We start from the raw sequence: 56,806 nt of genomic DNA, 5'->3' as shown, positions 1-56,806 counted from the left end.
TCGAGGTCGCACGCCGAACGTGACCGATCCTGAACCGGTTCCACGATTTCGGGTGTTGTTCGCGCTCCGTCGGCGCAGAGTAGGACGTATCACCTGACGCTCCCGGCTTTGGAGGCGCAATGCGCATCACTGTCACCGTCGACGGAACGGCATACACGGACGAGGTGGAACCGCGACTGCTCCTCGTCCACTATCTTCGGGACCGGCTCGGCAAGGTCGGCACCGTGATCGGTTGCGACACCGGAAACTGCGGGGCGTGCACCGTTCATCTGAACGGTCACAGCGTCAAGTCCTGCTCGGTGCTCGCCGTGCAGGCCGACGGCGGCGACGTCCTCACCGTCGAGGGCCTGTCCCGGAGCGGGACGTTGCACCCCGTGCAGCAGGCGTTCCGCGACAATCACGCCTTGCAGTGCGGCTACTGCACTCCCGGCATGATCATGCAGACTCTCGACCTGCTCGCCGAGGAACCCGACCCGGACGAGCGGACGGTGCGGCTGGGGTTGGAAGGCAACCTGTGCCGCTGTACCGGGTACCAGAACATCGTCAGCGCGGTGCAGGACGCGGCGCAGCGGTTGCGCGGCGGCGGCACCACCGAAACACCGACGACGGCGGATGCGCCGAAGACCGACACCGCGCAGGGAGGCGTGCGATGACCGCCACCGCGGAACCGGAAATCGGGAAGGCCCGGAAGCGCAAGGAAGACGAGCATCTGGTCACGGGCCGCACCCGTTGGACCGACAACCTGGTGCTGCCGGGCATGCAGCACCTGGCGATCCTGCGCAGCCCGTTCGCCCACGCCCGCATCACCGGTGTCGACGCCTCCGCCGCCCGCGAGATGCCCGGTGTCGTCGCGGTCCTCACCGGCGCCGATCTCGCCGGCGAGCAGGGCAGCCTGCCGTGTGCCTGGCCGATCACACCGGACATGAAGTCGCCGCCCGCGCCGTCCCTCGCGGTCGACGCCGTCAATTTCGCGGGCGAGGCGGTCGCTGTCGTGGTCGCGCGCAGCGCGTACGAGGCGCACGACGCACTCGAGGCGATCGACGTCGAGTACGACGACCTGCCGGTCGTGCTCGATCTCGCGGCCGCGGCCACCGACGGCGCCGACCTCGTGCACCCGGATCTCGGGACGAACGTCAGCGCCACCTGGACGTTCGACTCCGCGGAGGCCGGTACCGGAGGCGACGTCGAGCAGGCCATCCGTGACGCCGAGGTACTCGTCGAGCGCACCTTCCGGCAGCAGCGGCTGATCCCGGCGTTCATGGAACCCCGCTCAGTGGTGGTCGACCCGACCGGCGCCCAGATCACCATGTGGTCGGCCACGCAGATCCCCCACATCCTGCGGCTGATGCTGGCGATGACGCTCGACATACCGGAGCACAAACTGCGCGTCGTCGCCCCGGACGTCGGCGGCGGTTTCGGCGGCAAGCTTCAGGTGACGCCGGAGGAAGTCATCGCGCTGCTCGTCGCGCGGCGACTCGGCAAGCCCGTCAAGTACACCGAGTCGCGAAGTGAATCGATGGTCGCGGCGCATCACGGACGCGACCAGATCCAGAAACTGACACTGGCCGCCCGCCGCGATGGCACCGTCACCGGGATGAAGGTCGAACTGCTCGCCGACATGGGCGCGTACCTGCGGCTGGTCACCTCAGGGGTGCCGATCCTGGGCGCGTTCATGTTCAACGGCATCTACAAGTTCCCGGCGTATCACTTCACGTGCACCAACGTGTTCACCAACAAGGTGCCCACCGACGCGTACCGCGGGGCGGGGCGCCCGGAGGCGACGTTCGCGATCGAGCGGATGATGGACGAACTCGCGACCGAGTTGTCGATGGATCCGCTGGAATTGCGGGCGAAGAACTGGATCACCCACGAGGAGTTCCCGTTCGACACCGTCGCGGGCCTGACGTACGACTCCGGTAACTACGAGGCTGCCACCGCGCACGCGCGGGAGCTGTTCGACTACGACGGCCTCCGACGCGAACAGGCGGAGCGCCGCGAGCGGAAGGACCCGGTGCAACTCGGCATCGGGGTGTCCACGTTCACCGAGATGTGCGGTCTGGCGCCGTCGCGCACCCTCGGCGCCCTGGCCTACGGGGCCGGCGGGTGGGAACACGCGGCGATCCGGATGCTGCCCACCGGCAAGGTCGAGGTGGTCACCGGTTCCTCGGCGCACGGCCAGGGGCACGAGACCGCGTGGAGCCAGGTGGTCGCAGATCAGCTCGGGGTTCCGTTCGAGGACGTCGAGGTGCTGCACGGCGACACCCAGACGTCGCCGCGAGGCATGGACACGTACGGTTCCCGGTCTTTGGCGGTCGGGGCGATCGCGGTGGTGAAGGCCGCCGAGAAGGTGATCGCGAAGGCCAGGCCCATCGCGGCGCACCTGATGGAGTGCGCCGAGGACGATCTCGAGTTCACCGAGGGCCGGTTCCGGGTGAAGGGCACCGAGAAGGCTGTCGGCATCGCCGATGTCGCGCTCGCCGTGTTCGCCGCGCACGACCTGCCGGAGGGTGTGGAACCGAATCTGGATTCCGAGGCCGCGTACGACCCGGAGAACTTCTCTTTCCCGCACGGCACGCACCTGTGTGCGGTGGAGGTGGACACCGAGACCGGGAAGGTCGGCATCCGCTCCTACGTGTGCGTCGACGACATCGGGCACGTGGTCAACCCGCTGATCGTGGAGGGTCAGGTGCACGGCGGACTCGCCCAGGGCATCGCGCAGGCCCTGTACGAGGAGGCGGTGTACGACGAGTCGGGCACCCTCCTCTCGGGTTCCTTCGCCGAATATCACGTGCCGTCGGCGGCGGACCTGCCGACGTTCACCACGGGTCGCACCGAGACTCCCGCCACCGGTAATCCGCTCGGCGTCAAGGGCGTCGGTGAAGCGGGGACGATCGCGTCCACCCCGGCCGTCGTCAATGCCGTCCTCGACGCCGTCCGCCAGTTCGGGGTGCGTGACGTCGAGATGCCGTGTACGCCGATGCGGGTCTGGCATGCCATCCGCACCGCTCAGGGAGGTGCCCAGTGATTCCGTCGAGCTTCGATTACGTGTCCCCGACCTCCGTCGAACAGGCGGTGGCGGCGCTCGCCGAGGCCGGGGAGGACGCCAAGATACTCGCGGGCGGTCAGAGCCTGCTGCCGGTGCTACGGCTGCGGTTGTCTTCGCCGAGCACCCTCGTCGACCTGGGCCGGATCGGTGAGTTGCGCGGCGTCCGTGACGACGGGGACAGCATCGTGATCGGTGCGATGACCACGTACTACGACGTGATCCGCGACCCGCTCGTCCACGAGCACGCGCTGCTGCTCGTCGAGGCCACCCGCACCGTCGCCGATCCGCAGATCCGGCACCGCGGCACGCTGGGTGGTGCTCTGGCGCATGCCGATCCGGCCGGTGACCTGTGCGCGCCCGCGCTGGCACTCGACGCCACCCTGACCGCCGTGGGTACCGCGGGCAGGCGGAGCATCCCGGTCGCGGACTTCTTCGAGGGCTACTACACCACCACGCTGCGCCCGGACGAGATCCTCGTGGACGTCCGGTTCCCCAAGCACACCGGCTGGGAGGCGCGGTACGAGAAGTTCAACACGGTCGCGGAGGCGTGGTCGATTGTGGGGGTGGCCGCGACGATCCAGGTCGACGGCGGCATCATCCGGCAGGCCCGGGTGGCGCTGACCAACATGGGGGCCGTGCCGGTGCGGGCTCGCGGCGTCGAGGACGCGCTCGTCGGCAATGCCGCCGATCCCGAGCTGATCCGGGCGGCGGCCGAGCACGCCGCCGAGGGCACCGACCCGGTCACCGACGGCAACGCCGACGCCGAGTACCGCAGCCACCTCGCGAGAGTGCTGACCCGGCGGGCCGTGGCGACGGCGGTCGGCGTCTGAACGGTTCCGGCAGCCGTCAGGGCCGCGGGTCGCGGCTCGCTTCCACGGCCTGCTCGGTGGCGTCGCAGACCACCACGGGGTGTGGTTCGAGAACGTTGTGCAGTTCGATCACCGGGAGGTAGCGTCCGGCGTCCGGTCTGCGTACTTTCAGTCGCACTCGTTGGTGCCGCATCAGGTACAGCGCTGCGCCGATGCCGCTGACCAGGGAGATCGCGCCTCCGATCACGAGCGGGGCGCGGGGGTCCAGGACGTCGGCCAGCCATCCCAGAACGGGACTGCCCAGCGGGGTGCCGCCGAGGAAACAGAGCATGTAGATGCCCATCACCCGGCCGCGCATCTCGGACGGCACGGACATCTGCAGGATGTTCATCGCCGCCGTCGTGAACGTCAGCGTCAGCGCGCCGGTCGGGACGAGCATGATCGCGACCAGCACGTAGGTGGGCATGAGTCCCACCAGGATCTCGAAGGCCCCGAATGCGGCCGCGGCCCCGAGGAAGGTGCGCAGCCGCGGCGGGGTCTTGCGTCTCGCGGCGATCGTGGCGCCGGCGAGTGTGCCCACGGCGAGAGTCGTCGACAGCAGTCCGTAGGCGTCCGCGCCGCGATCGAACGTGTTGCGGGCGAGAACGGCGAGACTGATCGGGAAGTTCAGCCCGAACGTCGACACCATGAACACCGCCACCATCAGCACCCGCAGGTCGGTGCGCCCCCACACGTAACGGAAACCCTCGCGGACCTGCCCTTTCCCGCGTTCCGCCTGCGGCGCCGTGAACAGTTCGCGGGCGTTCATCATCAGCAGGGCGATCAGCACACCGGTGAACGTGCCCACGTTGAGCAGGAACACCCACCCCGTGCCGATGAGGGTGATCAGCACACCCGAGATCGCCGGACCGATGATGCGAGCGGTGTTGAACGTCATGGAGTTCAGGGCGATGGCATTGGGCAGCGACTCCTTGCCGACCATCTCGATGGTGAACGACTGCCGCGCCGGCGCGTCGATCGCCGACGCGCAGCCGAGCAGAAACGCGATGAGGTAGACGTGCCACAGGGCCACCAGCCCGGCGACGTCCAACAGCCCGAGCACCAGTGCGCACAAGGCCATCGACACCTGCGTCGCGATCAGGATGCGCCGCTTGTCGTACCGGTCGGCGAGCACGCCGCCCCACACGGACAGGAACAGGGTCGGACCGAACTGCAGTGCCATCACGATGCCGACCGCGAGTGCATTGCCGTTCGACAACGTCAGGACGAGCCAGTCCTGCGCCACCCGCTGCATCCAGGTTCCGACGAGGGAGACGATCTGCCCCGACGCCCACAGCCGGTAGTTCCGGGTGCGGAGAGCGACGAACATGCCGGTCTTCGGCTGGGCTGAGGCAGTGGACTCGGATTCGGGCGGCACACATCCATCTTGCTCCCGGGCCCCGCGCGCCATCGACCGGCCCTGGGGAGAGATCTTTCCGGATGTCGGCTACGTTCTCCGGCAACGGGTTTCCCTGCACCTCGGGGTGCGGGCAGTCGAATGCCGTTGTACGGGTGGGGACTGCAGGCAGCCTTCGGGCTACTCCGAGTCGGCGACGATGGACGTGATGATGCCGACTGCGTCGCGGAGGGTCTTCAGCTGAGCCTCGTCGAGCCCGGACAGCCGCTCGTTCATCCACGCCTCGCGGGCGTGGGTCTCGTCGGCGATCAGGGCGTGACCGGCATCCGACAGCGTGACGATGATCTGCCGTCCGTCGGTGGGATGCGGTGCCCGCTCGACCAGCCCCAGTTCGACCAGCGAAGCGATGACCCGGGTCATCGACGGCGGCTGCACCTTCTCCCGAGCCGCGAGATTGCCCGGCGTCATGGCGCCGTCGCGGGCAAGGGTGGCCAGAGCCGACAGCTGGGTCAGCGATACCTGGGCGTCGACGCGACGCCCACGCAGGTGACGCGTGAGGCGCACGACAGCCAGGGAAAGGTCACTGGCGAGTGCTCGCGTATCCGTGGTCACGGGAATGACAATACGGGACCGATCGACCGCCGTTTACGTTACTGCGTCGGTGATCGGACCGACCGCGAAGTAGGCCACGAAGAGAAGCGCCACCACCCACATCAACGGGTGAATCTTCTTGATACCACCGCTCGCAGCATTGAGCACGACCCACGACACGAATCCGACGCCGATGCCGTTGGCGATCGAGTACGTGAAGGGCATGACGGCGATGGTGAGGAACGCGGGCAGCGCGATCGAGAACTGGGTGAAATCGATGTCGCGGACCTGACCGATCATCATCGCGCCCACCACGACAAGTGCCGGCGCGGCCGCCTCGATCGGCACCACCGAATACAGCGGGGTCAGGAACATCGCGGCCAGGAACAGCAGTCCCGTCACCACATTCGCGAGTCCGGTGCGGGCGCCCTCGGCGATACCCGAAGCGGATTCCACGAACACCGTGTTGGACGACGCCGACGCGCCGCCACCGACGATGGCGCCGGTGCCCTCGACGACCAGGGCCCGTCCGATGTTGGGCAGGTTGCCGTCCTCGTCGGTGAGGCCCGCCTCCTTGCCGAGCCCGGTCATCGTGCCCATGGCGTCGAAGAAGTTGGCGAGCACCAGCGTGAACACCAGCAAGCTGGCCGCGAGTACGCCGATGCGGGTGAACGCGCCGAAGATGCTGACGTCGCCGACGAGGCTGAGATCCGGAAGTTCCGCCAGCACATCGGGTGCGGCCGGGACACTGAGGTTCCAGCCGTAGGGGTTCACGCCCAGCGACGGTCCGACACCGGCGACGGCCTCGATGATCGCGGCCAGCACGGTGGTGACGACGATGCCGATCAGCAGACCGCCGCGCACCTTGCGCACCACCAGGACACCCATCAGCAGCACACCGAACACGAACGTCACGGTCGGCCAGGAGGAGATCGATCCGTTGATGCCCAGGCCGACGGGGACGGTCGTGCCGGCGGCGTCCGGGATGCGCCGCACGAACCCGGCGTCGACGAGACCGATGAACGCGATGAACATGCCGATGCCGGCGGCGATGGCGGATTTGAGCTCGGCCGGAATGGCATTGAAGACGGCCGTCCGGAATCCGGTGAGCGCCAACACGACGATGATGACACCGTCGATCACCACGAGGCCCATCGCCTCGGGCCAGGTGACCTGCGGTGCGATGGTGACGGCGAGAAGACTGTTGATGCCGAGGCCCGCCGCGATCGCGAAGGGATAGTTCGCGACGACCCCGAACACGATGCTCATCAGTCCCGCCACCAGGGCGGTGACCGCTGCCACCTGGTTGACGGGGAGGATGTTGCCGAGGACGTCGGTCTTCGCGACGGCGTCGTCGGCGGAGAAGCTGCCGAGGATGAGCGGGTTCAGCACCACGATGTATGCCATTGCGACGAACGTCACCACTCCGCCGCGAATCTCCGCGCCTACCGTCGAACCACGCTCGGTGATCTTGAAGTAGTTGTCGAGCAGTTTCGGAGCAGCACCCATTGTTCAGTCCCCATCGCCAGAAGTCGCGCGTCGCCCTTGGAGATTAGGGCACCACGGCGAGGGTAGCGTTCATTCGGTGAACGAATCCGCAGATCGCCCACCCCTCACTCAGCGCCTCGCCGACCCGCGACCTGCGCTGATACTGGGAACGCTGGCGTGGGCGGTCGCGATCGTCGTGGTGATCGTCACGGGCGACCGGTGGTCGGATGCGCTTCCGACGTGTATAGCGGGGGTTGTGGTCGGATTCCTCGGCTACGGACTGTTCGCGTTGCAGCGGCGGGCGGCCCGGCGCGGCAGCCGCGGGGCACAGCAGGGACTGCTCTAGTGATACAGCAGGGACTGCTCTAGTGATGCAGCGGGGACTGCTCTAGATCTCGCTCGAGGTCAGGGCCCGGCGGGGCCGGGTACGGGTCAGCAGGATCCAGAACGCCGCCCACAGCGCGCCGAACGTCCACCCGGCGAGGACGTCGGTCATCCAGTGCGCGGCGAGGTAGACACGCGACAGCCCCACTGCCAGCGTGTACAGCACCAGCAGGAAGACCAGCGCGATCCGGACGTGCCCCACCAGAACGACCCGGAGGGTCACGGCGACGAGAACGCTGGCGAGGATCGCGGTCATCATCGCGTGACCGGACGGGAACGAGAACGTCGAGATCTCCACCAGCCGATCGGGCAGCGGCGGGCGTTGCCGCTCGAACAGATTCTTGAGCGTGGTCATCACGGCCAGACCCGACAGCATCGCGCCGGCCACGAGGACGGCTTCGCGCCGGCGGCCCTGGAGCAGGAGGGTCGTTGTCAGGACGGTGGACACGATCCAGGCCGCGACCGTTCCGCCGCTGTGCGTGACGACGGTGACGACGTCGATCAACCACGGTGTGCGATCCCCGACGGCGCTGTCGAGCACGCTCTGGTCAAACGACACCGGCGCCCCACGTGCCTTCGGCCCACGACTCGGAGCAATGGGTGGTCCCCTGCTCGTCCACCCACCACGGGACCGCGATCTCGGTGTCGACCGCGCCCGTGAGCTTCACCGTGAGCCGGGGATGGACGACGACGGGCCCGTGCGGCAGGTCGCGGCCGAGTGCGGCGAAGGCGAGCACGGCGGCGGGTTCGCGATCCCACGAGGATTCACGGCCGGAACCGGTGACGGTGCCGCGGATCGCCGCGGACGCGAGGGGGAGGTCCAGCAGATCGGCGAGTGCCTCAGCGGTGTCCAGGCTCCCGACCACCAGGCGCGCACGCGGCACCGCGGCGGCCAGCCACGGTGCGTCCAGCACCAGGGCGTCGCCGGGGTCGACGAGGGCGCCCGTCAGGCCGCGCACGTGTTCGGGCAGGTGAAGGTCCTCGAGGTCGAGAAGATGTGCGGCCGCGGCGGCCGCGAGCAGGCTGTGTGCCCGCGCGATCACCGCGGGACTGGGTTCACGGTCCGGGTCGGCCAGTCGATCCAGGAGTAGCTGTGCGAGTTCGGGAGAGTCGACCGTCGACGGCGCCAGGGCCGCCGCGAATACGGCGGACTCCGGGTGCTCGACGGGGTCGAGCAGTCCGGCAAACGTCGAGTCGGACGGATCGCGGAGCAGACCGAGCACCTGACCGTCCAATTCTGCGTTGTGACGCAGCCACCAGGCCGTGTACCCGGCGCGGTCGGCGAGCAGCGGACGCGTCGACTGGTCCCGGGCGAGCATCGTCAGCGCCTGCGGCCAGCGGTCCTCGTCCACCAGGTCCAGGTCGCGCACCGCCCCGATCTCGTCGGGGTCGTCGTCGAGTGTGTCCCACCAGCGGTCCTCGTCGTCGAGGTCGTGATCGGGACCGGTGGGGAGTTCGGCGCGGAGCACGGTGAAACCCCAGCCGACGCCCACCGCGCGGAGGGCGTCCTCCCCCACCCGCTCCGCGAACGCGGCGTCCACGGACGTGAACGGTGAATCGTCCACCAGGACGTCGGCGAGAGGCGCACCGGGCAACAGCAATTCGTCCGCACCGCGCAGCTCGCCGTCGACATCCGGGAGGGGCAGCTGTCCGAGCCACGACGGCAAGGTGCCGGGATCGACGCGCCCGGCGAGTGCGAGCACCGCGGTCGACAGTTCTTCGGCCGCCGCCGCGTCGTCGGGGTCGAGGTCCTCGATCTCGGCCCGCAACGCCGGATCCGAGAGCAGGTCGACGGCGGTGGCGGTCTTCGCGCCGAGCCGCGACAGCAGCGGGTGCGCGGCATCCGGGTGGACGAGCCGCGTCCAGTCGACCCCCAGGACACCGTCGATGTCGTGGCCCAGCAACACCGTTCGCGGACCGGTCACCGTGCGGCCGTCGGACAGCGGCACCGGGATCGATGCCAGTTCCTCCGCCGCGAGGGCGTCGACGGCCAGCGGTTCGAGCGCCGCATACAGGCGATGCCACCAGGACGGTGTCCGTTCGATGCCACTGAGAAGTTCGGTGAGGCGCGCCAGGCCGAGGCGGTGGGCGTCGACGGCGGCCAGCGCGGGCGCCCAGCGCGGCCCGGACAGATCCGGGACGACGAGGCCGTCGACGATCTCGGTGAGGAGTTCGGCGAGTTCGTCGGTGAGCCCGGGGACCACGGACGCCCGAACCGGGGCCTTGTTCGTGCCGCCGACGGTCGGCAGCCAGGGCTGCTCCCGGAGTTCGGTGACGAGATGGTCCCGCAACGCCGAGTCCACCTCGCTGCGCGCGAACGCGGGAACGGGAACCAGCGACAGTCGCTGCCCGGGCGGCACCGCGGCCACGAACTCGGCGTAACCGGACGCCAACTCGGCGATCGCGGCGCCGGGCAGGATGCGCCTGCGGTCGGGTTGCATGGCGATGTCCGCGACGAGGATCGCGGGTATCGACAGTTCCTCGTCCGACCGGGTGGGCGCGCGCAGGACGTCCTCCGTGACGGGTGAGACGACGCCGTCGCGGACCGGGACGAGCCAGCGTGCGCGCCCGGACTCGTACTGCCACCAGCGGTCGTCGCCGATCGCGACCTCGGTCAACCCGAAATCGAGTGGCCGTTCGCGGCGGCGGAACTGCTTGTCGCCCACGGTGATCGAGACGAGCGCCGGCAGTTCGAGCAGAAGGTCGGGCGCCTCGCGGGCCATGTAGGCGAGCAGCGATTCACCGTCCACGTCCTCGCGCAGCCTCAACACGACTTCCGACGCCGCGCCTGCGGCCGGGCGGGTTTCCGTCGGCCACGCCAGCCGCAGGGCAGGCACGTCCGCTCCCGGGTCCGCACCGTCGAGTTCCCGCAGCTCCGACCTCGTCCGTTCCGCGGAGAACAGCACCGAACCGGACGTCGACCGCAGTTCGACCTCGTCGCTCACCGACAGCACCGCCGTGAAACCGACACCGTACCGGCCGACGGTCGTGCCGGACTTGCTCGACGCCCGCAACGCGACCAGCGCCTGGACTCCCGGCTCGTCCAGCGGCGTGCCCGTGTTGGACACGCTCAGGACGCGTCCGTCGAGTTGCACGGACAGCTCGCCGGGCACTTCGGCGCGAGCTGCGGCGTCGGCCGCGTTCTGCGCCAGCTCGGTGAGGAGCCGGTCGCGGTAGCCGGCGCGGGCCAGATCGGATTCGGCCGCCGCATCCTCCCGCAGACGGGTCGGGGACGTTCGCCACGCCAGAAGCGTCGAATCCCTCAGGGCGGCGGTGCCAAAAGGATCGGCTAGCTGGTCGATGCGGATTCCTCGGCCTCGGTGACCTCGGCAGCAGCTTCGGGCTCGTTCTCCGTTTCGGCGACGGCCCGCTCGACTACCTCGACGGCGCCGTCGTCGTAGGCGTCGAATTGCGGCGAACCGGCACCCGTCGGCAGCAGGGTGTCGGAGTGGGCGCCGCAACCGTAGGCCGCGTCGACCACGTGCCCGTCGGCGGCCATCTCGTTGCCGCACACCCCGAACGACGCGTGCAGCGAACCGGCGAGCGGAAGGTAGAAGCCGCACAGCCCGCACGTCGACGGCGCGGCCTTGGCCATCTCGGAATCGGGGCCGTAGTCGCCGTCGTGCCAGCGTTCGGCAGCGTCGACGCGGCCTTCGAGGCTCATCACCTGCTTGCGGCCCAGGCCGAGTTCGAGGGCGGTCTCGTCGATCTCGGGGTCACCCGTCGCCACATAGCCCGGGACGAGGCGGGGGTCACCGGCCGGCGGTGCCAGCAGATCGCCCGCGGACAGATCGCCGGGGCGAATGCGCTGGTCCCACGGGATCCACTCGGGTGCGACCAGCGCATCGGGTCCGGGGAGGAGGGCGAGTTCGCTGACGGTGGCATGGTCCGCTTCGGGATCGGCAGCCACCACCACGGCCCACTGCCAGCCCCGGTAGCCCGGAAGGTCCGCAACGAAACGGTGAGTCGCGGCGCACGCGTCCTCGGACGTGACGCCCAGGTAGTCGCCGACTCCCCCTTCCTGCAGTTCGACCAAGGCGGTTCGGGCGAGCTCGACGGCGTCGGTCAGTACGGGACGCGCCACTGCGCGCTCGTCGGAAGAAGCAACACTCACACCACCAGTTTGCCGCACCACCGCAAGTGCGTGCCCACCTGGGCTGTCATGCTGGTCCGATGACCGGCCGGAGGCACCTCGTCCCAGCCCTGCTCGCGGTGGCGTGGATGGTCACCGCGTGCTCCCCGCAGAGTCCCGTGGCGGCGGGCGCGTCCGGTGCGGACCTTCGTGTGGAGATCGTCCGCACCCTCGACCACGACCCGAATGCGTTCACCCAGGGACTCGAGATCGACGGCACCGAATTGCTCGAGGGCACCGGCCGGCCCGGTGAGTCCTGGGTGCAGGCCACCGACCTCGACAGCGGCACCGTCCGGACGCGCGCGGAACTGCCGTCGCCCCTGTTCGGCGAGGGCATCACGGTGAGCGGCGACACGGTCTGGCAGCTGACGTGGCGTGACGGGGTTGCCGTCGCCCGCGATCGCGCGACACTCGCCGAACAGCGGCGCGTCCCGTTCGACGGCGAAGGGTGGGGCATCTGCGCCTTGCCCGACGCACTGGTCACGAGCGACGGCTCACCCACCCTCACGTTCCGCGACCCGGTCACGTTCGAACCACGGCGCACCGTGCAGGCGGTGCGGGACGGAAACCTGCTGGGCCGCCTCAACGAACTCGAATGCGCGGACGACGCAGCCATCTACGCCAACGTCTGGACCACCGACACCTTCGTCCGCATCGATCCCTCGGACGGGCGGGTCACCGCGGAGATCGACGCCTCGGCCGTCCGCGACGCGCTCCCGCCCGGCCCGCGGGACGTCGACGTCCTCAACGGCATCGCGCAGATCCCGGGAACGGACCGCTTCCTCGTCACCGGAAAGTACTGGCCGCGCATGTTCGAGGTGCGGTTCGTTCCCTGACAGGCCGATCTGACCAGCATTGGCCGGGGTTGCTGTGGTCGCATGTCTCCCGACTAGGACAGAATTAGGGAGTGACCGGACCGCGCGAACCCTACGAGCCTGACGGCGGTCGGGCTCCTGACGAGAATTCCGGGCCCCCCGTTCATCCCGGCTACGACAAATACCCGCCCGCCGCACGCTCGGGAGGTCGACGCACGCCGCTCCCTCCCCTCCATCCGGTCGGCGGCGGGCAGCGTCCCCGTTCCGACGAGGAACGGGCCGACGCCCCCAAAGCGCCGCCGATGCCGCGCAAGCTCACCGTCACCCGGGTCGCGGCGATGCGCAGCCGGGAACTCACCAACAAGGGCATCGCGACGTTCCATCGCGCGGCCAAGGCGGACGGCGCGGACAAGTCGGGGCTCACCGCGCTGACCTACGCGGTGATGGCCAACAACGCGACCGACGCGGCCATCGCCGTCGCCCTGGCGAACACCCTGTTCTTCTCGGCCGCGACGGGCGAGGACAAGACGAAGGTCGCGCTGTACCTACTGATCACCATCGCCCCGTTCGCCGTCATCGCTCCGCTGATCGGTCCGATGCTCGACCGGCTTCAGCACGGCCGTCGCGTCGCGCTGGCCACGTCGTTCGGTCTCCGGACAATCCTGGCAATCGTTCTCGTCTTCAACTTCGACAGCTGGGTGCTGTATCCGGCCGCGCTCGGAATGATGGTGCTCAGCAAGTCGTTCTCGGTGCTCAAGAGTGCGGTCACACCACGTGTGCTGCCACCGGAGATCGACCTGGTGCGGGTCAACTCCCGGCTCACCGTGTTCGGACTGCTCGGCGGAACCATCGGTGCCGGCGCCCTCGCGGGTGGTCTCGCGATGGCCACCGGGTCCGTCGGCGCGCTGTGGCTGGCGGCGGTCATCACCGCCCTCGGCGCGTACCTCAGCATGCGGATCCCGTCGTGGGTGGAGGTCACCGAGGGCGAGGTGCCCGCCACCCTCACCTACCACGGCGACGAGCACCCGACCGAGGTGCTGGGCCGCACCCGCGTGCTGCAGGCCGAAGCCGCGGCCACCGCGAAATCCGGTAAACGCAGGCAACCGCTGGGCCGCGCGGTCATCACCGGACTGTGGGGAAACAGCACCATCCGCGTGCTCACCGGGTTCCTCACGCTGTACATCGCGTTCGTCGCGAAGTCGAAGACCGACCACGAGCCGCTGGTGCAGGCCGCCATGCTCGGCCTGGTCGGCGCCGCCGCAGGCATCGGCAACTTCGCAGGCAACGCCGCGGGCGCCCGGATCAAACTCGGCCGCCCCGCCCTCATCGTGCTGCGCTGCACGGGCGCCGTGTGGATCATCGCGGTTCTCGCCGCGATCACCGACAATCTGCTGACCGCCGCCCTGGCCACCCTCGTCGCGTCGGCGGCCAGCGCCCTGGCCAAGGTGTCGCTGGACGCGTCGCTGCAGCACGACCTCCCCGAGGAATCGATCGCGTCCGGATTCGGCAGATCCGAGACGGTTCTGCAGCTGAGCTGGGTCGTGGGCGGCGCGCTGGGCGTACTGCTGCCCACCGAGTACTGGATCGGGTTCTCGGTCGTGTCCGCCGTCATGACCATCGGGCTCGTCCAGACCGTCCTCACCTACCGCGGCAGCACCCTTCTGCCCGGACTCGGCGGAAAACGCCCCGACCTGGCCGAACAAGAAGTGACCGAGCCCCACTCGACCCACCGGGCCGACCGATCGACAGGAAATGTGACGTAAGTGAGAATGCAGGCGCGAACCAAGAAGATCCTGGCACTGATCGTGGTGGGCCTGATGGTGGTCCTGGTGGCCTTCGTCGGAGTCCTGTACGCACTGGTCCGCAACTCCTCGCCCCGCCTGCCCGAGATCACCGCCTTCGCGCACAACCGGGCCGAGCAGATCCCCCCGCTGGCGTACTGCAACCTGTATCTCGAGGACTGCACAACCGGCGACCTCGCCGAACTCGACGTGCCACCCGGCTCCTCGCTGCAGCTGTCGCTGCCACAGGAGATCGTCGACGCGCCGTGGCGCATGCTCGTCGTCTACCAGGACGCGTCGGGGCAGGTCCTCGTCCAGGAACAGGCTCACCGCGCCGGTGAGACCCGCGCCGTAACCGTGCCGTCCTCGGAAGACCTGCAGCTGGCCGGCGTCGAGATCCAGCTGCCGTCCGCCGTCATCGACGAGCAGGGGCTCACGCAGGCCCGGGCAGCCTGGTCGATCAAGACCGCCTGACACGACACACGAAGAAGGCCCCTGCGCCGAAGCGCAGGGGCCTTCCCGTTGTCCGTCGAATCAGCTGTCGAGCTCGCGCGCGACGGCGCGGACCACCTCGGAGATGCGCTGGGCGGTCTTGCGGTCCGGGTACTTGCCCTTGCGCAGATCGGGCTGGACCTTCGCCTCGAGCAGCGTGATCATGTCCTCGACCATGCCGTGGAGTTCGTCCGGCGTGTGCTTCTTGGCGGACGGCTCCTTGCGTGCGGCGTTCTGACGCAGCGACGGCGCCGGGTCGAGCACCTTCAGGCTCAGAGCCTGGGGGCCGCGTCGACCGGCGGCCATGCCGAACTCGACGCGCTGACCGGCCTTGAGGCCCTCGACGCCCTCGGGAAGAGCGGACGAACGCACGTAGACGTCCTCCCCTTCTTCCTGCGACAGAAAGCCGAAGCCCTTTTCGACGTCGTACCACTTCACCTTGCCGGTCGGCACCGCGTTCACCCGCTCATCACTTGGAGTGCAGTTGGTTGCACTTGGTATGCAAAACAGCGCGCCCCACCTCTGGTGCGGGACGCGCAGTACCCACAGTCTACCTTGCAGAGACCCCCTCCGGCATCCGGGTTTCCAGGCACTATCGTTGCTGGTGTGGCCCACGAACCGACTCCTTCGAGCACTCCTCAGACACCCCGGAGGGGCGACGGACTCCTGCGCGTCGCACTCGCCCTCTTCGCGGTCGGCTTCGTCGCGATCGTGGCGATCTTCCTGACCCCGGTGCTCTCCGATTCCGAACCGGGCCTCGTTCTCTATCTCATCGCCCTCGCGTGCCCGATCGGATTCCTCCTCGGAATCGTCGCGGCACTGAGGCAGGGCAGACGCTCGCGCTGACACACCCGACCACCGACCGAGGGGACGATCATGAGAATTCTGCTCAACATCATCTGGCTGATCTTCGGCGGTCTGTGGCTGGCGCTGGGGTACTTCGTCGCCGGAATCCTGTGCTGCATCCTGATCATCACGATCCCGTTCGGCATCGCGTCGTTCCGGGTCGGCGTCTACGCGCTGTGGCCGTTCGGGAAGACCGTGGTCGACAAGCCGACGGCAGGTGTGGCCTCGCTGATCGGCAACGTCATCTGGTTCGTCATCGCCGGTCTGTGGCTCGCGATCGGGCACGTCGTGACGGCAATCGCCATGGCGATCACGATCATCGGGATCCCCCTCGCGGTCGCAAATCTGAAGATGATCCCCATCTCGCTCATGCCCCTCGGCAAGGACATCATCGACGCTCCCCAGTGATGTGAGCTTACTCACATAACGGCCCGGTAACGGAAGGGCAACGGCTCGGCGATACGCACGTCTTGTCGCCACTAGCTGGGAAGAGTCCCTGCGCGCCCAATGGGGCCCCGCAACAGGCGAAGACACTCCGCGTTATCAAATGGTGACACTGCGGCCTCGGCCCGTTACCGTCGTCACCGGCCGAGGAAACATCGGCCACATCCGGCCCGCCGCGCCAAACCTCGTCCCGCGGGTACCGGAGTCCCGACGAAGCATTCCAGGGACGAGGACGGGGGACCCAAAGTCCTCCAGGGAACGCAAGTTCTCAGACGGACACCGGCCCGAATGTGCCTCGCACACTCGGATCTTGGGGTGAAGCCAGACCCTCTCCAGCCAGGAGAGGCGAGGCCGGGCGACCTCTCAGCCCGAACCCGACAGCTGACCTCGCAGGCGCGTGTGGAGAGGATCTCGACCACTATGAGCGGACGCCATCGCAAGCCCACCACCACCGGCCGCACCGTCGCCAAGGTCGCCGTCACCGGCGCCATCATGGGCGTCGCCGGAGCAGCCTTCTCGGGCACCGCGAACGCGGCACCCGACTCCGACTGGGACCGCCTCGCGCAGTGCGAGTCCGGCGGAAACTGGGGAATCAACACCGGAAACGGCTTCCAGGGTGGACTCCAGTTCTCCCCGAGCACCTGGAACGCACACGGTGGAACCCAGTACGCGGCCAGCGCCAACCAGGCCTCGCGTGAAGAGCAGATCGTCGTCGCCGAGAAGGTCCTCGACTCCCAGGGCTGGGGCGCATGGCCGTCCTGCTCCTCGAGCCTCGGCCTGAGCAGCGCACCCACCCAGCGCACCGCCCCCGCAACCGTGCCCGAGGCCCCCGCGGCGCCGGCACTCCCCGACCTCACGGGCGGCGTCCCCAGCACCAACGGCACCTCGCAGTACGCCGGTGTCGTCGACAACGCGATCGAGGCCGTCAAGGCTCAGGGCATCGCGATCGATCCCCAGATCCTGCAGCTCATCGACGCGAACAAGGGACTGCTCCCGCAGTAATCCCCCGCGATTCACACAAGAGGGGCCCTGCACCGATCCGGTGCAGGGCCCCTCTTGTGTCGTCGGGTCAGCGGTTGATCACGGTGTGCGGATGCGCGTACGGCAGCGAGTCCGCCGGCAGCGGGAACTCGGTGTCCTCGCCGAACGGGGACAATCCGCCCGCACGGCTCGACGACAGTTCGGTCACGGCGCTATCTCCATCGGCGGTTTCGGGCCACCCTGGATCCACGTACTGCTTCTTCGAATTGTTAGCCACGGTGCCATTTTGACAGGAGCATTCGGCGACGTACAGCCCAGGTCTCTAATCTGATAGTCGATGACCGACACCGACGACGCCACCGCGAGCACCAACGGCACCGCTGCCTCCCCGCGCGGCGCCGCGACCCTCGCGGACTGGCTGGCCGCGCGCAGCGACGCCGAACTGACGGATCTGCTCCGCAAGCGACCCGACCTGGCGGTTCCACCGCCTGCCACGATCGTCGTCCTCGCCGGCCGCGCCGAACAGCGGGCATCGGTGGCCCGCGCGGCCGACAACCTGACGTCGCTGGACTTCGGGATCCTCGAACTGCTGGCGCTCGAACGGGCCGACGAGGTCGCCGTGCCGCGGGCCACCCTGCAGGACGCAGTGGGGTCGCGGGCGACGAAGAAGACCGTCGACGCCACGCTGGACGGCCTGCGGTCCGTGGGGATCGTCTGGGGGGACAAGACGTCGCTGCGCATCGTTCCCGCTGTCGTGGCCACCATCCCGTGGCGGGTCGGACGCAGCGCCGAACCCGTCGAGACGCTGGACGAACCCGGGATCACCGCCGCGCTGGCCGGACTGCAGAGCGTCGAGCGGGACATCCTGGAGACCCTGTCGAAGTCGAGTTCGATCGGACGCACCCGGGACGCGGCCCCCGGAACACCCCCCGACCGTCCCGTGCAGCGGCTCCTCGCCGCCGGGCTGCTGCGGTGGATCGACGACGAAACCGTCGAACTGCCCTATCAGGTGCGGCAGGTCCTGCGCGGGGAGGCCGTCTTCGACCCCACGTCGCTGGCCGCTCCCACCGTGACGGGCCGCAAGCACAAGCCGGCCGACATCAACGCCGCCGCGGCAGGTGAGGCGCTCGAACTGGTTCGCCACTGCGAGGACGTCGTCAAGGCTCTCGGCGAGATCCCGGCGCCCGCGCTGCGGGCAGGTGGGCTCGGTGTCCGCGAACTGCGCCGCATCGCCAAGACGTCCGGCATCGACGAGAACCGGCTGAGCCTGCTCGTCGAGCTGCTCTCGGCCGCGGGACTGATCGCGAGCGGCACCCCGGACCCGGCGCCGACGTCGGACAGCGGGGAGAACTACTGGGCCCCGACCACCGCGGTCGACAACTGGCTCACTTCGCCGGTCGCCCGGCGGTGGCACGCCCTGGCCGCGGCGTGGCTGGAACTTCCGCGCATGGCCTGGTTCATCGGCATGCGCGATGCCAACGACAAACCGGTCGCCGCGCTGTCCGAGGAAGTGCGCGCACCGTCCGCGCCGCGCGACCGGCAGGCGATACTCGGGCTGCTGGCGGAGTTGGGCAGCGGCCACTCCGCGGGTCCGGCGGAGGTCAGCCGGCTGCTGGCGTGGCGCCGCCCCCGCTGGGGTGCCCGGCTGCGGGTCCACGCGGTCGAACGCACCCTCGACGAGGCCGCGACGCTCGGACTCGTCGCCCGCGGAGCGCTCAGCTCCCCCGGACGCGCACTGCTCCACGGCGGCGACGCCGAGGCCGAGATGCACGCGTCGCTGCCTGAACCCGTCGACCACGTCCTCGTCCAGGCCGACCTCACCGTCGTCGCCCCCGGACGGCTGACTTCGGACCTGCTCGAGCAGATCACCCTGGTCGCGGACATCGAGTCCGCCGGTGCGGCGTCGATGTACCGGATCAGCGAAGACAGCGTCCGGCGTGCCCTCGACGTCGGGATGACGGCCGCCGAACTGCACAGCCTCTTCGCGACCCGGTCGCGCACACCCGTCCCGCAGTCGCTGTCGTATCTGATCGACGACGTCGCGAGGCGGCACGGGCGGCTCCGGGCCGGGGTCGCGGCGTCCTTCGTCCGCTGCGAGGACCCCACCCTGCTCGCCGAGGTCCTGGCGTCGCCGGTGGCCGCAACTTTGGCCCTGCGTGCGTTGGCTCCGACGGTGGCGGTGTCGCAGGCACCGCTCCGGGAAGTACTGGGCGAACTGCGGGCGGCCGGTTTCGCGCCCGCAGGCGAGGACTCGTCCGGCGCCCTGGTCGACCTGCGCCCCCGCGGCGCCCGGGTCGTGACCCGGCGCAAGGCTCCCGCCGGCCGCACCCCGGCCGTCGCCACGGACGCCCAACTCGACGCGGTCGTCCGGACCCTACGCGCCGGCGACCTGGCCGCGTCGGCCCGGGGATCCGGCAGCATCCGCTCCGACGGGTCGCGGGCCAGTAGCGCCGCGACCATCGCCCTGCTCAACGCGGCGGCGCGGGAACGCACCAGCGTGACCATCGGTTACGTCGACGCTCAGGGTGTGGCGACGCACCGCATCGTCGATCCTGTGAGCGTCGGCGGCGGCCAGCTCGACGCGTTCGACCCGGCGAGCGGCGCGGTCCGGCGGTTCACCCTTCACCGCATCACGTCCGTCGCCCGCGTCGACTGACCCGTGAGTACTTGTTAACCACGGGCGGTTAACAAGTACTCACGGGTCAGATAACGATTCTGCGCAAACGCCGAGGAATTCCGGGACGCGCAATACCGTGATGCTGGTATGTACCTGGCCGGGGACGACTACCAGGAGGCAGAACCGTGATTGTCACAGCAACGAAGCCGTCACAAAGTTGGTTACGAGGCGTCGTCCGGCTGATGGTTGCCGTGGTGATCCTGCCGCTGGCGTTCGTCCTCGTCGGCGGCGGAACGGCCTCGGCGGACCCGTACAGCCGTCTGCGTGAGCACTGGGTCGACGCACCCGGCGGGGTCGGGCAGATCAAGGTGCGGATGTGGCTCGCGAACAACGGCAGCAACAAGGCCCTCTACCTCCTCGACGGCCTCCGCGCGACCAACGACGTCAGCGGGTGGGAGCACGAGACCAACGCCGCGTGGCTGTCCGACCACGGGATCACCGTCGTCGAACCGGTCGGCGGACAGTCCAGCTTCTACACGGACTGGTACGCGCCCAGCAACACCAACGGTCAGCCGTACACGTACAAGTGGGAGTCGTTCCTCACCCAGAACCTGCCCGACTTCCTGGCGAACAATTACGGCATCAGCCGCACCAGCAACGCCATCGCCGGACTGTCGATGGGCGGCAACGCGGCGTTGATCCTCGCCGCATACCACCGCGACCAGTTCACGTTCGCCGGGTCGATGTCCGGGTACCTGAACCTGTCGGCCCCGGGCATGCGTGAGGCGATCCGTATCGCGATGCTCGACTCCGGCGGTTACAACGCCGACTGCATGTGGGGACCGCCGTGGGATCCGGCGTGGCTGCGCAACGACCCGTTCGTCGCGGCGCCCCTCATGCGCGGGCTCCCGATGTGGATCTCGGCGGGCGCCGGCCTCCCCGGCCCGCACGATCAGCCGCAATCCGCCATCGACGTCTTCAACGTCGGAACCGGCATGGGTCTCGAGGCCATCGCGCTGGCCCAGAACCGTGCCTTCCAGGTGCGGCTCGACACCCTCGGCATCGGCGCGCACTACGACTTTCCGGCGACGGGAACCCACAGCTGGGGCTACTGGCAGGACCAGCTGTGGGCCATGCTGCCGATGATGAAGGCGTCGATCGGCGCCTGACCATGGCCTCCGGCCCCGTGAGTACTTATTAACCACCCGCGGTTAATAAGTACTCACGGGCGGCGAAGCCGCATAGGCGTCCCAGAGTTCCCGGTAGACACCGCCCCGGTCGAGCAGCTCGTCGTGCGTTCCGACTTCCGCGACCCGTCCGCCGTCGAGGACCACCACCCGGTCGGCTCGCGCCGCAGTGCTCAACCGGTGCGCCACGACGACGGTGGTGCGCCGCCGGGACAGGTTCTCGGTTGCGAGCCGGACGCGGTCCTCGGTGGCCAGGTCCAGTGACGCCGTGGCCTCGTCCAGCAGCAGGATGTCGGGGTCCACCAGTTCGGCGCGGGCGAGTGCCAGCAACTGGCGTTGTCCGGCCGACAGGTTGCGCCCGTGCTCCCCGATCGGCTGCAGGTATCCGAGGGCGAGGCCGGACACCATCTCGTGGGCCCCGACGGCTCGGCTGGCGGCCTCGACCTCCGCGTCGGTCGCGTCCGGGCGCCCGTAGGCGACGGCGTCGCGGGCGGTGGCGCCGAACAGGTGCGGCTCCTGCGGTACGACTCCGAGTCGCTGCCGGAACGACGCGAGGTCGAGTGACCGGGTGTCGATACCGTCGACGCGCACCGCACCCTGCGTGGGGTCGTAGAACCGGGCGAGCAGCTTGAGCACCGTCGACTTGCCCGCGCCGGTTTGACCGACGAGGGCAACCGTTTCGCCCGGTTCGATGCGAAGCGCCACCCCTCGCAGCGCCTCTCCCTTGCCGGATTCGTACGCGAAGTGGACGTCGTCGAACACGATGCCGCCCTGGAGGCGGTCGAGGACGATCGGATCGCCCGCCTGGGGCGTGGTGGTCGGTGTCCTCATCAGCCCCCGCAGTCGACCGAGTCCGATCACCGCCTGCTGGTAGCCGTCGAACACCTGCGAAAGCTGTTGTACGGGGGCGAAGAACAGTTCGACGTAAAGCACGAAGGCGATCAGGGTGCCGACGGTGAGGGTTCCGCCGTGGATCCGTGCCGTCCCTGCCGCGAGCACCAGCCCGGTCGCGACCACCGACAGGAACTCGACGAACGGAAAGTACAGGGCCATGTACCGCTGGGCCCGTAGCCGCGACTCCCGGAAGTCCCAGGCCCGCCGGGCGAACTGGGCCGCGTTGTAATCCTCGCGCCGAAATGCCTGGGTGACGCGGATATTCGTCACGTTCTCCTGCAGGTAGGCGTTGACTATCCCGACGCGATCACGCGCCTCCGCGTAGGCGGGCACGGACTTTCGGCGGAACACCACCGTGGCCGCGACGAGGACGGGCACCACGAGGACCAGCACGAGGGCCAGTTCCGCGTCGATCACCAGGAGTGCCACCAGCACACCGGAAATCGTCAACCCGCTCACCACCGCCGTCGCCAGACCTGTCTGCAGGAAGTTGGACAGGCTGTCGACATCGGTGGTCATGCGTGTCATGATCCGGCCGGCCAGTTCTCGCTCGTAGTACTGCAACCCGAGCCGCTGCAGCTGCGCGAACGTCTTGACCCGCAACGTGTACAGCAGCCGTTCGCCCGTCCGCCCGGTCACCCGCGCCTGGGCGATGTTGACGGCCCAGTCCAGCAGCACCACCAGAATGGTCGCGGCCGCCGCGAGGAGCAGCAGGTCGCGGGCGCCTTGCAGCACTCCCCGGTCCACCCCGGTACGGACGAGCACCGGCACCGCGATCTGAGCGACGGCGTCCAGCCCGACGAGCGCCAAGCCTGCGACCAGCGGCAGGAGGAGCGGACGCAGCAGTGAGCGGAGTCCGAACGCCGGGTCGGCGGCCCGGGCCTCGTCCGCGGCGACGTCGGGGTCTCCCGTGAGTGGCGGCAGGTCGTCGAGCCGAGCCATTACTTCGGGGCTGGGCGGCGCCGACGAGAGGATGCCGCCCGACGCGCCTCCGCGCGACGGCCCACTGGCACCCGCGGCTGCGGTCGCGAAAGCCGCTGCGGCTCTGGCATCGAACACCCCGGAAGCCTCGTCGCCGTCCTCCCGGCGCCACAGTTCGGCGGTGACACCGTCGACGTCCGGTGGCTCGTTCGACGTGTCCGGAGCGGTCACGTCGTCCGCGCTCGACAGCAGCGCACGGAACAGGGGGCACCGCTCGTCGAGTTCGGCGCTCGTGCCCACATCGACGATGCGCCCGTGCGCCAGGACCGCGATGCGGTCGGCCAACGCGAGCGTCGACCGGCGATGCGCAATGATCAGCGTGGTCCGTTCGCTGGTCGCGACGCACAGTTCGTGGTGGATGGCGGCCTCGACGCGGGCGTCGACCGCCGATGTCGCGTCGTCGAGCACCAGGATCCGCGGATCGGTCACCAATGCCCGGGCGAGGGCGATCCGCTGCCGCTGCCCACCCGACAACGTCACCCCCTGCTCCCCCACGGCGGTGTCGAGGCCGTCCGGCAGTGCGTCGACGAATTCCTCCGCCTGCACCACGCGGAGCGCCTCACGCACCAGTGCCTCGTCGGCATCCGGCCGGCCGTAGGACACGTTGGCGCGGATCGTTTCGGACATCAGGTAGCTGTCTTCGAAGACGACGCCGAGCGCGGAGCGCAGCGAGTCGAGCGACAGCCGGCGGGTGTCGATCCCCCCGACGGTGACCGCACCCGCGTCGACGTCGTACAACCGCGGAACAAGCATGGCCAGAGTCGATTTCCCTGATCCGGCCGCGCCGACCACCGCCACCGTCTCGCCGGGTGCGATCCGCAGGGACAGTCCGTCGAGGAGGCGATTCGACGGGTCGTATCCGAAGGCCACCTCGTCGAACACCACCTCGAGGGGACCGCGCGGCAAGTCCACGGCGCCGGGTGGGGTCGTGACGGCGGGGGCGTTGTCGATCACCTCGCGGACGCGCTCGACGCTGGCCCGGCCCTGTTGGCTCACGGTCAGCAGCGTGGCGAGCTGACGCACGGGCGAGGCGAACGACGCCAGGTACGTGGTGAAGGCGACGAACGTGCCGAGCGACAGCGTGCCGTGCAGCGCCAGCCATCCTCCGAGTGCCAGGACGAGTGCCTGCCCCAGCATCGGGACCGCCTGCAGTGCAGGGTTGTACCGGCTGGTCAGCCGTGCGACGCGCAGCCGGGAACGGAAGAGGTCCCCTGCCCGCTTCTCGAGGTCTTCGAGTTCGCGGCTTTCCTGGCCGAATCCCTTGACGACGCGCACCCCCGTGACGGCGGCTTCGACTCCCCCGGCCACGATCGCCGCCTGTTCCTGGGCATGCCAATTGGCGGGGAACAGGTCGACGCGGCTGCGCATCGAGATGAACCACAACGCAGGCAGGACGGCCAGGGCGACCAGGGTGAGGATCGGCGACAGCACGGCCATCACGGCCAGGGAGATCGCGAACATCAGCAGGTTCCCTGCCATGTGCGGCAGTAACTGCAGGAGCATCTGGATCAGCGTGATGTCCGAGATCGACCGGCTGACCACCTGCCCGGTCTGCAGACCGTCCTGCTTGACGCCGTCCAGCCGCAGTAGGGACCGGAAGGCGTCGCCCCGCAGGTCGTACTGCACTCCGAGGGACAGCTGCCCGGAGCGGTACCGTCGCGTGTACGCGGCGGCGAAACGGAGCGATGCGAGGGCGATGAGCACCGCGATCCACGGCGCCAGTGCGTGATTCGTGTCGACTGCGGCATTGTCGATCACGTGCCGGACGGCCAGCGGAATGGTGGCGGTGGCGGCGGCCGCCACGGCCGCCGCCCCGTACGCGAGAACGAGATTGCGGCGTTGGCGCAGACAGTATCCGAACAGGTACCGCAGCCAGCCGGCGTTCCCCTCCGAGTCTCCCGTCGTCACTGCGCAGACACCAGCGTGGAATCCTTCTCGACCGCAAACTGATTGGCGGGTCGCGGCAAACCGTAGTGCCCGCGCAGTGTGGTCTCGGTGTAGTCGGTGCGGAAGAGTCCGCGTTCCTGCAGAATCGGGACCACGGAGTCGACGAACTTCTCCAACCCGGACGGAAGGACCGCGGGCATGATGTTGAAACCGTCTGCGGCGCCGTTCCGGAACCAGTACTCGATCGTGTCGGCCACCTGAAGCGGGGTGCCCGCGAACGTGCGGTGACCGCGACCACCACCGAGTCGCCCGATCAGCTGCCGGACGGTGAGCTTCTCGCGGCGGGCGAGGTCCACGATCAGCGTGTACCGGCTCTTTGCACCCTCGATCTCGTCCTCGGACGGTAAGTCCTCGGGAAGTTCCTCGTCGAGCGGGAGCTGCTCCGGTTCGAGATTGAACCGCTGCGCCAGCTGCTTGCGGGCGTATTCCGGCGAGATCAACCTCTCCAGTTCGGCCTCGAGCTCGCGGGCCTCCTCTTCGGTGTCAGCGATGACCGGCACGATGCCGGGCAGGATCAGTACCTGCTCGGGGTCCCGGCCCACTTTCGCGACACGGTCCTTGACGTCCGCGTAGAACGCCTTCCCCTCGTCGAGAGTGGGCTGGGCGGTGAAGATGGCCTCCGAGTACCGGGCGGCGAAATCCTTTCCGTCCTCGGACGACCCGGCCTGCACGAGCAGGGGATATCCCTGCGGCGACCGCGGCACGTTGAGGGGTCCCCGCACCGTGAAGAACCGGCCCTCGTGTTCGATGACGTGCACCTTGGCGGAGTCGGCATGGATCGCGACCTCCTTGTCCGCGACGATGGCGTCGTCCTCCCAGCTGTCCCACAGCTTGGTGGACACCTCCACGAACTCCGCGGCCCGCTCGTACCGGCTCCGGTGCGCGGGGGTGTCGTCGAGACCGAAGTTCTGCGCCGCATCGGCGCCGGCCGTGGTGACGATGTTCCAGCCGGCGCGTCCACCGCTGACGAAGTCGAGGGACGCGAACCGCCGCGCCAAGTTGTACGGCTCGTTGTAGCTGGTCGACGCGGTCGCGATCAGGCCGATCTTCTCGGTGGCCGCGGAGATCGCCGTGAGGATGATCGTCGGCTCCAGCTTGCCGCTCGGCCTGCGTTCCGGATTGCTGAACAGCACCGGGCTGTCGGCGAGGAACACCGAGTCGAATTTTCCCCGTTCGGCGGTCTGCGCCAACGAGATGTAGTGCTTGATATCGAGATTGGCGTTCGGATCGCTCTCGGGCAGGCGCCAGGCGGCCTCGTGGTGTCCGATCGCCATCAGGAATGCGTTGAGATGCAGTCGGCGCTGGGGTGACGAACTCATGGTGTAACTCCCTTACTGTGCCGCTACCTCGACGCCGAGGGCGCCGAGCAGCGTGTTGCGAAACTCGTGGAACTTGCTGTCGCCGAGCGCTCTCGGCTTCGGGATGTCGATGCTCTCGTCGACGACGATCTGCCCGCGGTCGAGAACGAGCACCCGGTCGGCGAGCGCGATCGCTTCGTCGACGTCGTGTGTGACGAGCAGGACGGTCGGGCGGTGGCGGCGGATCAACTCCTGCAGGAGGGCGTGCATCTTGATCCGGGTCAGCGCGTCGAGAGCGCCGAAGGGCTCGTCGGCCAGGAACAGTTGGGGCTCGCGGACCAGCGCTCGGGCCAGCGCCACCCGCTGCTGTTCACCGCCGGACAGTTCGCTGGGCCACGCCTTCTCCCGGCCCGCGAGCCCGACTTCCGCGAGCGCCGACGTTCCCTTGCTCGTGCCGGTGCGGCCCAGTCCGAGCGTCACGTTGTCCAGCACCCTCAGCCACGGCAGCAGTCGTGAGTCCTGGAATGCCACCGACACCTCCTCGGGCACCGTGAGGGTTCCGCCGCGGCCCTCGACGTCGTAGTCGAGACCGGCGAGCGCGCGGAGCAGCGTGCTCTTGCCCGACCCGCTCTTTCCTAGCAGGGCCACGAACTGCCCGTCGGGAATGTCGAGGTCCAGGCGGTCGAGTACGGTCTTGTCGCCGAATCCGCGGACGAGGGATCGCACCTGCACGGCGGCGGGTTCTAGGCGGCGAGCGTCTTGCGCCATGACAGCGACCGCCTTTCGATGTAGCGGAGGACGGAGTCGGACAGGAGACCGAAGATGCCGTAGACCGCGAGCCCCACGAGAATCACGTCGGACTGTCCGTAGTTCTGTGCGTTGTACATCATCTTTCCCAAACCGGTCACCGCGTTGATTCCCTCGACGACGATGAGAGTGAGCCAGGCACCGGTCACCGAGAGGCGCAGTCCCAGAAAGAATCCCGGCATCGCACCAGGCAGTACCACCTTGCGGATGAACGTGGCCCGGGACAACCCGAGGACCTCGGCGAGTTCGACGTATCGGTTGTCGATCGACGTCAACGAGTTGTGCGTCTGGATGTACATGTGGACGACGACACCGAGCGCGATGATCACGATCTTGAACGTCTCGCCGATGCCGAGCCAGAGGATCAGCAGTGGGATGAGGCCGAGCGTCGGGATGGCGCGTTTGAGCTGGATCGGCCCGTCGATCAGGGCGTCACCGGAACGTGTCAGACCGGCGACGACGGCCAGGGCCGTCCCGATCACCACGCCGAATGCGAAACCGATGGCGGCGCGGCTCAACGACGCGAGGACGTGTTCCTGCAGGACGCCGGTGGAGATCAGGTCGACGGCCGTGGTGACCACGGTCCACGGCGCGGACAGCTTTCGCGCGTCGATGACGCCGGTCAGACTTCCCACTGCCCACACCGCGAGGAGGAGCAGGACACCGGCCAGCCGGGAGAACGGAAACGCCTTACGCAGCCCGAGTCGGCGGATCTGCCGATCGGCGACGCCGAGCCTCGGGGCCTCGGGGGCGACACTGCGTGCCGGTGCCGGCGCGGAGAGAGTGCTGGTCATCGCTGCACACCGCCCCGGTACTCGGCCGGAACAGCGTCGGCGGCGATCGTCTCGAATCGCCGGTCGAACAACTCGTTGGCATCGAACTCACTGAAGTAGCCTGCATCGGAGAGCAATTGGACGGTGTCCTGCGTCCACTCGACTGCGGCGTCCCAGTTGGCGGGGTAGACCGGGCGCTGCCCGACGGAGGCGACGATGCGCTTGCCGTCCTCGGCCGATACCTGTTCGCTCTCCACGTAGTACTTCTGGATCCAGGCGTCCTGGTTCTCCCACGCCCAGATCTCCCCGCGGGCCCAGAACGGAATGAACGCTTTGATCGCCGCGGCCTTGGCCGGGTCCTGGAGAACTTCCACCGGTGCCCAGAGCACGGTGAGCGCGTCCACGGCGTCGGTGGCCAGCGCCTTGGCTCCGTCCGGCCCGTACTGGTTCAGGTACTTCGTCACCGTCGGCTCCGACAGCGGCGCGACGTCCACCTGCTTCGACTGCAGCGCGGTGAGGAACTGCGGGCTGGGGAGTTCGACGAGCTGGACGTCCTTCGTGGTCAGACCCTGCGCCTTCAGCGTTCGCAGGATCACCACACCCTGCGCCTGCCCGGGTGAGAACGCAATCTTCTTGCCCCGCAGGTCCGGCAGTTCCGTGATGTCCGAGCCGGGAGCGGTGGCCAGCCGGTACTGCGGCTGTTCCTTCTCCCGGACCGCGACGATCTTCGCGTCGAGCCCGGTGGCGTGCGCCTGGATCGGCGGGATCGCGGCGTTGGTGGCCAGATCGACCGCGTTGCCCCGGAAGGCCTGGATCACGTCGGGACCGGCACTGACGTCCGGCCAGTCCGACACGGTGAACGGGAGGTCCGCGAGCTGGCCGGTCGCCTCGAGCTGCAGCCGGGTGGTCTTGATCGACACGCTGAGCGAGGTTCCGTCCGGAACCTGATCGGGGACAGCGTCATCGAGTGACAATCCGCCGGAGGAACCGGAAGAGCAGGACGCGAGCCCGAGCGCCACGACGCCGGCGAAGGCGACGCGCGTGAGGCGCCGATACCCGGGGGAAGACACGAGTGAACTGGACATGATTGATCCTTCGAAGGATGTGATCTCCGGTCGGGCACACCGGACGCGGTCGTCGAGTGCCACAGAGGAGCGAAGAGGAAGAACGGAAAGGTGTTTCGAGCGTCCGCCGAAGTCAGCGGGGAGGCGTCAGATGCGACCCGGTCGCGTGCGGCGACAACAGGACTCGGAGCGACACGAGGATGTACGCACACTGTCCGCCATGGTGGTGTTCACACCAATATCCTTGCGATCCAGCGCAATCGACGTCAACATTGCTTCCCACCGAATTAACTCGGGGCCTGTGATACATGTCACGATATGCCGGCCAACGGCCGCACGAAGCTGGTGAGAGGCGCCCGGTAGAGCTCCGCGAGGATCACGGAACCGGCGGATACCGGCAGTGCCCGCCCCGGAAAACTGGTGGACAGCACCGACCGTGACGGGTCGTCACATGTCGCCGACGACTCCCCGACTGCTCGCCGAACCGTGTCGAGAGTGCCCGGAATCTGGCTCACACCTTGGTCGCAGACGATCAGGACCTCCGGATTGAACAGATCGAGCAGCCGGGCAGCCACCACCCCCACGCCGTGCGCCCGTTCCTCGAACAGTGCCAAAGCCGCCGGCTGCCGACGTCGACCCGCGTCGAGGAGGTCGCCGAAAATCGGCCGCTCGATGATGCCGAGTTGCATCGCCCTGCGCACCAGCACCCGATCCGACAGGGTGGCCTGCACGCATCCGGTACGCCCGCAGGCGCACTCCTCGACGCTGTTCTCGACGGGCACGTGCGCCACCGCGCCTGCCGCCGCGCGCGGTCCGTGGTGGACCACGCCTCCGGTCGCGAACGCGGCGTCCACCACGTTCCCGACGAAGAGCTGCACCACACTGTCCCGTGCCCTCGGCTCCCCGAACAACACCTCCGCGTCGATGAGGGCGCGCGCGTGCGAATCCATCCGCACGTCCAGACCCGTGCGGTGCTCGAGATCCGCCCGGACCGGGTACCCGTTCCACCCGGGGATCGGATGCTCACGCACCACACCCGATTCCGAGTCGATCCAGCCACCGGCCGCGAATCCGACGCCGATCGGGACAGACACGTCACCGTGTCGGGCGGCCAGCCCCTCGAGGGTCGTCACGGCGTTCCGCAGGATCTCGGCCGGTCCGAGCCCGAAGTGCGGATCACGGGATCGGGCCAGCACCTGCCCGCGCAGGTCGAGCAACGCGGTGGTCACGTGGGTCATCGCCAGGTGGATGCCGTAGACCACGAAGCGGGTGTCGTCGAGGTCCACCGGGACGTGTGGCCGTCCCAGACCGGTGGGACCCGAGATCTCCGGCAGTTCCCGCAGCAGACCGCGTTCGACGAGCTGCGCACTGGCGGTGGTCACCGTCGCGGGTGAGAGTCCGGTGACTCGCGCGATCGTGCTGCGCGCGATCGGCCCGTGGTCGAGGACGGTGCGCAGCACCGTGCCCGCGCTGGCGCCGGAACGGCCGGCACCACGCCGGGTGTCGGGCTCGGTTCGCGCCATCGTTCCCACCTTCCCCGCGCGCAGTGATTTCGGTTGATCTCGAACGCTATCGAAGGGGAACGTGCAGTTCAACGGACTCGATTCCCGTGAATTTAACTCCCTGTGAGTACTTGTTAACCACGGGCGGTTAATAAGTACTCACGGGGGCTAGCCACCCAGATTGACCTCGATGCAGTACGTGCGCTCGGGTTCGGAGAACGCGATGGGAAATGCGTTGTCGAACTCGCTGCACAGGGTTTCGTCGTTCTGGCCGTCCGCGCGTCTCACGACCTTGACGGTCTGCATGTCGGTGCAGTCGGACGGCACGATCCGGCCGTCGTCCTCGAGTAGGTAGCAGGAGTCCTCGAGCATGTTCGGAACGAGGCAGAGCGTGGTCTGCACGTCCTCGTCCTCGCTCACGAGGGTGTACGAGAAGTAGTCCTCCGCGCACTGGACGTCGCCGTCGTTCTTCTGCGCCACCTCGTACGTGGCCTCGCTGTCGGAGCAGTCCCGCTTCTCGTGTGAGGTGTCGGCCGCGGTCGTCGACGCGGACTCGAAGAAGAGGCAGTCGCCGACGTCGAGAGCGTTCTTGTCGGCGCTCTTCACGGCGAACACAGCGAACGCGGCGATAGCGGCGAGGATCACGACGGCGACGACGCCGAGGGTGATGAACAGCCCCTTCCGCGATTTCTTCGGCGGCTGCCCGTACTGGCCGGGCGGGTACTGGCCGGGCTGCTGCCCGTACTGGCCGGGCGGATACTGGCCGGGTTGCTGCGCGTACTGCCCCTGCGGGTACGGCTGCTGCGGGTACTGACCCTGCGGGTACGGTTGCTGCGGGTTGTTCGGCGGTTCGCCGGGGACGTTCGGATCGGGACGGTTGGGGTCGTCGGGGGGCTGGGTCATCGCGAGCCTCGTCTCTGGGTCGATCCATCCGGCTGTCCCTCAATTTAGGCCCCGACCGCCCCGGATGTGCAGGTATCGGGCCGCGTCGAAGGCCGCGACGTGGCGCGGTGTCGCTCAGATCAGGACAATGGACAGGCTGGCTACATCCGGCACCGCATTTTCGAGGAGGCTTCCGTGACCGACGGACCGTTGATCGTCCAATCCGACAAGACCCTGCTGTTGGAGGTCGATCACGAACGCGCGAACGACGCCCGTCAGGCGATCGCGCCGTTCGCGGAACTCGAGCGCGCGCCCGAACACGTCCACACCTACCGGATCACCCCGCTGGCCCTGTGGAACGCGCGCGCCGCCGGACACGACGCCGAGCAGGTGGTCGATGCACTGGTCAACTTCTCCCGGTACGCGGTGCCCCAGCCGCTGCTGGTCGACATCGTCGACACGATGGCCCGGTACGGGCGCCTGCAGCTGGTGAAGAACCCGGCCCACGGTCTGACGCTGGTCAGCCTGGACCGCGCGGTCCTCACCGAGGTGACCCGGCACAAGAAGATCGCCCCGATGCTCGGTGCGCGCGTCGACGACGACACGGTGGTGGTTCACCCGAGCGAGCGCGGTCGTCTCAAGCAGTTGCTGCTCAAGGTCGGCTGGCCGGCGGAGGACCTCGCCGGGTACGTGGACGGCGAGGCGCACGCCATCGACCTGGACTTCGACGGCACGTCCCCCGGGTCCGCGGACGGCACGTGGCACCTGCGCGACTATCAGGAGATGGCCGCCGACTCGTTCTGGGCGGGCGGGTCCGGTGTCGTCGTCCTGCCGTGTGGTGCGGGTAAGACGATGGTCGGTGCGGCGGCGATGGCCAAGGCGAAGGCCACCACGTTGATCCTGGTGACGAACACGGTCGCGGGACGGCAGTGGAAGCGTGAGCTGATCGCGCGCACGTCGCTCACCGAGGAGGAGATCGGCGAGTACTCGGGCGAGCGCAAGGAGATCCGTCCGGTCACGATCGCCACGTACCAGGTGATCACCCGGCGCACCAAGGGCGAATACAAGCATCTGGAGCTCTTCGATTCCCGCGACTGGGGTCTCGTGATCTACGACGAGGTGCACCTCCTGCCCGCCCCGGTGTTCCGCATGACCGCCGACCTGCAGTCCCGTCGACGCCTCGGCCTCACCGCCACCCTGGTGCGCGAGGACGGCCGTGAGGGCGACGTGTTCTCGCTGATCGGACCCAAGCGGTACGACGCGCCGTGGAAGGACATCGAGGCGCAGGGGTGGATCGCGCCCGCCGACTGCGTCGAGGTGCGGGTGACGCTGACGGACGCCGAACGGATGTCGTACGCGGTCGCCGAACCCGACGAGCGGTACAAGCTGTGTTCCACCGCGCACACCAAGATCGCGGTGGTGAAGTCGATCCTGGAACGGCACACCGATGCACCGACGTTGATCATCGGCGCGTACCTCGACCAGCTCGACGAACTGGGTGAGGCGTTGAACGCCCCGGTCATCAAGGGGTCGACCAAGAACAAGGAGCGCGAGGAGCTGTTCGACCGTTTCCGGGCGGGCGAGATCCAGACGCTGGTCGTCAGCAAGGTCGCGAACTTCTCGATCGACCTGCCGGAAGCGTCTGTCGCCGTTCAGGTTTCGGGTACGTTCGGTTCTCGCCAGGAGGAGGCTCAGCGTCTGGGCCGCCTGCTGCGACCCAAGCACGACGGCGGCCAGGCCCACTTCTACTCGGTGGTGGCACGCGACACGCTCGACGCCGAGTACGCCGCCCACCGGCAGCGCTTCCTCGCCGAGCAGGGGTACGCGTACCGGATCACCGACGCCGACGATCTGCTGGGCCCCGCCATCGGGTGACCGCCTGCCACCGGACCGGGGCCTCTAAGCTGGGGCCGTGCGACATTTCGAGTTCACCGTCGACCGGCCCTACGCGAAGTCTGTCAACCAGACGTTCGCCGACATGCGACGCCTGCAGGTGTCGGCGATCGTGGTGGCTCTGCTGTTCGCGGCCGCCGCTGCCGGTCTGATCCTGCTCGCCCACCCCTGGTCGATCATCCTCGGTGTCGTCGTGGCGATCGCCGCACTGACGTCCGTGTGGGTGGCGTTCTGGGTGCCGAAGAAGGTCGGCAGCATCGAGGAGTTGTACGCGAAGAGCCCGCTGGTGCCTGCCGTCGTCTCGGAGGTCCATCCCCGCGCGGTCACCCTGCTGTCGCTGATCGACGTCGCGAAGCCCTCCGCGGGCCGGGCGTCGTACGCCCTCGTCACTCGCAACGTTCCGATCCGGACCGGTCAGAAGCAGAGGGTGGGCGACAGGGTGCCGTCCGTCGCACTCCTGAACGACCGCAGCACCCGCAACGACGCCGCCACGTGGGAGATGGTCAGCCCGATGCCGATCGCGTGGGGCACCCGCGACGCGGCGGTGCGTTCCCGCGCGGAAGACGCCATCGATCAGGTCGAATGGGATTTCCTGCAGAGCCGGATCCCCGAGTCCGAGCACATCCGGACCAGCCCCGAGCAGCGAGTCGCGGTGTCCGAGCACGACCTTCCGGAGGGCCTGCGCTGATCGGCAACTAGTCGGGCCAGCCTTCGGCCGGTTGCCGCGGGTCGCCGGCGAGCAGGGCGGCCACCCACGAAGCGCGCCGGACGCCGCGCTGCACGAGCCCGGCGCGCTGGACGCCCTCGAACCGGAAGCCCACCCGGCGGGCGACCGCCGCCGAGTCGAGATTGCCGACGAACGCGCGCCATTCGATGCGTTCGAGCCCCATACCGTCCGGCCGAAACGCGAAATCGCACACCAGGTTCACCGCGGTCGTCATGAGGCCCCGCGACCGTGCCGCCGGCGACAGCCAGTATCCGATCTCCGCCGCCGTCACATCCCGCGCCATCAGACCGATCATCCCCAGCACGGGACCGTCCTCGCGTTCGCGCAGCGCCCACGTGGGACTGCGGTCGGCCCAGCCGGACGGCACCGTCTGCCGCACGAACTGCTCGGCGTCCGAGCGGCCGTACGGCGCGGGCATCGTCGTCCACTCGGCGATCGACGCGTCGCTGCATGCCGCGCAGATCTCGTCGACGTCGGTGACGACCGGCGGGCTCAGCCACAGCGTGTCGGCGGCGAGGGTGACGACGAACATGCCCGCCACTCTATGCCCGGTGAGGCGGCCTATGGATCAACGCAGCGCGGGCAGCACTTCCTTCTCGAACAGTTCGATGCCCGACGTGTCGTACGCGGCTTCGGGGAAGTAGAAGATGCCGTAGGACATGCCCTGCTCCTTCAGCGCCGACAGTTTCTCGACGATCTGCTCCGGCGTTCCCACACCGGGCATTCCGCGGAAGGCTCCCAGGGCACCCTCGGCGGCGTCGGCGCCGACGTGGGGGGTGAGCCGGTCCTTCAGGGTGAGCAACCGCTGCTCGACCTCCGCCTCGGTGGTGCCGATCGCGACGTTGTAGTTGGCCGAGCGGGTGATGGCGTCGAAGTCGGTGCCGACGGTGTCGCAGTGCTTCCGCAGGATCTCGGACTTCTGCGCGAAGCCCTCGGGTGTGCCGTCGAAGTTGGTGTACTGCGCGTACTTTGCCGCGATCTTCAACGTCACCTTCTCGCCGCCACCGGCGATCCACAGCGGGATGCCGCCTTCCTGCAACGGAAGTGGGCGGACGATGGCACCGTCGACCTGGTAGTGCTTGCCTTCGAGGGTCGCGATGCCGTTGGCCCAGGCCTGACGCATGATCTGCACGCCCTCGTCGAGGCGACCGAGACGCACACCGGCAGAGGGGAATCCGTATCCGTATGCCCGCCACTCGTGCTCGTACCAGCCGCCGCCGATACCCATCTCGACGCGTCCGCCCGAGATGAGGTCGGTGGTGGCGGCGACCTTCGCGAGGTAAGCCGGGTTGCGGTAGCTCATCGCCGTACACATCTGGCCGAGACGCACCCGCGAGGTGACCGCCGCGAACGCGGACATGAGGGTCCACGCCTCGTGCGTGGCCTCCTCCGTCGGTGCCGGGACGGTATGGAAGTGGTCGTAGACCCACAGGGAATCCCAGGACGAACCCTGATCGGCGCGCAACGCGAAGTCGCGCATCACCGACCACTGATCCGCGGGATCGATTCCGACGAGATCCAGACGCCAACCTTGAGGAACGAACAATCCGAAGCGCATGAAACGAATGTACCTATGCTTCCTGTTTTTCGAGCGGTAAGGAATCGGGCTCCGGCGGGGTCGGCGGTGGCCACGGGGAATAGACCGGGATGAACCGGAACAGGAGGCCGGCGCCGACCAGCGCCGCTCCCCCGATCGCGGCGACGGCGGCCCCGAGCGGGACGACCGCGGCGAGCGCGCCGACGCCGAAGGGTCCGGCGAACATGCCGGTGTCGTGGGTGAGCCGCCAGGCGGCGAGGAATTCGGCGCGGGTCGCCGGTGGGGCGATGTCGGCGCCGAGCGTCATGATCACACCGTTGCCGAGCCCGTTGCCGATGCCCATCACGACGGCGACGACCCCGATCGACAGGAGATCGTGCGAGAACGGCAACGCCAGGTAGGACACCCCGATCACCAGAAGCGACGGCACCGCGATGAACCGGCGACCGTACCGGTCCATGAAGTGTCCGGCCGGATACGAGCACAGCAGATCGACGGCCGCTCCGACCCCGAAGACGAGACTGACCTGGGCGGCGTCGAGTCCGAGATGGGCAGCCCACAGCGGCAGCACCGCCTCCCGCGAGGCGCGGGCCGCACCCATCAGGAGCGACCCGGCGCCGAGCGTGGCCAGCAGCTTCCGGTGCCGGCGCAGAATCGACGGCAGCGTCGCGTGGGTACCGGCGGTGCCTGCGTGGCGCCGCGGCGGGTCGGGGACCCTCGACATCAGCCACCCGGACAGGACGACGCCGACGAACTGCACCATGAATCCGCCCCGGGCGCCGACCACCAGGATCACGGCGGCGCCGAGCAGCGGTCCCACGAAGAAGCCGAGCCGCCACATCGCCGCGAACGACGACATCGCCCGGGCCCGCAGCCCGATCGGCACGGCGTCGGCCAGGTAGCTCTGGCGGGCCAGCCCCCACACGGCGTTGGCGAGCCCGGTCAGCAGTGCCCCCACACCCAGCATCCAGGGTGTCTGCGCGAGCAGACAGACCAGCACTCCGGCGGCGCCGACGGTACTGCCGCCGATGATGGACCGCCGCTCCCCGAACCTGGCGACGATCCGGCCTGCGGGCAGGTCGCCCAGGACGGCGCCGAGCCCGACGACCGCGACGATCAGCCCGGACACGGCCACGGACGCACCCAGTTCGCGGGCCGTCAGTGCCATGACCGGGGCGGCGGCCCCCTGGCCGATGCCGAAGATCGCGGCGGGAACGAAGACGGTGGTGACGAGAGGTTTCAGACCGGTCTCGCCGCTCATGCGCTCGCTTCGTCGACCGCGCCCGCGAACCGGTTACCGACGTCCGTGAGACCGTAGTGACCGCGCAGGGTGGTCGCGGTGTACTCCGTCCGGAACAGTCCGCGCTGCTGCAGGATCGGGACGACACGGTCGACGAAGTCGTCCAGTCCGCCGGGCAGGTAGGGCGGCATGATGTTGAAACCGTCGGCCGCGCCCTGCTCGAACCACGTCTGCAGCTCGTCGGCGACCTGTTCGGGGGTCCCGGCGAACGTGCGGTGCCCACGTCCGCCGCCGAGCAGCCCGATCAGCTGCCGGACGGTGAGCGAACCGTCCGCCGCGAGGTCCTTCACCAGCTGGTAGCGGCTCTTGTTGCCCTGGATCTCGTCCAGCGGCGGAAGCGGCGGAAGCGGGGCGTCGAGGGAATGCTTGGTGAGGTCGACACCGAGCATCGTGGACAGCTGACGCAGCGAGTACTCGGGCGAGATCAGGTCGGTGAACGACTGCTCGAGCGCCTTCGCCTCCTCCTCGGTGTCCGCGATGAACGGCACGATGCCGGGCAGCACCTTCAGGTCGCCCGCATTGCGGCCGTGCTTGACGACACGCGCCTTGAGGTCGCGGTAGAACTCCTGACCCTGTTCCAGGGTGCGCTGCGCGGTGAACACGGCCTCGGCGTACCGCGCGGCGAACTCCTTGCCGCTCTCGGACGAGCCGGCCTGCACCAGCAGCGGCCGCCCCTGGGCGGACCTCGGCGAGTTGAGCGGGCCCTTGACCCGGAACCGCGGTCCGTCGTGGTCGATGGTGTGAACCTTGCCGGGGTCGGCGAACACGCCGGTCTCCGGGTCGAGCACCACCGCGCCGTCCTCCCAGCTGTCCCACAGGGCGAGCGTGACGTCGACGAATTCCTCTGCGCGCTCGTACCGTCCGCTGTGTGCGGGGATGCCGTCGACGCCGAAGTTCGCAGCCTCGTCCGCACCGGCCGAGGTCACGATGTTCCACCCCGCCCGGCCGCCGCTGATGTGGTCGAGCGACGTGAACTTGCGCGCCAGGTTGTACGGGTCGGAGTAACTCGTGGACGCGGTGGCAATCAGTCCCACGTGTTCGGTGGCGACGGCGATCGCCGACAGCAACGTGACGGGCTCGAAGATCGCCTGGGTGTTGTGCTTGATCCGCGGTCCGACGGCGAGACCGTCCGCGAAGAACACCGAATCGAGCTTGCCCCGCTCCGCGATCCGGCCGAGTTCCTGGAAGTGTGCGACGTCCAGAACGCGGTGCGCCTCGGTGCGGGGATGGCGCCACGCCGCCTCGTGATGTCCCACACCCATGAGAAAGGCGTTGAGGTGGAACTGGGAATCCTGTGACATGTGGAGTTTCTTTTCCGGTAAGTGACTAGACCCGCCAGCGGGACAGCCTGCGTTCGATCAGTACGAGAACGGCGTTGAGCGTCAGCCCGAGAACCGAGATGGCGACGATGCCCGCATACATGTTGGGGATCTGGAAGTTGAACTGGGAGGCCGTGATCAGGTAACCGAGGCCGGCCTTGGCCCCAACCATCTCGGCGGCGATCAGCACGAGGATCGACGACGCCGCCGCCATGCGGATGCCGGTGAAGATGGTGGGAACGGCGGCGGGAAGCACGACCTTCTGGAACAGGCGCACGGGCGACAGTCCCAGCGACGACGCCGACTTGATCAGCAACGGGTCGACGGTGCGCACACCGGAGATCGTGTTCAGCAGGATCGGGAAGGTGCACGCGTAGATCACCAGGGCGATCTTGGACTCCTCACCGATGCCGAGGATCAGGATGAAGACCGGGAGTAACGCCAGCGCCGCCGTGTTGCGGAACAGCTCCAGGATCGGGTTCAGGAAGTCCGACACCGGGCGGTACCAGGCGATCGCGATGCCCAGCGGGATCGCGATCACGACCGCCACGAAGAATCCGATCAGGGCGCGGGAGAGGCTGGCGGACACGTGCTGCCACAGCTCACCGCTCTGCACCAGGTCGAAGAACGCCTCGACCACCGTGGTGAACGGGGGCAAGAACACCTCGTCGACGAGACCGACCCGGGGAGCGATCTCCCACAGCGCCAGGAAGGCGACGATCGCGACGGACGGCTTGAGGATCCGCCAGGCGATCGGACGCAGTGCCGCGCCGGCACGCTGGACGGCACCCGGCTGCGGTGGGGTGGAAGCGGGCGACGGAGCCGACGTCCCGGGCCGATCGATTGCAACGGGAGCTTCCGGTGACGCGAGTGCGCTAGACATGTGCTTCCTCCTTCTCGATTACCTGTGCACGCTCCACTTCGCCGTGCAGCAGCGTCCAGATGCGGTGGCGGTAGTGCCGGAACTGCTCGTTGGACCGGACGTCCTCGCCGCTGCGGTCGATGTCGATGTCCACGAACGTCTTCACCCGGCCGGGCCGCGACGTCAGGACCGCGACCCGCTGCCCGAGGTAGATGGCCTCGTCGATGCCGTGCGTGATGAACAGGATGGTCTTGCCGGTGGCCTTCCAGATGCGCAGCAGTTCGTCCTGCAGCGACTCACGGGTCTGCGCGTCGAGCGCCGCGAACGGCTCGTCCATCAGCAGCACCTCGGGATCGAACGCGAGGCTGCGGGCGATCGCGACACGCTGCTTCATGCCGCCCGACAGCTCGTGCGGGTACCGGTCGCCGAACCCCTTCAGGCCGACGAGCTCGAGGTAGTGCTCGGCGAGTTCGCGCCGTTCCTTCTTGGGCAGTCCCTTGGCCTCGAGCCCGAACTCGATGTTGTGCCGGGCCGTCCGCCACGGCAGGAGTGCGTACTGCTGGAAGACGATTCCGCGGTCGAGACCGGGCCCGGTCACCGGCTGCCCGTCGAGCAGGATCCGACCCGATGTGGGGGTGCTGAGTCCGCCGAGCAGGTCGAGCAGCGTGGACTTTCCGCAACCACTCGGACCGACGAGGACGAGGAATTCGCCGTCCGCGAGATCGATGTCGATGTCCTCGATCGCGGTGAACTTGTCCTTGGACCCGCGCACGTCGAACTGTTTGGTGACGTGCTCGAGGCGGAGCTTGGGCGTCTGAACCCGATCGGGGTTCGAGGCGGTGGTGCTCATTTCTGTCCTTCCAGTACTTCTCCGTCGGGCCCGCTCTCGGGCTGGAACGTGCCGTTGGCGTACGGGTTGAATTCGTTGGTGTAGAGGTCGGTTGCGGTCAGCTTGCCCTCGTCGAGCTCACCGTTGCGGACGAGCCAATCGACCCAGGTCTGCAGCTCCTTCTCCTGGATCACGGCCCCGGCGACGGGAATCCCGGAGCTGCGCCAGTAGCCGATGGCCTCGTCGCTCTCGTTGCGGCCACGCTTGTCGATGATGCTCTCGAACCGTGCGACGACCTCCTCACGCGGAGTGACCTGGGTCCATCGGATGGCCCGGGCCGTGCCCTGCACGAAGTCCGCGACGGCGTCCTTGTTCTTCGCCAGGAAGTCGTCGCGCACCACGTAGGTGCCGTAGCTGAAGGCGCCGAACAGATCCCGGTCCGTGAACAGCGGCCGGATGCCCCCACGCTCCTGGGCTGTTTCGCGGAAGATGTCGTTGATGGCAGCCACGTCGATCTGACCTTCGCGCAGGGCCGTTTCGTTGTTCACCGGCGGGACGACGGTCAGCTCCACCTGCTTGATCTCGTCCTGGGTCAACCCCTGCTGGGCGAGCCACTCCCGGACCAGGAACTCGTGGTGCGCACCGAGCGTGTTCATCCCGACCTTCTTGCCGATCAGGTCGCGCGCCGAGCGGATGGGGCTGCCGTCCAGCACGAAGTATCCCGTGTACTCACCGGCGTCCGCACCGTAGGAACTCAGCACCGACGTGATCGGTGCCCCCGCGGCATTGAGCTTGACGACGGCTCCGTTGAATGCCGAGCCGAACTCGATGTCGCCGGTGGCCGCCGACTGGATGTCCTGCGGGCCGCTGGTGGTGTCGCCGACCCATTCGAGCTTGATCTTGTCGTAATACCCCAGGTCCTCGGCGAGTTCGTGGAATCCCACGTCCCCGGCCCACCCCTGGTAGCGCAGGACCGTCTTCCCGTCCTCGGTGGTGGCAGTATCCGACGAGCCGGCGCACCCCGCCACTCCCGAGGCCAACGTGAACAGTGCTGCGGTCGCCGCGAGGGCGCGCACGGCGCCTCGCCGGAACCGGGAGTGGGACATCGACATCACTTTCTTCTCGTGGGGACCTGGGGTGGAGTTCACTTGGCGGCCAGCGCTTGTCCGTCGGGGCCGCTGTCGGCGGGGTACGTGCCGTTGGCGTACGGGTTGTACTCGTTGGTGTAGACGTCGGCGGGCGTGAGCTTGCCGTCCTCGAGTTCCCCGTTGCGGACGAGCCAGTCGATCCAGGTCTCGATCTCCTTGTCGGTGATCACGCCACCGGGACCCGCCACACCCGGCGACTTCCAGTAGTCCACGAGGTCGGTGGTCTCGTTGCGGCCGCGCTTGGTGATGATGTCCTTGTACTTCGCGATCACGTCGTCGCGCGGAGTCGTCTGGGTCCAGCGGATCGCGCGGGCCGTGCCCTGCACGAAGTCAGCGACGGCGTCCTTGTTCTTCGCGATGAAGTCGTTGCGGAACAGCAGCGATCCGTAGGTGAAGGAACCGAAGATGGACTCGTCGGTGAACAGCGGGCGGATGCCGCCGCGTTCGACTGCCTTGTCGCGGAACACGCTCCCGAGCGTGCCGACGTCGATCTGACCCTGCCGCAGCGCCTGTTCGGTGTTCACCGGCGGCACCACGGTCAGCTCGACCTGCTTGATCTCGTCCGGGGTCAGCCCCTCCCGCGCCAGCCACTCACGCACGAGGAACTCGTGGTGTGCGCCGAGCGTGTTCATGCCGACCTTCTTGCCGATCAGGTCACGTGCCGACGTGATCGGGCTTCCGTCGAGCACGTAGTACCCGTTGAACGTCTCCTTGTCGGAGCCGTAGTAGCCGATGACGGACGTGATCGGCGAGTCGGCCGCGGCCAGCTTCAGCACCGCACCGTTGAACGCGCCACCGAAGTCGGTCTGCCCGGTGGCGGCATTCTGAATGCTCTGCGGCCCACTGGTGGTGTCGCCGATCCAGTTCAGTTCGACCTTCTGGTAGTAGCCCAGGTCGGCCGCGAGCTCCGGGAACGAGACCTGTCCCGTGGTCCCCTCGTAGCGAAGTACCGTCTTCCCGTCGGCTGTCGTGGTCGTCTCCGAACTGGAGCACGCGACAGCAAGGCTGGTGAATGTGAGAAGGGCGGCCGCTGCGGCCAGAGTCCGCGCGAAACGTGGACGAATCATCGAAGGTCTTCCTAGTGTGTGTTGCCCGCCCACGGCGAAGCGGCGGGTCGTGCGAGCGCACTCCCGAACCCCGCCCGGCGGTCGCCGGACGGGTGAGCAGGACGTGCAGAAGAAAAAGGGGTGCGAAAAAGCCAGGTCAGCTACGACAGCCGAAACACTGGAACATGGCAGACTCCCTGGAGGTGGTGTGGTCGCCACACCATACGTCCGGACCCACCACCAGGGTCAACGGTTACGCACACGACGGATTTTATGTCTGGACCGCACGTAGGATATCGGCATGCCCACTGCCACGCTGGTAGACGAATTCGAGTCCCACCGGCCGCATCTGCTCTCCGTAGCGTACCGGCTGACGGGAAGCGTCAGCGACGCGGAGGACGCCGTGCAGGAGTCCTGGCTACGACTCGACGACGCGGACGCCGCGAACATCCGCGACCTCCGGCCGTGGCTCACGACGGTGGTCGGGCGGATCTGCCTCGACCGGTTGCGGTCGGCGGCGGTGCGGAGGGAACAGTATGTCGGCCAATGGCTTCCGGAACCCATCGTCACCGGACTGTCGCCGTCGGCCGAGCCGGACCCGCTGGAAGCGGTCGTCCGGGACGAGGACAACCGCCTCGCCGCGCTGATCGTGCTCGACACGCTCACCCCTGCACAACGGGTCGCGTTCGTGCTGCACGACGGTTTCGGGGTCCCGTTCGACGAGGTTGCCGGGATTCTCGGCATCGAGACGCCCGCGGCGCGTCAGCTCGCGTCGCGGGCCCGCAAGGCCGCTGCCGCAACCACACCCGCCGTTCCCGACGACGAGCATGCCGTCGCCGTGCAGCGACTGCTCGAGGCACTCGCCGCCGGCGACCTCGACGCGGTGATCGCGGCGCTGCACCCGGACGCCCTCGTCATCGGCGACGCCAACGGCACCACGAGCACCGCCGTCAACGTCATCCACGGCGCGGACAAGTTCGCCCGCTTCTTCCTCGGCCTCATCAAGCGGTACGGGCCGGCGGTGTTCACCGTCATGCAGCCGGCCCTGGTCAACGGCCAGCTGGGCTTCTTCAGTGCCGCACTCACCGGCGACGAGGCCCACCGCAGCTCGCCGCCGCGAGTGGGTGGGTTCACCGTCCGGGACGGACTCGTCTACGCGGCGTACGACATCGCCAATCCGGAGAAGTTCGGCGGGATCAGGCTGCCGGACCATTCTTCGTGACCGCCGCATCGTCGGCCCACGGCACCCGGCACGAATCGGTGCCGAAACCCTGTTCCGTGATGCCCAGCGCCGAGTACATCCGGGCGCGCATGTTCTCGATGCCGATCTGGTAGGACAGTTCGACGACACCGGCCCGGCCGAACCGGCGCTCGAGGTCCGCCACCTGTTCGTCGGTGACCGTGGTGGGCGTCGCCGTCATCGCGTCGGCGTATGCGATGGCCGCGCGCTCGTCCTCGCTGTACGCGGGCGAGTCGGCGTAGTCGGCGATGTGCTGGAGCCGCTCCACGTCCAGGCCGTCGAGGCGTTGCAGCATCGTGCCGAAGTCCACGCACCACGAGCAGCCGATCGTCCACGCCACGCGGTAGACGGCGATCTCCCGCACGTTCGCGGGAAGCACGGTCGACGCCTTCTGCACCGCCAGCTCGTGCCGGGCCGACGCGACGAACAGCTTGCGGTGATGGGCGAGCACGGTGAACGGTTCGGGTACCTCGTCGAACTTGTGGGCAGCATATTTGTAGGCGACCTTCACCAGCGGGCTCGCGTCCGCCGGGGCCACTGCGGGAATGCGGGGCATTGCGTCCTCCATCGTCACCGGGCGCCCTTCGCGCGCCGTCTACAGAGAAGACGAGACAGCCCTGCAGAACGTGACGCGGCCGTGTGCAACCCTCGCCGTCACACCGACTACGCTGCAGTAATGCCCGCAACGCCGCGCAACCGCACCGTCCAGCGCTTGCAGCCGTTCGCGTCCACCATCTTTGCCGAGATGACCGCGCTCGCCGTGCGCCACGACGCCATCAACCTCGGTCAGGGTTTCCCCGACACCGACGGTCCCGCGTCCATGCTCGACGCCGCGCGCCGAGCCATCGCGGACGGGCTCAACCAGTACCCGCCCGGCCCCGGCATGCCCGTGCTCCGCCAGGCGGTCGCGGCCGACCGCCTGGCCCGGTACGGGCTCGACCACGACCCCGACTCGGAGGTGCTGGTCACCGTCGGCGCCACCGAGGCCATCAGCGCCGCCATTCTGGGGCTGGTCGAACCGGGTGAGGAAGTGGTGCTGATCGAGCCGTACTACGACTCCTACGCGGCGTCTGTCGCGCTGGCGGGGGCGGTACGCCGCAGTGTGCCGCTCGCCCGCTCCGGCACGAAGTTCGTCGTCGACCTCGACGCTCTGCGGGCCGCGATCACGCCGAAGACCCGGATGCTGGTGATCAACACCCCGCACAATCCGACCGGCACCGTGTTCACCCCGGAGGAGATCGCCGCCGTCGCGGAGCTGGCGTGCGAGCACGACCTGCTGGTTCTCAGCGACGAGGTGTACGAGCACCTGGTGTTCGACGGCCGGACGCACACCGCCCTGGCCACTCTGCCGGGAATGTACGAACGGACCGTCTCGGTGTCGAGCGCCGCCAAGACGTTCAACGTCACCGGCTGGAAGATCGGCTGGGCGTGCGGTCCGGCGGAACTGATCGACGCCGTCCGGACCGCGAAGCAGTACATGTCGTTCGTCGGCGGCGGACCGTTCCAGCCCGCCGTGGCGCATGCGCTGAGCCACGAGCAGCAGTGGGTGAAAGAGCTGCGGGACAGTCTCCAGGCCAAGCGGGACGTGCTGTACGACGCTCTCGTCGCGTCCGGTCTGGAGGTCCATTCGGGCGGCGGCACGTACTACCTGTGCGCCGACATCACCGCGATCGGTGAACGCGACGGCATCGACTTCTGCCGCAGGCTTCCGGAGCGCATCGGCGTGGCCGCGGTGCCGGTCAGCGTGTTCACCGACCATCCGCAGCCGTGGAACCCGCTGGTGCGGTTCGCGTTCTGCAAGCAGGACCACGTGCTCGAGGAGGCGGCGCGGCGGCTCCGGACCCTCGGGGAGCCCGGATCGTGACTGCCCGCACCATCCCCGCCGACTTCGTGCGGCGGTCGCTCGAACTGTCGGCGCGCAGTGGGGTCGATCTCTCCCCCGCGCTGTCGGCGGCGGGAATCACGGCGGCGTCGCTGGAGGATCCGCTGGCCCGGTTGACGCCCACCCAGGTCACCGCGTTCACCCAGGCGGTCTGGCAGATCACGGGCGACGAATTGTTCGGCCTCGGGCCGGCCCCGGTCCCCCGCGGCACGTTTCGGCTCGTCTGCCTCGCCCTGATCCACACCGCGGACCTGTCCGCCGCCCTCGACCGGATGGCCGACATCCTGCGCGCCCTGCCGTCACTTCCCGCCCTGCACATCGGTCCCGGTATCAACGGCGGAACCCGGATGACCATCGACATCCGCCCGGCCGCGGCCGAACGGTCCACCGAGGACGTGCAGTCGTCGCTCGAGGCGACGCGGGTGACCACCGATTTCCTGCTGATCCTGCTTCATCGTTTCGCGGCGTGGCTCGTGGGCAAGAGGGTCCGGTTGCTGGCGGTGGAACTGCCGTATCCGGCGCCGCTGCCGCAGCTCGCCGAGAACTACGATCACATCTTCGGCGTCCCCGTGACTTTCGATTCCGATATTCCCGCAGTCGAATTCGACAACGCGGTGATGCGGGCGCCCATCATCCAGACCGAGGAGACGCTCGAGGACTACCTCCGGGAGTCACCGACGCTGCTGATGTCGGAGCGTGACTACGACAGCACGGCGTCGGCGCAGGTGCGCCGGGTCCTCGAGCTGGGCATGAAAGGCCGGACGTCGACGGCCGAGGACATCGCGGAGATGCTGTCGATCAGCGTCCCCCACCTGCGCCGCCTGCTCCGGCAGGAGGGGACGTCGTTGAATCAGCTGCGCGAGGAAGTGCTCCGCGACGCCGCCGTGGCCGGGCTCCGACGCGGCGAGACCGTGGAGGACCTGTCGGCGCGGCTCGGCTTCTCCGAGCCCAGTGCGTTCCGTCGCGCCTTCAAACGCTGGACCGGCAGCACCCCGAGTTCCTACCGCGGAGCGTGACAGCGCGTCAGCTGACGCAGAACTCGTTGCCCTCGGGGTCTGCCATCGTGACCCACTCGCTCGGCCCCTGCCGGCCGCGGTGGAGCACGGTGGCGCCGGACTGCTCCAGCTTCTCGGCGACCTCGTAGCGGGCGTCCCCGACCCTGATGTCCAGGTGGAGCCGGTTCTTCACCGTCTTCCGTTCGGGAACCAGCTGGAACAGCACACGCGGGCGCTCCGGGTGTTCCGGATCGCGGATCGCCTGACCCTCCCGCCAGACCAGGACACCCTCGAACTCCATGGTGTCGGACTCCTGCGCGTGGCCGGCCTCGACGAGCCCGCGGATGAACTCCTCGTTGCTCGGCTCCACCTCCCAGCCGAGCGCCTGCGCCCACCATTTGGCCAGGGTATGCGGGTTCTCCGAGTCCACTGTGACTTGAAATTCATATCCCATGGCCCGACGGTACAGCGGGGCACCGACAGGTCCCGGCCAGCCGAATCCCGGCACCTGCCGGTTTCAGGGTTTGACGAGGATCCGGATGGGATCACCCTCGTGGTTCGCGAGTTTCTCGATGCCCTTCGCGACGTCCTCGAGCGGGACGATCTCGCTGATCGACCGCGACAGGTCGAGCCGGCCACGGGACACCAGTTCGGCGAGGGTTTCGATGTCCACGTTCTTGTAGCCGAGGTGGCCGAGCACCTGCTTCTGGGACAGCCCGAACTGTGCGGTGGTTCCCACCGATGCCTCCTGCGCGCTCAGCCCGACCGCGACGAGTCGGCCACCGACCGTCAGGCAGTCGAGTGCCTGCTCGAACGTCACCTTCAGTCCGGCCGCGTCGAACGCGACGTCCAGCATCCGGCCGCCCGTCGCCTCGGCGACCTTCTCCTTCAGGTTCTCGTCCCGGGAGTCGAACGCGTAATCGGCCCCGAGCTCCAGGGCACGTTCCCGCACAGTGGGATTGATGTCGAACGCGATCACCGGGACAGCGCCGACCAGACGTGCCAGCTGCACGATGTGGGTGCCGACTCCGCCCACACCCCACACTCCGACGGTCTCCCCGACCACCACCTTGCCGGTGCGCACGACCGCGCCGAACGGCGTCGACACCGCGTCGGCGAGGATGGCCGCCTGTTCGAAAGGAACGTTGTCCGGGATACGGGTCAGTCCCCCGGCCTGCGCCACCGTGTACTCGGCCCAGGCGCCGTCGTAGGCGAACGCCATGAGCTGGATGTTCAGGCAGTTCGTGAGGTCCCCGCGGCGGCAGTTTCGGCACCCGAAGCAGGGCCTGCCCGCGGACGGCACGACGCGGTCTCCCTCGGACCAGCCGGATACTCCGGCACCGAGTTTCGCAATGGTGCCCGACGCTTCGTGCCCCTGGGTCACCTCGGGCAGCAGCGCGGGGAACGTGCCGTCGATCAGACTCAGGTCGGAATGGCAGATGCCGCAGAACTCCACTTTGACGAGCACTTCACCGGGACCGGGGTCCGGAATCGGAATATCCTCCACAGCAATGGTTTTCGTGTCCGCGTGGAATCGCTGCGCCCGCATGGTCCCGGTCATCTCTCGCCCCTTCGTCGTCATCGCTTCCGACGGTACCCGCGAAACATGCTCAGGTGTGCATGATTCAGGCCACTGCCGATTCAGATCGTCGCGGGCCGCGTCCGGTCGAGGGCGAGGTGAACGGCGAGGCCGCCGAGGACGCTTCCCATCACGAACTTCTGCACACGCAGCCACACCGGGCGTCCGGACAGGAACGCCGCGAGAGTTCCTGCGACGCAGACGATCAACGCGTTCACCGTGAGCGCCACCACGATCTGCACGGTGCCCAGCAGCAGGCTCTGCAACCACACGGGCCCGGCGCCGGGGTGGACGAACTGCGGGATCAGCGCCAGGTACATCACCGCGATCTTCGGATTGAGCAGGTTGGTCGTGAGTCCCATCAGGAACAGCCGGGCGGACGAATCCCGGGGCAGCGCCCGGGACGGAGCGAACGGCGTGTGCCCCCCGGGCCGCAACGCCTTCCAGGCCAGCCAGCCCAGATAGCACGCGCCCGCCAGCTTCAGCGCGGTGTAGGCCTGCGGGACGGCGGAGAACACCGCCGAAATGCCCAGTGTCGCAGCAGCCAGATAGCACAGGAATCCGAGAGCGACACCGGCCAGCGAGACCAGTCCCGCCGCCCTGCCCTGAGTGATGCTGCGCGAGACCAGATACACCATGTTGGGTCCCGGTGTGAGAACCATGCCGAGGGCGATCGCCGCCACTCCGAGTACCGCCGCCGAATCGATCATGCCCGTGACGATCCCACCGCGGCGCCGCGCCGTCGCGGTCCAGTCCGGCCTCGGTGGACCTGTGTCCGGGTTGCATTCGTCGACGACCAGTGGGAACGTCGGAAGAGTAAAGCGTTGTCCAATCCGAAAGGGTGAAACACGAGTTATGCGTACGGCCGTAGCCGACAACTACCCCACGAGGGACCGCAACGAGTGCACGATGACCGTCCGCCAGGATCCGGTCACCTGGTCGGACGGGAAACGGGGTGATACCCGCTCCGGTCCGCTCACCGCGAATCAGATTGCCGTCTACGACGCACGCGGGTATCACTCCGCCGAGTCGATCATCCCACCACGCGACGTGTTCAACCTGGTCGACGAGATGACCCGCCTCGCCGAGACCGACACGCTGCGCGGCGACGACCGCGTCGTACGGGAGAACGGCGACGGCGCCGTCCGTTCCGTGTTCGACGTCCACCGCCTCAGCGACGTCGTCGACGAGATCATCCGCCGCCCCGAGGTGGTGGGTATCGCCCGGCAGATCCTCGGTTCGGACGTCTACGTCCACCAGTCGCGACTCAATTTCAAGCCCGGTTTCACCGGCGGCCCGTTCTACTGGCACTCCGACTTCGAGACCTGGCACGCCGAGGACGGCATGCCCACTCCTCGCGCCGCGAGTATCTCGATCGCGCTCACCGAGAACTACGGGCACAACGGCGGGCTGATGATCATGCCCGGATCGCACCGCGCGTTCGTCTCCTGCGCCGGCGAGACCCCCGAGGACTACTACAAGGAATCGCTGGTCAGCTACGTTCCCCCCACCGGGTCGCCCGATCAGCCGACGCTCACCCGGATGGCGAACGAGTACGGCATCGCCACGATGACCGGACCGGCCGGCTCCGCCACCGTGTTCGATTCCAACTGCATGCACGGGTCGAACGGCAACATCACGCCGTTCGCGCGGTCCAACCTCTTCATCGTGTTCAACAGTGTCGAGAACACCCTGACGGATCCGTTCTCGGCGCCCGCGCCGCGCCCCGACTACCTCGGCAGCCGGGATTTCACCCCCTTGCGGTAACGAGCACCATGACGTACCGCGGCCCCGCTCCCTGATGTCGGAGCGGGGCCGCGGTCTGTCGATGCCGTGAAACCCATAGCCTTCGCGCCGCCCTGCATGCGACGATGGCTTGGCACGGTTCGACCGCCCGGCCGGGCGCCGGCCGAACCTTCATCTCCCGGAACGGGGAATGATGTTTGCCTACATCGCGCGCACCGTCGTCGCACACCCGTGGCAGGTCATCGCGACCTGGGTAGTCGCCGCAATAGCCGTCATCCTGTTCGCACCGAGTCTCGACGACTACACCACCGGTAACCAGCAGACGTTCCTGCCCAGCACTTTCGAGTCCTCCGAGGCGCAGGCCGTCGGCAACGAATACTTCCCGAGCCTGTCCGGTGCCACCGGCAGCCTGGTGGTGGTCCGTGCCGACGCCGCCCCTCTCTCACCCGCCGACCAGCAGACGGCACTGAATCTCGCGACCTCGCTGCAGAATTCGGCGATCCCAGGGGTGGTGAGCGTGCAAGGGTCGCCTGCGTCGCTGTCCGCCGACGGGAAGGCTGCCGCACTGCAGGTGGTGTTCGACGGACAACCCGGCGACGACCAGGTCAACGACGCCGTGCCGGTCATCCGGGGCGACGCAGAGCAGCAACTGAACGGCACCGGCCTCGTGAGCGGGCTGACCGGGAACGCGGCCATTCAGGTCGACACCACCGCCGCCTACGACAACGCCGACAAGGTCATCACGATCGCCACGGTGATCGTCATCCTCGCCCTGCTCGGCCTGATCTTCCGCAGCCCCGTCATCGCCGTCCTGCCGGTTCTCGTGATCGGCGTGGTGCTGTCGGTGGTCACCGGACTGACCGCCGTGCTCGCCGATCTGTTCGACTTCCAGGTCAGCACGTCGCTGCAATCCATCCTCGTGGTCGTCCTCTTCGGTGTCGGCACCGACTACATCGTCTTCCTGTTGTTCCGCTATCGCGAACGTCTCCGGCAGCAGGCCGCGGCTGGGTCCACCACCGACATGCATCGAGAAGCCCTCGTGTTCTCCACCGACGTCGTCGGGCGCGTCGTGGCGTCGTCGGCGCTCACGGTCATCGTCGCGTTCGCCGCCCTGCTGCTGGCGAAACTCGGCTCGCTCACCACGCTCGCGCCGGGACTCATCGTCGCCGTGGCCCTCATGCTGGTGACGGCGTTGACGCTCATCCCCGCCGTGTTCACCGTGCTGGGACGCCACCTGTTTTGGCCGCTCGGACCGGGGCACGACAGCCCTCACACCCCGTTCGCGTCGATCGGCGCCGCGATCGGGCACCGCCCAGCCGTGTTCGCCATCGCGATCGGCGTCGTGTTGATCGCGCTCGCCTCCTTCGTGTCCGGCTACAAGTCGACGTACAACACGCTGGGGGAACTGCCCTCCGACACGCCGTCACAGCAGGCCTTCGACACCCTCGATCAATCCTTCCCCGCGGGTGCGCTGAGCCCGACCCAGGTGTACGTCGTGGCTCCCGGGCCGCTCGATCCCGCGTCGCTGACCCCGCTCGTCACCGCTCTGACACAGGTGCCGGGCGTGTCCTCGGTCGCCCCGCCGCGACCCAGTCAGGACGGTCGCGCCGCGCTCGTCAACGTCGTACTCGCCGACGACCCGTACTCGAACGCGTCCCTCGACCTCGTCGAGGGACCGATCCGCGACGCCGCCCACGGCGCGGTCCCCGGCTCGGAAGTCGTTGTGGGAGGGCAGACGTCCACGTTCGTCGACGTCCGCGCGCAACTCGCGGCGGATACGCGCCTCGTGTTCCCCGTCGCCGCAGTCGCGATCGCGCTGATTCTCGCCCTGCTGCTGCTCGCCGTGCTGGCCCCGCTCAACCTGCTGGTGTGCGTGGCACTCACGTTCGTCGCCACACTCGGCGCCGTGGTGCTCCTGTTCCTGCACGGCCTCGGCTACGACGGGATCGACTTCTCGATTCCGATCGTGCTCTACCTGTTCGTCGTCGCGATCGGCACCGACTACAACATCCTGCTGGCCTCGCGACTGCGCGAGGAATTCCGCAACGGGTACACCCCGCGTGAGTCCGCGCGGATCGCCGTCTCCAACGACGCCCCCACCGTCGCCGCCGCCGGTCTGATCCTGGCACTGACCTTCGCTTCCCTCACCCTCACCGGACTGGCCAACCTCGCCGAACTCGGCTTCGGCGTCGCGATCGGCGTCGCCATCGCCGCCTTCGCGATGGCCCCGATGCTGGTACCGAGCCTGTCGGCACTCGAACGTCGCGCCTTCTGGTGGCCGAGCAGGCAGAAGACGACCGTCGACACCGGCGACGACCGCGAGCCGGCGGTGCCGCGGTAATAACCGCCGCCGTTCCCCGGGCTTCCGTGCAGACGCACCCCTTCTTCGCAGCCGCACCCCTTCCAGGGCCCGAAAAGGAGTGCGCGAACCAAGAAGGGGTGCGTCTGAGTGGCGACTGCCGCCTCGAGAAAAATCGTGTGAACATACGTTCGAAAATCGGGTAGCATGGCGGCATGACTTCCGCGGATGCGCGGTATGCGCTCCAGGCTTCACTGTTCGACGACGCATCGTTCGGTGTCGAGCTGGGCGCGCTCGGGTCGACGGTGCAGCGTCGCACGCTCACGGCGGGAGCGTGGGTCGACGTGCGTCCGGGGTGGCTGACCGGTTCCGACGAGCTGTTCACGACCCTCGCGGAGACGGTGCCGTGGAAGGCGGAGCGGCGCCAGATGTACGACCGGGTGGTCGACGTCCCGCGCCTCGTCCGGTTCTACCCGGAGGGTGAGCGGCTCCCCGACCCGCTGCTGGTCGCGGCACGCGACGCCCTGAGCAGGCACTACCTACCCGAATTGGGCGAGAAGTTCGCCACCTCCGGGCTGTGCTTCTACCGCGACGGTTCCGACAGCGTCGCCTGGCACGGCGACGACACCGGCCGGAGCCGCACCGAAGACACCATGGTCGCGATCCTCTCGCTCGGCGCCGCGCGTCCGCTGCTGCTGCGTCCGCGCGGCGGCGGGCACTCGATCCGGTACTCGCTCGGCCACGGCGACCTGCTGGTGATGGGTGGTTCCTGCCAGCGCACCTGGGAGCATTGCGTACCGAAGAGCACCCGCCCGCTCGGACCGCGGATCAGCGTGCAGTTCCGCACGAGAGGCGTGCGGTGATCACTTCCGACGTGCGGCCACTGCCTGGGCGAGACGGTCCAGCTGCGCCGCCGTCGTGTTCCAGTCGATGCACGCGTCGGTGATGGACTGGCCGTACGTGAGGTCCTCGGCCTTTCCGAGGGTGAGGTCCTGACGACCGGCTTCGATGAAGCTCTCCACCATCACACCGACGATCCCCTTCTCTCCCTCCTCGAGCCGGGCCGCGATGTCGTTCAGCACGTCGACCTGCTTCTCGTGGTTCTTGCTGCTGTTGCCGTGGCTGGCGTCGATGACGACCCGCTCCGACAGACCGCCCTTGCGCAGCCGGGCGAGCGTGTCCGCCACCGTCTCCGCGTCGTAGTTCGGTCCGTCGCTGCCGCCGCGGAGGATGACGTGGCAGTCGGGGTTGCCGACCGTGCGGATCAGCGCGGCCTGCCCGTCGAGGTCGGTGCCGGGGAACACGTGGCTCGCCGCGGCGGCGCGGGTGCCGTCGACCGCCACCTGCACGTCGCCCTCCGTCGAGTTCTTGATCCCGACCGGCATCGACAGCGCGCTGCACAGCTGGCGGTGCACCTGGCTGGCGGCGGTGCGGGCACCGATCGCGCCGTACGTGACGAGGTCCGCGATGTACTGCGGCATGATCGGGTCGAGGAACTCGCAGCCGACCGGCAGGCCGAGCGAGGACACGTCGAGCAGCAGCTTGCGGCCCATGCGGATCCCGGTGTCGATGTCGAACGTTCCGTCGAGGTGCGGGTCGTTGAGCAGACCCTTCCAGCCGAGCGTGGTGCGCGGCTTCTCGAAGTAGACCCGCATGACGATGTGCAGGTCGTCGCGCAATTCCTCGGCCTTCGCGGCGAGCCGGCGGGCGTAGTCCATGGCGGCGTCCGGGTCGTGCACCGAGCACGGGCCCACCACGACGAGCAGTCGATCGTCGTCGCCGTTCAGCACGTTCACCGTGTCGGCGCGGCCGGAGCGGACGGTCGCGGACGCGACGTCGTCGGGGGCATGCTCGGCACGGACCACGGACGGGGCCACCAGCGGGCTGATGCTCACGGTGCGCTGGTCGTCCAGCCGATCACTGCTGGTAGTGGTGTCGAGAGTGACAGTCATGGGTTCGGGTTCCTGTTCTCAGGCCGGCCCTCGAAGACTGTGGAGATTCCCGCGAGCCGGTCTGTAATCCGGCTCTGGGGTGGAAGAAGTCAGCGCGTGGTTACGCCGACCGGCCCACCCGGGGCCGGCCTGCTAAACCAGAAATATGCGCGCTGCATGGCGCCCACAGTAACGGCTGCCCCCGATCGGCGCCACACCTACCCCGGGCCCCTGACATTTGTCACGGTGAGGTCGTGACGGACGTGTGGGGGTGTGCGGCCGTCCGGATCGCACGCTGAATGCATGACATCGACAGAGCACCAAACCTCCACGAAGGCCTCCGCGTCGCCGGCTCCGGCAGTCAGCCTGCGAGGCGTCCACAAGCACTTCGGTGACGTTCACGCCGTCCGGGGGCTGGACCTCGAGATCCGGCCCGGCGAGATCGTCGCGTTCCTCGGACCCAACGGCGCCGGCAAGACCACCACCGTCGACATGGTCCTCGGATTGTCCCGCCCCACAGCCGGCGTGGTGTCCGTGTTCGGCACCGATCCGCGCACCGCGATCGCGCAGGGGCTGGTCTCGGCGGTCATGCAGACGGGCGGGCTCCTGAAGGAGCTGACGGTCGAGGAGACCGTCCGGCTCACCGCGAGCCTGTTCGCCGACACCCGGCCGGTCGACGAGGTCCTCACCCGGGCCGGTATCGCCGATCTCGGAAACCGGTTGGTGGGCAAGTGTTCCGGTGGTCAGCAGCAGCGACTACGGTTCGCGATGGCATTGCTCTCCGATCCCGAGTTGCTGATCCTCGACGAGCCGACCACCGGCATGGACGTCGAGGGCAGGCGGGACTTCTGGTCGGCGATCCGCGCCGACGCGGACAGCGGCCGGACGGTGGTCTTCGCGACGCACTATCTCGAGGAGGCCGACGCCTACGCCGACCGGATCGTGCTGGTGCGCAAGGGAAAAGTGGTGGCCGACGGCACCGCCGCCGAGGTGAAGGCACTGGCCGCGGGACGCACGGTTCGCGCCCACTTCCCGGGCGCCGACAGGGAACAGTTGTTCGCGATTCCCGGCGCCGACAGCATCGAGGTGCGCGGTGACAGCGTCCTCGTCCACTCGACGGACACCGACGCCGTGGCCCGCCACCTCCTCACGCAGACGCCTGCCTGCGACCTCGAAATCGTCTCCCGAGGACTCGAAGACGCGTTCATCGCACTCACCTCCGACGACTCCGCCACGGAAGGATCGAACTGATGACCACCCTCACCGCACCCCGCCGCGTTCCCCCGCTCGGCGGACTCAACACCACCCTTCTCGGGCTCGAACTGCGCCGGCTGCTGCGCAATCGGCGCACGATGATCATCACTCTCGTCATGCCGGTCGTCTTCTTCCTCATCTTCGGTCTGAACCCCAGCTACTCGGGGGAGAGCGCAGGCAACGGGAACATCTCGGCGTACGTGATGATCAGCATGGCGCTGTACGGCGCGATGATCGCGACGACGAGCGGCGGCGCGATGGTGTCGGTGGAACGGGCGTCGGGGTGGAGCCGGCAGTTGCGGCTCACCCCCCTGTCCCCCGGGGTCTACATCTTCGTCAAGGTGCTCGTCGCGATGATGCTCGGACTCGGGGCCGTCGGCGTCGTCTACCTCGTGGGCTCGTTCACGTCGGTCCACATGGACACGTCCCTGTGGTTCACGACGGCCCTGATCACCTGGCTCGGATCCGCAGTGTTCGCCGCGTTCGGCCTGTTCATGGGGTACTTGCTGCCGAGCGAGAACGTCATGCAGATCCTCGGCCCCGGGCTCGCCGTGCTCAGCTTCGCGGGCGGGCTGTTCATGCCGCTGCAGGACGGTTCGGTGTGGGCGTCGATCGCGCAGTTCATGCCCACGTACGGGCTGAGTCAGCTGGTGCACGCGCCGCTCACCGGTGACGCGATGCAGTGGACGTGGCTCCTCAACGTCGCGGTGTGGCTGGCGATCTTCGTCGGCGGTGCGGCGTGGCGGTTCCAGCGCGACACCGAGCGAGTGTGACGGCGGTATCGTGACTGCCGTGACCACCCCCGACGGCCCCGTCGTGACCAGACGATGGGGCCGTTTCGGATTCATTTTCGCCGCCGCCTGGACGGTCTTCCTGTTCCAGCCGTTCCTCGACGGCTGGGCCGCCCGCGATCACGTCCGCGGCTGGATCGGGTGGATCGCCACGCTCGCATTCGCGGTGACGTACCTCGCGATGTTCCGGTGGTCGCATACCCGGCGCGCGCACAACGAGTTTCGGCCACCGCTGAACCAGGCGGCGCCGCTCGTGGTGGCACTGTTCGGGCTCGCGGCCGTCATGGTGGTCGCCGTCGGGTCGTCGGGGCTGTCCGCCGCCGTCTTCCTCGCCGTCTCCGCGGTCATGCTGTTCCCCGCGTGGCTCGGCGGGATCACCGCCCTGACCGTCGCAGTTCTCGTGGAAGTGATCTCCACGGTGCTGGACTGGGGGTCGGGCACCGGGCTCTCGCTGGGCGTGTGCGCGGCAGCGTTCGCGATGTTCGGCGTGACCAAGCTGATCAACCGCAACATCGAACTGGTCCGGGAACGGGAAGCGAGCGAACGGCTCGCAGTGCAGGAGGAACGCACCCGGATGGCCCGCGACCTCCACGACATCCTGGGGCACTCCCTCACCGTCATCACCGTCAAGGCCGAACTCGTCGGCCGGCTCCTCGACATCGACATCGACCGGGCCCGCACCGAAGTGGCGGACCTGGAACGTCTTTCCCGCGACGCGCTCGCGGACGTCCGGCAGGCCGTGCAGGGAATCCGGGGGCTGTCGCTTCCGGTGGAGATCGCCCGGGCCGGGGAAGCGTTGCGGTCGGCCGGAATCGAGGCGGAGCTGCCGAACAGCACAGAGTCGGTACCCACCGGACTGCGCGAGTTGTTCGCGTGGACCGTCCGGGAGGGTGTCACGAACGTGGTCCGGCACAGCGGCGCAACGTACTGCTCGGTCACGGTGGGCGAACGCGAGGTCACCGTCGTCGACGACGGCGCCGGGTGTAGTGAATCCGTGCACGGGAACGGGCTGGTGGGCCTTCGGGAGCGCGCCGCCGCCGCCGGAGCCCGGGTCGTCATCACTCATCCGCAACCCGGCGGGTTCTCGTTGCACGTGCTGAAGGAAGAGGCCTCGTGACGATCCGGCTGCTGCTCGCCGACGATCAGGCACTCGTCCGCGGTGCCCTCGCCGCCCTGCTCGACCTGGAGGCGGACCTCACGGTCGTCGCGGAGGTCGGGCGCGGCGACGAGGTCGTCGCGGCGGCGCGCGAGCACTCCCCCGACGTCGCGCT

Annotated in this window: 53 protein-coding genes and 1 riboswitch (2 of these 54 cut by a window edge); of the genes, 25 read left to right on the top strand and 28 right to left on the bottom strand. The window is 68.4% G+C overall.

Annotated elements, in window-relative coordinates; all coding sequences use genetic code 11:
* From ACLIVD_RS06735 to ACLIVD_RS06720, 4 genes are all read left to right on the top strand, one after another.
* A protein-coding gene (locus ACLIVD_RS06735) for a vWA domain-containing protein (protein WP_491932149.1) crosses the window boundary here: on the top strand, positions 1–23 show its final stretch. Its footprint begins 1,102 nt before the window's first position; the window shows 23 of its 1,125 coding nt (coding positions 1,103–1,125); the start codon falls outside the window, past its left edge; it ends in the stop codon at positions 21–23.
* Between the two features lie 96 nt (positions 24–119).
* Entirely contained in the window at positions 120–653 is a 534-nt protein-coding gene (locus ACLIVD_RS06730) for a (2Fe-2S)-binding protein (RefSeq protein WP_105414307.1), read from the top strand.
* Positions 650–3,025 carry a xanthine dehydrogenase family protein molybdopterin-binding subunit gene (locus tag ACLIVD_RS06725; RefSeq protein WP_283330736.1) on the top strand — a complete coding sequence of 792 codons (2,376 nt, stop codon included), beginning with the start codon at positions 650–652 and terminating at the stop codon, positions 3,023–3,025. Before ACLIVD_RS06730 ends, ACLIVD_RS06725 begins: the two co-directional genes overlap by 4 nt.
* Positions 3,022–3,876: an FAD binding domain-containing protein gene (locus tag ACLIVD_RS06720; RefSeq protein ID WP_283351504.1), complete on the top strand. Its 855-nt coding sequence runs from the start codon at positions 3,022–3,024 to the stop codon at positions 3,874–3,876. Before ACLIVD_RS06725 ends, ACLIVD_RS06720 begins: the two co-directional genes overlap by 4 nt.
* Before the next feature lie 16 nt (positions 3,877–3,892).
* On the opposite strand, the gene ACLIVD_RS06715 is transcribed toward ACLIVD_RS06720, so the two are convergent.
* From ACLIVD_RS06715 to ACLIVD_RS06705, 3 genes are all read right to left on the bottom strand, one after another.
* Positions 3,893–5,224, bottom strand: a complete 1,332-nt coding sequence (locus ACLIVD_RS06715) for an MFS transporter (protein ID WP_491932857.1) — start codon at positions 5,222–5,224, stop codon at positions 3,893–3,895.
* Between the two features lie 207 nt (positions 5,225–5,431).
* The gene (locus tag ACLIVD_RS06710; RefSeq protein WP_005244136.1) at positions 5,432–5,863 is read right to left on the bottom strand and encodes an Rv0880 family HTH-type transcriptional regulator; all 432 of its coding nucleotides are present in this window, start codon (positions 5,861–5,863) and stop codon (positions 5,432–5,434) included.
* A gap of 33 nt (positions 5,864–5,896) precedes the next feature.
* The gene (locus ACLIVD_RS06705; protein WP_105414310.1) at positions 5,897–7,351 is read right to left on the bottom strand and encodes an NCS2 family permease; all 1,455 of its coding nucleotides are present in this window, start codon (positions 7,349–7,351) and stop codon (positions 5,897–5,899) included.
* A gap of 76 nt (positions 7,352–7,427) precedes the next feature.
* Here ACLIVD_RS06705 and ACLIVD_RS06700 point away from each other — a divergent pair, with 76 nt between their 5' ends.
* Positions 7,428–7,676: a DUF2530 domain-containing protein gene (locus tag ACLIVD_RS06700; RefSeq protein WP_009478020.1), complete on the top strand. Its 249-nt coding sequence runs from the start codon at positions 7,428–7,430 to the stop codon at positions 7,674–7,676.
* A gap of 42 nt (positions 7,677–7,718) precedes the next feature.
* On the opposite strand, the gene ACLIVD_RS06695 is transcribed toward ACLIVD_RS06700, so the two are convergent.
* The 3 genes from ACLIVD_RS06695 to ACLIVD_RS06685 form a co-directional block, all read right to left on the bottom strand.
* Positions 7,719–8,273 carry a phosphatase PAP2 family protein gene (locus tag ACLIVD_RS06695; protein ID WP_280778618.1) on the bottom strand — a complete coding sequence of 185 codons (555 nt, stop codon included), beginning with the start codon at positions 8,271–8,273 and terminating at the stop codon, positions 7,719–7,721.
* Entirely contained in the window at positions 8,263–10,827 is a 2,565-nt protein-coding gene (locus ACLIVD_RS06690) for an ATP-binding protein (protein ID WP_491932148.1), read from the bottom strand. Before ACLIVD_RS06690 ends, ACLIVD_RS06695 begins: the two co-directional genes overlap by 11 nt.
* Positions 10,828–11,003: 176 nt before the next feature.
* Complete coding sequence (locus ACLIVD_RS06685; RefSeq protein ID WP_280778620.1) at positions 11,004–11,849, bottom strand: DUF3027 domain-containing protein; 846 nt, start codon at positions 11,847–11,849, stop codon at positions 11,004–11,006.
* Positions 11,850–11,887: 38 nt separating this feature from the next.
* Here ACLIVD_RS06685 and ACLIVD_RS06680 point away from each other — a divergent pair, with 38 nt between their 5' ends.
* The 3 genes from ACLIVD_RS06680 to ACLIVD_RS06670 all read left to right on the top strand — a co-directional run bounded on the left by ACLIVD_RS06680 (position 11,888) and on the right by ACLIVD_RS06670 (position 14,916).
* Positions 11,888–12,682, top strand: coding sequence for a glutaminyl-peptide cyclotransferase (locus ACLIVD_RS06680; RefSeq protein WP_283330732.1), 795 nt, complete (start codon positions 11,888–11,890; stop codon positions 12,680–12,682).
* Positions 12,683–12,753: 71 nt separating this feature from the next.
* Positions 12,754–14,424, top strand: coding sequence for an MFS transporter (locus ACLIVD_RS06675; protein WP_280778622.1), 1,671 nt, complete (start codon positions 12,754–12,756; stop codon positions 14,422–14,424).
* Positions 14,425–14,430: 6 nt separating this feature from the next.
* Entirely contained in the window at positions 14,431–14,916 is a 486-nt protein-coding gene (locus ACLIVD_RS06670) for a DUF2771 domain-containing protein (protein ID WP_283330731.1), read from the top strand.
* Positions 14,917–14,976: 60 nt separating this feature from the next.
* Here ACLIVD_RS06670 and ACLIVD_RS06665 read toward each other — a convergent pair whose 3' ends face one another.
* Positions 14,977–15,387 (bottom strand): cold-shock protein, encoded by a 411-nt coding sequence (locus ACLIVD_RS06665; protein WP_005255275.1) that lies wholly within the window; start codon positions 15,385–15,387, stop codon positions 14,977–14,979.
* A 153-nt stretch (positions 15,388–15,540) separates the two neighbouring features.
* On the opposite strand from ACLIVD_RS06665, the gene ACLIVD_RS06660 reads away from it, so the two are divergent.
* The 3 genes from ACLIVD_RS06660 to ACLIVD_RS06650 all read left to right on the top strand — a co-directional run bounded on the left by ACLIVD_RS06660 (position 15,541) and on the right by ACLIVD_RS06650 (position 17,226).
* The gene (locus ACLIVD_RS06660; RefSeq protein ID WP_280778624.1) at positions 15,541–15,780 is read left to right on the top strand and encodes a hypothetical protein; all 240 of its coding nucleotides are present in this window, start codon (positions 15,541–15,543) and stop codon (positions 15,778–15,780) included.
* A 30-nt stretch (positions 15,781–15,810) separates the two neighbouring features.
* Positions 15,811–16,188, top strand: a complete 378-nt coding sequence (locus tag ACLIVD_RS06655) for a YccF domain-containing protein (protein WP_280778625.1) — start codon at positions 15,811–15,813, stop codon at positions 16,186–16,188.
* 234 nt (positions 16,189–16,422) lie between these two features.
* Positions 16,423–16,636: riboswitch (cyclic di-AMP (ydaO/yuaA leader) on the top strand.
* An 8-nt stretch (positions 16,637–16,644) separates the two neighbouring features.
* Positions 16,645–17,226 carry a transglycosylase family protein gene (locus ACLIVD_RS06650; RefSeq protein WP_283330730.1) on the top strand — a complete coding sequence of 194 codons (582 nt, stop codon included), beginning with the start codon at positions 16,645–16,647 and terminating at the stop codon, positions 17,224–17,226.
* Positions 17,227–17,293: 67 nt separating this feature from the next.
* Here ACLIVD_RS06650 and ACLIVD_RS06645 read toward each other — a convergent pair whose 3' ends face one another.
* Positions 17,294–17,482, bottom strand: a complete 189-nt coding sequence (locus ACLIVD_RS06645; RefSeq protein ID WP_025431899.1) for a hypothetical protein — start codon at positions 17,480–17,482, stop codon at positions 17,294–17,296.
* 60 nt (positions 17,483–17,542) lie between these two features.
* On the opposite strand from ACLIVD_RS06645, the gene ACLIVD_RS06640 reads away from it, so the two are divergent.
* Together ACLIVD_RS06640 and ACLIVD_RS06635 are read left to right on the top strand one after the other, a co-directional pair.
* Complete coding sequence (locus tag ACLIVD_RS06640) at positions 17,543–19,861, top strand: helicase-associated domain-containing protein (protein ID WP_491932147.1); 2,319 nt, start codon at positions 17,543–17,545, stop codon at positions 19,859–19,861.
* Between the two features lie 146 nt (positions 19,862–20,007).
* Positions 20,008–20,991 (top strand): alpha/beta hydrolase, encoded by a 984-nt coding sequence (locus tag ACLIVD_RS06635; RefSeq protein WP_280778628.1) that lies wholly within the window; start codon positions 20,008–20,010, stop codon positions 20,989–20,991.
* A 42-nt stretch (positions 20,992–21,033) separates the two neighbouring features.
* On the opposite strand, the gene ACLIVD_RS06630 is transcribed toward ACLIVD_RS06635, so the two are convergent.
* From ACLIVD_RS06630 to ACLIVD_RS06600, 7 genes are all read right to left on the bottom strand, one after another.
* Positions 21,034–24,792 carry an ABC transporter ATP-binding protein gene (locus ACLIVD_RS06630; protein ID WP_491932146.1) on the bottom strand — a complete coding sequence of 1,253 codons (3,759 nt, stop codon included), beginning with the start codon at positions 24,790–24,792 and terminating at the stop codon, positions 21,034–21,036.
* Positions 24,789–26,150: an LLM class flavin-dependent oxidoreductase gene (locus tag ACLIVD_RS06625; RefSeq protein WP_477953901.1), complete on the bottom strand. Its 1,362-nt coding sequence runs from the start codon at positions 26,148–26,150 to the stop codon at positions 24,789–24,791. Before ACLIVD_RS06625 ends, ACLIVD_RS06630 begins: the two co-directional genes overlap by 4 nt.
* Positions 26,151–26,162: 12 nt before the next feature.
* A complete protein-coding gene (locus ACLIVD_RS06620) occupies positions 26,163–26,897 on the bottom strand; it encodes an ABC transporter ATP-binding protein (RefSeq protein WP_283351497.1) in 735 nt (244 codons plus the stop codon).
* A complete protein-coding gene (locus ACLIVD_RS06615) occupies positions 26,873–27,730 on the bottom strand; it encodes an ABC transporter permease (RefSeq protein ID WP_283330724.1) in 858 nt (285 codons plus the stop codon). The genes ACLIVD_RS06620 and ACLIVD_RS06615 overlap by 25 nt, the downstream gene beginning before the upstream one ends.
* The gene (locus tag ACLIVD_RS06610; RefSeq protein ID WP_283330723.1) at positions 27,727–28,794 is read right to left on the bottom strand and encodes an ABC transporter substrate-binding protein; all 1,068 of its coding nucleotides are present in this window, start codon (positions 28,792–28,794) and stop codon (positions 27,727–27,729) included. Before ACLIVD_RS06610 ends, ACLIVD_RS06615 begins: the two co-directional genes overlap by 4 nt.
* 290 nt (positions 28,795–29,084) lie before the next feature.
* Positions 29,085–30,296 carry an ROK family transcriptional regulator gene (locus ACLIVD_RS06605; protein WP_283351496.1) on the bottom strand — a complete coding sequence of 404 codons (1,212 nt, stop codon included), beginning with the start codon at positions 30,294–30,296 and terminating at the stop codon, positions 29,085–29,087.
* Between the two features lie 147 nt (positions 30,297–30,443).
* Complete coding sequence (locus ACLIVD_RS06600) at positions 30,444–31,178, bottom strand: LppU/SCO3897 family protein (RefSeq protein ID WP_283330721.1); 735 nt, start codon at positions 31,176–31,178, stop codon at positions 30,444–30,446.
* A gap of 174 nt (positions 31,179–31,352) precedes the next feature.
* Here ACLIVD_RS06600 and ACLIVD_RS06595 point away from each other — a divergent pair, with 174 nt between their 5' ends.
* Together ACLIVD_RS06595 and ACLIVD_RS06590 are read left to right on the top strand one after the other, a co-directional pair.
* Positions 31,353–33,032 carry a DNA repair helicase XPB gene (locus tag ACLIVD_RS06595; protein ID WP_009477999.1) on the top strand — a complete coding sequence of 560 codons (1,680 nt, stop codon included), beginning with the start codon at positions 31,353–31,355 and terminating at the stop codon, positions 33,030–33,032.
* 37 nt (positions 33,033–33,069) lie between these two features.
* The gene (locus ACLIVD_RS06590; protein ID WP_271210701.1) at positions 33,070–33,738 is read left to right on the top strand and encodes a DUF3239 domain-containing protein; all 669 of its coding nucleotides are present in this window, start codon (positions 33,070–33,072) and stop codon (positions 33,736–33,738) included.
* 7 nt (positions 33,739–33,745) lie between these two features.
* Here ACLIVD_RS06590 and ACLIVD_RS06585 read toward each other — a convergent pair whose 3' ends face one another.
* The 8 genes from ACLIVD_RS06585 to ACLIVD_RS06550 are packed head-to-tail and all read right to left on the bottom strand — an operon-like array spanning position 33,746 to position 41,839.
* On the bottom strand, positions 33,746–34,309 hold the full coding sequence (locus ACLIVD_RS06585) for a GNAT family N-acetyltransferase (protein WP_283330720.1): 564 nt from the start codon (positions 34,307–34,309) through the stop codon (positions 33,746–33,748).
* A 36-nt stretch (positions 34,310–34,345) separates the two neighbouring features.
* The gene (locus ACLIVD_RS06580; RefSeq protein ID WP_283330719.1) at positions 34,346–35,335 is read right to left on the bottom strand and encodes an LLM class F420-dependent oxidoreductase; all 990 of its coding nucleotides are present in this window, start codon (positions 35,333–35,335) and stop codon (positions 34,346–34,348) included.
* Between the two features lie 13 nt (positions 35,336–35,348).
* Positions 35,349–36,575, bottom strand: coding sequence for an MFS transporter (locus ACLIVD_RS06575; protein WP_283330718.1), 1,227 nt, complete (start codon positions 36,573–36,575; stop codon positions 35,349–35,351).
* A complete protein-coding gene (locus ACLIVD_RS06570) occupies positions 36,572–37,915 on the bottom strand; it encodes an LLM class flavin-dependent oxidoreductase (protein ID WP_009477994.1) in 1,344 nt (447 codons plus the stop codon). Before ACLIVD_RS06570 ends, ACLIVD_RS06575 begins: the two co-directional genes overlap by 4 nt.
* A 25-nt stretch (positions 37,916–37,940) precedes the next feature.
* Positions 37,941–38,816, bottom strand: a complete 876-nt coding sequence (locus ACLIVD_RS06565; RefSeq protein WP_283330717.1) for an ABC transporter permease — start codon at positions 38,814–38,816, stop codon at positions 37,941–37,943.
* Positions 38,809–39,645, bottom strand: a complete 837-nt coding sequence (locus tag ACLIVD_RS06560; RefSeq protein WP_005244194.1) for an ABC transporter ATP-binding protein — start codon at positions 39,643–39,645, stop codon at positions 38,809–38,811. Before ACLIVD_RS06560 ends, ACLIVD_RS06565 begins: the two co-directional genes overlap by 8 nt.
* Entirely contained in the window at positions 39,642–40,730 is a 1,089-nt protein-coding gene (locus ACLIVD_RS06555) for an ABC transporter substrate-binding protein (protein WP_317571036.1), read from the bottom strand. Before ACLIVD_RS06555 ends, ACLIVD_RS06560 begins: the two co-directional genes overlap by 4 nt.
* Positions 40,731–40,768: 38 nt before the next feature.
* Positions 40,769–41,839, bottom strand: coding sequence for an ABC transporter substrate-binding protein (locus ACLIVD_RS06550; protein ID WP_283330716.1), 1,071 nt, complete (start codon positions 41,837–41,839; stop codon positions 40,769–40,771).
* Between the two features lie 280 nt (positions 41,840–42,119).
* On the opposite strand from ACLIVD_RS06550, the gene ACLIVD_RS06545 reads away from it, so the two are divergent.
* Positions 42,120–43,040, top strand: coding sequence for a sigma-70 family RNA polymerase sigma factor (locus ACLIVD_RS06545; RefSeq protein ID WP_491932145.1), 921 nt, complete (start codon positions 42,120–42,122; stop codon positions 43,038–43,040).
* Here ACLIVD_RS06545 and ACLIVD_RS06540 read toward each other — a convergent pair.
* Positions 43,015–43,614 (bottom strand): carboxymuconolactone decarboxylase family protein, encoded by a 600-nt coding sequence (locus tag ACLIVD_RS06540; RefSeq protein ID WP_054247119.1) that lies wholly within the window; start codon positions 43,612–43,614, stop codon positions 43,015–43,017. The two genes, ACLIVD_RS06545 and ACLIVD_RS06540, sit on opposite strands and share 26 nt — an antisense overlap.
* Positions 43,615–43,734: 120 nt before the next feature.
* On the opposite strand from ACLIVD_RS06540, the gene ACLIVD_RS06535 reads away from it, so the two are divergent.
* Both ACLIVD_RS06535 and ACLIVD_RS06530 read left to right on the top strand, forming a co-directional pair.
* The gene (locus ACLIVD_RS06535) at positions 43,735–44,922 is read left to right on the top strand and encodes a pyridoxal phosphate-dependent aminotransferase (protein WP_054247104.1); all 1,188 of its coding nucleotides are present in this window, start codon (positions 43,735–43,737) and stop codon (positions 44,920–44,922) included.
* A complete protein-coding gene (locus tag ACLIVD_RS06530) occupies positions 44,919–45,956 on the top strand; it encodes an AraC family transcriptional regulator (RefSeq protein ID WP_477954583.1) in 1,038 nt (345 codons plus the stop codon). Before ACLIVD_RS06535 ends, ACLIVD_RS06530 begins: the two co-directional genes overlap by 4 nt.
* A gap of 7 nt (positions 45,957–45,963) precedes the next feature.
* Here ACLIVD_RS06530 and ACLIVD_RS06525 read toward each other — a convergent pair whose 3' ends face one another.
* The 3 genes from ACLIVD_RS06525 to ACLIVD_RS06515 all read right to left on the bottom strand — a co-directional run bounded on the left by ACLIVD_RS06525 (position 45,964) and on the right by ACLIVD_RS06515 (position 48,224).
* A complete protein-coding gene (locus tag ACLIVD_RS06525) occupies positions 45,964–46,389 on the bottom strand; it encodes a VOC family protein (RefSeq protein WP_280778644.1) in 426 nt (141 codons plus the stop codon).
* Between the two features lie 63 nt (positions 46,390–46,452).
* Entirely contained in the window at positions 46,453–47,496 is a 1,044-nt protein-coding gene (locus ACLIVD_RS06520) for a zinc-binding dehydrogenase (protein WP_477954584.1), read from the bottom strand.
* Positions 47,497–47,576: 80 nt separating this feature from the next.
* Positions 47,577–48,224: a LysE family translocator gene (locus ACLIVD_RS06515; protein ID WP_054247098.1), complete on the bottom strand. Its 648-nt coding sequence runs from the start codon at positions 48,222–48,224 to the stop codon at positions 47,577–47,579.
* 145 nt (positions 48,225–48,369) lie between these two features.
* Between ACLIVD_RS06515 and thpD the strand changes: the two genes are divergently transcribed.
* The 3 genes from thpD (at position 48,370) to ACLIVD_RS06500 (ending at position 52,422) form a co-directional block, all read left to right on the top strand.
* A complete protein-coding gene (gene thpD, locus ACLIVD_RS06510) occupies positions 48,370–49,281 on the top strand; it encodes an ectoine hydroxylase (protein WP_477954585.1) in 912 nt (303 codons plus the stop codon).
* 169 nt (positions 49,282–49,450) lie between these two features.
* Positions 49,451–51,601, top strand: a complete 2,151-nt coding sequence (locus ACLIVD_RS06505) for an MMPL family transporter (RefSeq protein ID WP_477954587.1) — start codon at positions 49,451–49,453, stop codon at positions 51,599–51,601.
* Between the two features lie 173 nt (positions 51,602–51,774).
* Positions 51,775–52,422: an alpha-ketoglutarate-dependent dioxygenase AlkB gene (locus tag ACLIVD_RS06500; protein ID WP_280778648.1), complete on the top strand. Its 648-nt coding sequence runs from the start codon at positions 51,775–51,777 to the stop codon at positions 52,420–52,422.
* Here the strand turns inward: ACLIVD_RS06500 and ACLIVD_RS06495 are convergent, their stop codons facing one another.
* Positions 52,423–53,511, bottom strand: coding sequence for a 3-deoxy-7-phosphoheptulonate synthase (locus ACLIVD_RS06495; protein ID WP_283330709.1), 1,089 nt, complete (start codon positions 53,509–53,511; stop codon positions 52,423–52,425).
* Between the two features lie 282 nt (positions 53,512–53,793).
* Between ACLIVD_RS06495 and ACLIVD_RS06490 the strand changes: the two genes are divergently transcribed.
* The 4 genes in view from ACLIVD_RS06490 to ACLIVD_RS06475 are tightly spaced (at most 10 nt apart) and all read left to right on the top strand, a layout consistent with a single transcriptional unit that may run on beyond the window.
* Positions 53,794–54,741, top strand: a complete 948-nt coding sequence (locus tag ACLIVD_RS06490) for an ABC transporter ATP-binding protein (RefSeq protein WP_491932144.1) — start codon at positions 53,794–53,796, stop codon at positions 54,739–54,741.
* Positions 54,741–55,517: an ABC transporter permease gene (locus tag ACLIVD_RS06485; protein WP_491932143.1), complete on the top strand. Its 777-nt coding sequence runs from the start codon at positions 54,741–54,743 to the stop codon at positions 55,515–55,517. Before ACLIVD_RS06490 ends, ACLIVD_RS06485 begins: the two co-directional genes overlap by 1 nt.
* A gap of 10 nt (positions 55,518–55,527) precedes the next feature.
* Entirely contained in the window at positions 55,528–56,652 is a 1,125-nt protein-coding gene (locus ACLIVD_RS06480; protein WP_491932142.1) for a sensor histidine kinase, read from the top strand.
* On the top strand, positions 56,649–56,806 hold the 5' portion of the coding sequence (locus ACLIVD_RS06475) for a response regulator transcription factor (RefSeq protein ID WP_061043544.1). It continues 451 nt past the right edge of the window; the window shows 158 of its 609 coding nt (coding positions 1–158); the start codon lies at positions 56,649–56,651; the stop codon falls past the right edge of the window. Before ACLIVD_RS06480 ends, ACLIVD_RS06475 begins: the two co-directional genes overlap by 4 nt.

This window comes from Rhodococcus sp. G6(2025) (assembly GCF_058628105.1).
Note: the sequence above shows the minus strand (reverse complement) of the source record. Positions and strands in the feature narration are given on the sequence as shown.

What these genes read in the sequence shown, in the direction of transcription:
- ACLIVD_RS06545 (WP_491932145.1), top strand. Translation starts at nt 42,120, where the DNA reads ATGCCCACTGCCACGCTGGTAGACGAATTCGAGTCCCACCGGCCGCAT.
- ACLIVD_RS06620 (WP_283351497.1), bottom strand. Translation starts at nt 26,897, where the DNA reads ATGGCGCAAGACGCTCGCCGCCTAGAACCCGCCGCCGTGCAGGTGCGA.
- ACLIVD_RS06610 (WP_283330723.1), bottom strand. Translation starts at nt 28,794, where the DNA reads ATGTCCAGTTCACTCGTGTCTTCCCCCGGGTATCGGCGCCTCACGCGC.
- ACLIVD_RS06680 (WP_283330732.1), top strand. Translation starts at nt 11,888, where the DNA reads ATGACCGGCCGGAGGCACCTCGTCCCAGCCCTGCTCGCGGTGGCGTGG.
- ACLIVD_RS06490 (WP_491932144.1), top strand. Translation starts at nt 53,794, where the DNA reads ATGACATCGACAGAGCACCAAACCTCCACGAAGGCCTCCGCGTCGCCG.
- ACLIVD_RS06655 (WP_280778625.1), top strand. Translation starts at nt 15,811, where the DNA reads ATGAGAATTCTGCTCAACATCATCTGGCTGATCTTCGGCGGTCTGTGG.
- ACLIVD_RS06575 (WP_283330718.1), bottom strand. Translation starts at nt 36,575, where the DNA reads ATGAGCGGCGAGACCGGTCTGAAACCTCTCGTCACCACCGTCTTCGTT.
- thpD (WP_477954585.1), top strand. Translation starts at nt 48,370, where the DNA reads ATGCGTACGGCCGTAGCCGACAACTACCCCACGAGGGACCGCAACGAG.
- ACLIVD_RS06730 (WP_105414307.1), top strand. Translation starts at nt 120, where the DNA reads ATGCGCATCACTGTCACCGTCGACGGAACGGCATACACGGACGAGGTG.
- ACLIVD_RS06670 (WP_283330731.1), top strand. Translation starts at nt 14,431, where the DNA reads ATGCAGGCGCGAACCAAGAAGATCCTGGCACTGATCGTGGTGGGCCTG.
- ACLIVD_RS06715 (WP_491932857.1), bottom strand. Translation starts at nt 5,224, where the DNA reads ATGTTCGTCGCTCTCCGCACCCGGAACTACCGGCTGTGGGCGTCGGGG.
- ACLIVD_RS06615 (WP_283330724.1), bottom strand. Translation starts at nt 27,730, where the DNA reads ATGACCAGCACTCTCTCCGCGCCGGCACCGGCACGCAGTGTCGCCCCC.
- ACLIVD_RS06555 (WP_317571036.1), bottom strand. Translation starts at nt 40,730, where the DNA reads ATGTCCCACTCCCGGTTCCGGCGAGGCGCCGTGCGCGCCCTCGCGGCG.
- ACLIVD_RS06650 (WP_283330730.1), top strand. Translation starts at nt 16,645, where the DNA reads ATGAGCGGACGCCATCGCAAGCCCACCACCACCGGCCGCACCGTCGCC.
- ACLIVD_RS06500 (WP_280778648.1), top strand. Translation starts at nt 51,775, where the DNA reads ATGACTTCCGCGGATGCGCGGTATGCGCTCCAGGCTTCACTGTTCGAC.
- ACLIVD_RS06515 (WP_054247098.1), bottom strand. Translation starts at nt 48,224, where the DNA reads ATGATCGATTCGGCGGCGGTACTCGGAGTGGCGGCGATCGCCCTCGGC.
- ACLIVD_RS06705 (WP_105414310.1), bottom strand. Translation starts at nt 7,351, where the DNA reads ATGGGTGCTGCTCCGAAACTGCTCGACAACTACTTCAAGATCACCGAG.
- ACLIVD_RS06570 (WP_009477994.1), bottom strand. Translation starts at nt 37,915, where the DNA reads ATGTCACAGGATTCCCAGTTCCACCTCAACGCCTTTCTCATGGGTGTG.
- ACLIVD_RS06505 (WP_477954587.1), top strand. Translation starts at nt 49,451, where the DNA reads ATGATGTTTGCCTACATCGCGCGCACCGTCGTCGCACACCCGTGGCAG.
- ACLIVD_RS06535 (WP_054247104.1), top strand. Translation starts at nt 43,735, where the DNA reads ATGCCCGCAACGCCGCGCAACCGCACCGTCCAGCGCTTGCAGCCGTTC.
- ACLIVD_RS06550 (WP_283330716.1), bottom strand. Translation starts at nt 41,839, where the DNA reads ATGATTCGTCCACGTTTCGCGCGGACTCTGGCCGCAGCGGCCGCCCTT.
- ACLIVD_RS06520 (WP_477954584.1), bottom strand. Translation starts at nt 47,496, where the DNA reads ATGACCGGGACCATGCGGGCGCAGCGATTCCACGCGGACACGAAAACC.
- ACLIVD_RS06525 (WP_280778644.1), bottom strand. Translation starts at nt 46,389, where the DNA reads ATGGGATATGAATTTCAAGTCACAGTGGACTCGGAGAACCCGCATACC.
- ACLIVD_RS06565 (WP_283330717.1), bottom strand. Translation starts at nt 38,816, where the DNA reads ATGTCTAGCGCACTCGCGTCACCGGAAGCTCCCGTTGCAATCGATCGG.
- ACLIVD_RS06585 (WP_283330720.1), bottom strand. Translation starts at nt 34,309, where the DNA reads ATGTTCGTCGTCACCCTCGCCGCCGACACGCTGTGGCTGAGCCCGCCG.
- ACLIVD_RS06540 (WP_054247119.1), bottom strand. Translation starts at nt 43,614, where the DNA reads ATGCCCCGCATTCCCGCAGTGGCCCCGGCGGACGCGAGCCCGCTGGTG.
- ACLIVD_RS06600 (WP_283330721.1), bottom strand. Translation starts at nt 31,178, where the DNA reads ATGACCCAGCCCCCCGACGACCCCAACCGTCCCGATCCGAACGTCCCC.
- ACLIVD_RS06605 (WP_283351496.1), bottom strand. Translation starts at nt 30,296, where the DNA reads ATGGCGCGAACCGAGCCCGACACCCGGCGTGGTGCCGGCCGTTCCGGC.
- ACLIVD_RS06485 (WP_491932143.1), top strand. Translation starts at nt 54,741, where the DNA reads ATGACCACCCTCACCGCACCCCGCCGCGTTCCCCCGCTCGGCGGACTC.
- ACLIVD_RS06495 (WP_283330709.1), bottom strand. Translation starts at nt 53,511, where the DNA reads ATGACTGTCACTCTCGACACCACTACCAGCAGTGATCGGCTGGACGAC.
- ACLIVD_RS06580 (WP_283330719.1), bottom strand. Translation starts at nt 35,335, where the DNA reads ATGCGCTTCGGATTGTTCGTTCCTCAAGGTTGGCGTCTGGATCTCGTC.
- ACLIVD_RS06625 (WP_477953901.1), bottom strand. Translation starts at nt 26,150, where the DNA reads ATGAGTTCGTCACCCCAGCGCCGACTGCATCTCAACGCATTCCTGATG.
- ACLIVD_RS06725 (WP_283330736.1), top strand. Translation starts at nt 650, where the DNA reads ATGACCGCCACCGCGGAACCGGAAATCGGGAAGGCCCGGAAGCGCAAG.
- ACLIVD_RS06640 (WP_491932147.1), top strand. Translation starts at nt 17,543, where the DNA reads ATGACCGACACCGACGACGCCACCGCGAGCACCAACGGCACCGCTGCC.
- ACLIVD_RS06560 (WP_005244194.1), bottom strand. Translation starts at nt 39,645, where the DNA reads ATGAGCACCACCGCCTCGAACCCCGATCGGGTTCAGACGCCCAAGCTC.